General features: G+C 68.5%; 45 protein-coding genes and 3 pseudogenes (2 of these 48 cut by a window edge). 35 read left to right on the forward strand and 13 right to left on the reverse strand.

Features of this window, described 5'->3' with window-relative positions; all coding sequences use genetic code 11:
• Positions 1 to 195, forward strand: the 3' portion of a protein-coding gene (locus B7G54_RS19360; protein WP_085040533.1) for a MipA/OmpV family protein. It extends 552 nt beyond the left edge of the window; the window shows 195 of its 747 coding nt (coding positions 553–747); its start codon lies beyond the left edge, outside the window; it ends in the stop codon at positions 193 to 195.
• Between the two features lie 16 nt (positions 196 to 211).
• On the opposite strand, the pseudogene B7G54_RS19365 reads toward B7G54_RS19360, so the two are convergent.
• Both B7G54_RS19365 and B7G54_RS40240 read right to left on the reverse strand, forming a co-directional pair.
• Positions 212 to 391, reverse strand: a pseudogene (locus tag B7G54_RS19365) (IS110 family transposase); the annotation flags it as partial.
• Position 392: 1 nt separating this feature from the next.
• Positions 393 to 521, reverse strand: a pseudogene (locus B7G54_RS40240) (IS110 family transposase); the annotation flags it as partial.
• Positions 522 to 850: 329 nt separating this feature from the next.
• Between B7G54_RS40240 and B7G54_RS19370 the strand changes: the two are divergent.
• Complete coding sequence (locus B7G54_RS19370) at positions 851 to 1,186, forward strand: hypothetical protein (RefSeq protein WP_085040534.1); 336 nt, start codon at positions 851 to 853, stop codon at positions 1,184 to 1,186.
• A 221-nt stretch (positions 1,187 to 1,407) separates the two neighbouring features.
• Here the strand turns inward: B7G54_RS19370 and B7G54_RS19375 are convergent, their stop codons facing one another.
• Both B7G54_RS19375 and B7G54_RS19380 read right to left on the reverse strand, forming a co-directional pair.
• Positions 1,408 to 2,805, reverse strand: a complete 1,398-nt coding sequence (locus tag B7G54_RS19375) for a hypothetical protein (RefSeq protein WP_085040535.1) — start codon at positions 2,803 to 2,805, stop codon at positions 1,408 to 1,410.
• A gap of 36 nt (positions 2,806 to 2,841) precedes the next feature.
• Positions 2,842 to 3,108 carry a PAAR domain-containing protein gene (locus B7G54_RS19380; RefSeq protein ID WP_085040592.1) on the reverse strand — a complete coding sequence of 89 codons (267 nt, stop codon included), beginning with the start codon at positions 3,106 to 3,108 and terminating at the stop codon, positions 2,842 to 2,844.
• Here B7G54_RS19380 and B7G54_RS19385 point away from each other — a divergent pair.
• The 11 genes and pseudogenes from B7G54_RS19385 to B7G54_RS19435 all read left to right on the forward strand — a co-directional run.
• A pseudogene (locus B7G54_RS19385) lies at positions 3,086 to 3,289 on the forward strand (DUF2345 domain-containing protein); the annotation flags it as partial. The gene B7G54_RS19380 and the pseudogene B7G54_RS19385 overlap by 23 nt on opposite strands.
• A gap of 2 nt (positions 3,290 to 3,291) precedes the next feature.
• Entirely contained in the window at positions 3,292 to 4,158 is an 867-nt protein-coding gene (locus tag B7G54_RS19390) for a DUF4123 domain-containing protein (protein WP_085040536.1), read from the forward strand.
• An 84-nt stretch (positions 4,159 to 4,242) separates the two neighbouring features.
• Entirely contained in the window at positions 4,243 to 4,857 is a 615-nt protein-coding gene (locus B7G54_RS19395) for a DUF3304 domain-containing protein (protein ID WP_085040537.1), read from the forward strand.
• Positions 4,854 to 7,253: a T6SS phospholipase effector Tle1-like catalytic domain-containing protein gene (locus tag B7G54_RS19400; RefSeq protein WP_085040538.1), complete on the forward strand. Its 2,400-nt coding sequence runs from the start codon at positions 4,854 to 4,856 to the stop codon at positions 7,251 to 7,253. The genes B7G54_RS19395 and B7G54_RS19400 overlap by 4 nt, the downstream gene beginning before the upstream one ends.
• 61 nt (positions 7,254 to 7,314) lie before the next feature.
• Positions 7,315 to 11,094: a type VI secretion system Vgr family protein gene (locus B7G54_RS19405; RefSeq protein WP_085040539.1), complete on the forward strand. Its 3,780-nt coding sequence runs from the start codon at positions 7,315 to 7,317 to the stop codon at positions 11,092 to 11,094.
• Between the two features lie 53 nt (positions 11,095 to 11,147).
• The gene (locus B7G54_RS19410) at positions 11,148 to 12,020 is read left to right on the forward strand and encodes a hypothetical protein (protein ID WP_133059192.1); all 873 of its coding nucleotides are present in this window, start codon (positions 11,148 to 11,150) and stop codon (positions 12,018 to 12,020) included.
• A 66-nt stretch (positions 12,021 to 12,086) separates the two neighbouring features.
• Complete coding sequence (locus tag B7G54_RS19415; protein ID WP_085040540.1) at positions 12,087 to 14,891, forward strand: type VI secretion system Vgr family protein; 2,805 nt, start codon at positions 12,087 to 12,089, stop codon at positions 14,889 to 14,891.
• Between the two features lie 5 nt (positions 14,892 to 14,896).
• Positions 14,897 to 15,787 (forward strand): DUF4123 domain-containing protein, encoded by an 891-nt coding sequence (locus B7G54_RS19420; RefSeq protein ID WP_244289381.1) that lies wholly within the window; start codon positions 14,897 to 14,899, stop codon positions 15,785 to 15,787.
• On the forward strand, positions 15,784 to 16,158 hold the full coding sequence (locus tag B7G54_RS19425; RefSeq protein ID WP_085040542.1) for a DUF805 domain-containing protein: 375 nt from the start codon (positions 15,784 to 15,786) through the stop codon (positions 16,156 to 16,158). Before B7G54_RS19420 ends, B7G54_RS19425 begins: the two co-directional genes overlap by 4 nt.
• 8 nt (positions 16,159 to 16,166) lie before the next feature.
• Positions 16,167 to 16,646, forward strand: a complete 480-nt coding sequence (locus tag B7G54_RS19430; protein ID WP_085040543.1) for a DUF3304 domain-containing protein — start codon at positions 16,167 to 16,169, stop codon at positions 16,644 to 16,646.
• A 5-nt stretch (positions 16,647 to 16,651) separates the two neighbouring features.
• Entirely contained in the window at positions 16,652 to 18,775 is a 2,124-nt protein-coding gene (locus B7G54_RS19435; RefSeq protein WP_085040544.1) for a phospholipase effector Tle1 domain-containing protein, read from the forward strand.
• Between the two features lie 57 nt (positions 18,776 to 18,832).
• Here B7G54_RS19435 and B7G54_RS19440 read toward each other — a convergent pair whose 3' ends face one another.
• Both B7G54_RS19440 and B7G54_RS19445 read right to left on the reverse strand, forming a co-directional pair.
• Positions 18,833 to 20,071 (reverse strand): lytic transglycosylase domain-containing protein, encoded by a 1,239-nt coding sequence (locus B7G54_RS19440; RefSeq protein WP_085040545.1) that lies wholly within the window; start codon positions 20,069 to 20,071, stop codon positions 18,833 to 18,835.
• 410 nt (positions 20,072 to 20,481) lie between these two features.
• Positions 20,482 to 21,642 carry a porin gene (locus tag B7G54_RS19445; protein WP_085040546.1) on the reverse strand — a complete coding sequence of 387 codons (1,161 nt, stop codon included), beginning with the start codon at positions 21,640 to 21,642 and terminating at the stop codon, positions 20,482 to 20,484.
• A gap of 566 nt (positions 21,643 to 22,208) precedes the next feature.
• Between B7G54_RS19445 and B7G54_RS19450 the strand changes: the two genes are divergently transcribed.
• From B7G54_RS19450 to B7G54_RS19465, 4 genes are read left to right on the forward strand one after another with little or no spacing between them, the layout of a single operon-like run.
• Entirely contained in the window at positions 22,209 to 22,718 is a 510-nt protein-coding gene (locus tag B7G54_RS19450) for a sigma-70 family RNA polymerase sigma factor (protein ID WP_085040547.1), read from the forward strand.
• A gap of 3 nt (positions 22,719 to 22,721) precedes the next feature.
• Entirely contained in the window at positions 22,722 to 23,708 is a 987-nt protein-coding gene (locus B7G54_RS19455) for a FecR domain-containing protein (protein ID WP_085040548.1), read from the forward strand.
• Positions 23,709 to 23,761: 53 nt separating this feature from the next.
• Positions 23,762 to 26,338: a TonB-dependent siderophore receptor gene (locus tag B7G54_RS19460; RefSeq protein ID WP_085040549.1), complete on the forward strand. Its 2,577-nt coding sequence runs from the start codon at positions 23,762 to 23,764 to the stop codon at positions 26,336 to 26,338.
• A 55-nt stretch (positions 26,339 to 26,393) separates the two neighbouring features.
• Positions 26,394 to 27,173, forward strand: coding sequence for a hypothetical protein (locus tag B7G54_RS19465; protein WP_085040550.1), 780 nt, complete (start codon positions 26,394 to 26,396; stop codon positions 27,171 to 27,173).
• A 28-nt stretch (positions 27,174 to 27,201) separates the two neighbouring features.
• Here B7G54_RS19465 and B7G54_RS19470 read toward each other — a convergent pair whose 3' ends face one another.
• Positions 27,202 to 28,080 (reverse strand): LysR family transcriptional regulator, encoded by an 879-nt coding sequence (locus B7G54_RS19470; RefSeq protein WP_085040551.1) that lies wholly within the window; start codon positions 28,078 to 28,080, stop codon positions 27,202 to 27,204.
• A 112-nt stretch (positions 28,081 to 28,192) separates the two neighbouring features.
• On the opposite strand from B7G54_RS19470, the gene B7G54_RS19475 reads away from it, so the two are divergent.
• Together B7G54_RS19475 and B7G54_RS19480 are read left to right on the forward strand one after the other, a co-directional pair.
• Complete coding sequence (locus tag B7G54_RS19475; RefSeq protein ID WP_059863468.1) at positions 28,193 to 28,618, forward strand: VOC family protein; 426 nt, start codon at positions 28,193 to 28,195, stop codon at positions 28,616 to 28,618.
• Between the two features lie 132 nt (positions 28,619 to 28,750).
• On the forward strand, positions 28,751 to 29,335 hold the full coding sequence (locus B7G54_RS19480; protein ID WP_085040552.1) for a flavin reductase family protein: 585 nt from the start codon (positions 28,751 to 28,753) through the stop codon (positions 29,333 to 29,335).
• A 42-nt stretch (positions 29,336 to 29,377) separates the two neighbouring features.
• Here B7G54_RS19480 and B7G54_RS19485 read toward each other — a convergent pair whose 3' ends face one another.
• Positions 29,378 to 30,274, reverse strand: a complete 897-nt coding sequence (locus tag B7G54_RS19485) for a LysR family transcriptional regulator (protein ID WP_085040553.1) — start codon at positions 30,272 to 30,274, stop codon at positions 29,378 to 29,380.
• A 97-nt stretch (positions 30,275 to 30,371) separates the two neighbouring features.
• Here B7G54_RS19485 and B7G54_RS19490 point away from each other — a divergent pair, with 97 nt between their 5' ends.
• From B7G54_RS19490 to B7G54_RS19500, 3 genes are read left to right on the forward strand one after another with little or no spacing between them, the layout of a single operon-like run.
• Positions 30,372 to 31,670, forward strand: a complete 1,299-nt coding sequence (locus B7G54_RS19490; RefSeq protein WP_085040554.1) for a CitMHS family transporter — start codon at positions 30,372 to 30,374, stop codon at positions 31,668 to 31,670.
• A gap of 40 nt (positions 31,671 to 31,710) precedes the next feature.
• The gene (locus B7G54_RS19495) at positions 31,711 to 33,069 is read left to right on the forward strand and encodes an acyclic terpene utilization AtuA family protein (protein WP_085040555.1); all 1,359 of its coding nucleotides are present in this window, start codon (positions 31,711 to 31,713) and stop codon (positions 33,067 to 33,069) included.
• Complete coding sequence (locus B7G54_RS19500; RefSeq protein WP_085040556.1) at positions 33,069 to 33,380, forward strand: AtuA-related protein; 312 nt, start codon at positions 33,069 to 33,071, stop codon at positions 33,378 to 33,380. Before B7G54_RS19495 ends, B7G54_RS19500 begins: the two co-directional genes overlap by 1 nt.
• A gap of 29 nt (positions 33,381 to 33,409) precedes the next feature.
• Here B7G54_RS19500 and B7G54_RS19505 read toward each other — a convergent pair whose 3' ends face one another.
• Together B7G54_RS19505 and B7G54_RS19510 are read right to left on the reverse strand one after the other, a co-directional pair.
• A complete protein-coding gene (locus B7G54_RS19505; RefSeq protein ID WP_085040557.1) occupies positions 33,410 to 34,231 on the reverse strand; it encodes a carbon-nitrogen hydrolase family protein in 822 nt (273 codons plus the stop codon).
• A 176-nt stretch (positions 34,232 to 34,407) separates the two neighbouring features.
• Positions 34,408 to 35,199 carry a response regulator transcription factor gene (locus B7G54_RS19510; protein WP_085040558.1) on the reverse strand — a complete coding sequence of 264 codons (792 nt, stop codon included), beginning with the start codon at positions 35,197 to 35,199 and terminating at the stop codon, positions 34,408 to 34,410.
• 107 nt (positions 35,200 to 35,306) lie between these two features.
• Between B7G54_RS19510 and B7G54_RS19515 the strand changes: the two genes are divergently transcribed.
• Both B7G54_RS19515 and B7G54_RS19520 read left to right on the forward strand, forming a co-directional pair.
• Complete coding sequence (locus B7G54_RS19515; protein WP_244289382.1) at positions 35,307 to 36,062, forward strand: hypothetical protein; 756 nt, start codon at positions 35,307 to 35,309, stop codon at positions 36,060 to 36,062.
• A 56-nt stretch (positions 36,063 to 36,118) separates the two neighbouring features.
• On the forward strand, positions 36,119 to 36,943 hold the full coding sequence (locus B7G54_RS19520; protein ID WP_085040559.1) for a topoisomerase IV: 825 nt from the start codon (positions 36,119 to 36,121) through the stop codon (positions 36,941 to 36,943).
• 42 nt (positions 36,944 to 36,985) lie between these two features.
• Here the strand turns inward: B7G54_RS19520 and B7G54_RS19525 are convergent, their stop codons facing one another.
• Both B7G54_RS19525 and B7G54_RS19530 read right to left on the reverse strand, forming a co-directional pair.
• Positions 36,986 to 37,915, reverse strand: coding sequence for a phosphatidate cytidylyltransferase (locus tag B7G54_RS19525; RefSeq protein ID WP_085040560.1), 930 nt, complete (start codon positions 37,913 to 37,915; stop codon positions 36,986 to 36,988).
• 36 nt (positions 37,916 to 37,951) lie between these two features.
• Complete coding sequence (locus B7G54_RS19530; RefSeq protein ID WP_085040561.1) at positions 37,952 to 38,584, reverse strand: lysophospholipid acyltransferase family protein; 633 nt, start codon at positions 38,582 to 38,584, stop codon at positions 37,952 to 37,954.
• 457 nt (positions 38,585 to 39,041) lie between these two features.
• On the opposite strand from B7G54_RS19530, the gene B7G54_RS19540 reads away from it, so the two are divergent.
• The 4 genes from B7G54_RS19540 to B7G54_RS19555 all read left to right on the forward strand — a co-directional run bounded on the left by B7G54_RS19540 (position 39,042) and on the right by B7G54_RS19555 (position 43,349).
• On the forward strand, positions 39,042 to 39,647 hold the full coding sequence (locus B7G54_RS19540) for a CDP-alcohol phosphatidyltransferase family protein (protein WP_085040562.1): 606 nt from the start codon (positions 39,042 to 39,044) through the stop codon (positions 39,645 to 39,647).
• Positions 39,648 to 39,727: 80 nt separating this feature from the next.
• On the forward strand, positions 39,728 to 41,497 hold the full coding sequence (locus B7G54_RS19545) for a bifunctional alpha/beta hydrolase/class I SAM-dependent methyltransferase (protein ID WP_085040563.1): 1,770 nt from the start codon (positions 39,728 to 39,730) through the stop codon (positions 41,495 to 41,497).
• Positions 41,494 to 42,897, forward strand: a complete 1,404-nt coding sequence (locus B7G54_RS19550) for a phosphatase PAP2/dual specificity phosphatase family protein (protein ID WP_085040564.1) — start codon at positions 41,494 to 41,496, stop codon at positions 42,895 to 42,897. The genes B7G54_RS19545 and B7G54_RS19550 overlap by 4 nt, the downstream gene beginning before the upstream one ends.
• Positions 42,897 to 43,349, forward strand: coding sequence for a hypothetical protein (locus B7G54_RS19555; RefSeq protein ID WP_085040565.1), 453 nt, complete (start codon positions 42,897 to 42,899; stop codon positions 43,347 to 43,349). Before B7G54_RS19550 ends, B7G54_RS19555 begins: the two co-directional genes overlap by 1 nt.
• Before the next feature lie 79 nt (positions 43,350 to 43,428).
• Here the strand turns inward: B7G54_RS19555 and B7G54_RS19560 are convergent, their stop codons facing one another.
• Entirely contained in the window at positions 43,429 to 44,451 is a 1,023-nt protein-coding gene (locus B7G54_RS19560) for a sensor domain-containing diguanylate cyclase (protein WP_085040566.1), read from the reverse strand.
• A 484-nt stretch (positions 44,452 to 44,935) separates the two neighbouring features.
• On the opposite strand from B7G54_RS19560, the gene bcsB reads away from it, so the two are divergent.
• The 7 genes in view from bcsB to bcsA are tightly spaced (at most 9 nt apart) and all read left to right on the forward strand, a layout consistent with a single transcriptional unit that may run on beyond the window.
• Positions 44,936 to 47,245 carry a cellulose biosynthesis cyclic di-GMP-binding regulatory protein BcsB gene (gene bcsB / locus B7G54_RS19565; protein WP_085040567.1) on the forward strand — a complete coding sequence of 770 codons (2,310 nt, stop codon included), beginning with the start codon at positions 44,936 to 44,938 and terminating at the stop codon, positions 47,243 to 47,245.
• 3 nt (positions 47,246 to 47,248) lie between these two features.
• The gene (gene bcsZ / locus B7G54_RS19570) at positions 47,249 to 48,469 is read left to right on the forward strand and encodes a cellulose synthase complex periplasmic endoglucanase BcsZ (RefSeq protein ID WP_085040568.1); all 1,221 of its coding nucleotides are present in this window, start codon (positions 47,249 to 47,251) and stop codon (positions 48,467 to 48,469) included.
• Positions 48,454 to 52,329: a cellulose synthase subunit BcsC-related outer membrane protein gene (locus B7G54_RS19575; protein ID WP_085040569.1), complete on the forward strand. Its 3,876-nt coding sequence runs from the start codon at positions 48,454 to 48,456 to the stop codon at positions 52,327 to 52,329. The genes bcsZ and B7G54_RS19575 overlap by 16 nt, the downstream gene beginning before the upstream one ends.
• A 9-nt stretch (positions 52,330 to 52,338) precedes the next feature.
• The gene (bcsE, locus tag B7G54_RS19580) at positions 52,339 to 54,306 is read left to right on the forward strand and encodes a cellulose biosynthesis protein BcsE (RefSeq protein WP_085040570.1); all 1,968 of its coding nucleotides are present in this window, start codon (positions 52,339 to 52,341) and stop codon (positions 54,304 to 54,306) included.
• Positions 54,303 to 54,521 (forward strand): hypothetical protein, encoded by a 219-nt coding sequence (locus B7G54_RS19585; protein WP_085040571.1) that lies wholly within the window; start codon positions 54,303 to 54,305, stop codon positions 54,519 to 54,521. The genes bcsE and B7G54_RS19585 overlap by 4 nt, the downstream gene beginning before the upstream one ends.
• Positions 54,518 to 55,297 (forward strand): cellulose biosynthesis protein BcsQ, encoded by a 780-nt coding sequence (bcsQ, locus tag B7G54_RS19590; protein WP_085040572.1) that lies wholly within the window; start codon positions 54,518 to 54,520, stop codon positions 55,295 to 55,297. Before B7G54_RS19585 ends, bcsQ begins: the two co-directional genes overlap by 4 nt.
• Positions 55,294 to 57,671, forward strand: partial view of a UDP-forming cellulose synthase catalytic subunit gene (gene bcsA, locus B7G54_RS19595; RefSeq protein ID WP_085040595.1) — the 5' portion only. It continues 160 nt past the right edge of the window; the window shows 2,378 of its 2,538 coding nt (coding positions 1–2,378); its start codon is at positions 55,294 to 55,296; its stop codon lies beyond the right edge, outside the window. The genes bcsQ and bcsA overlap by 4 nt, the downstream gene beginning before the upstream one ends.

The following is a 57,671-nucleotide window of genomic DNA, read 5'->3' on the forward strand; positions in this document are numbered from 1 at the left end:
TTCCGGCCGTATTCGACGAGCGGCGGGATCGACAGCGCATCGATGGCGGTCGCGTGGAACTGGACTTTGTCGCAGCACTGGTCGGTGCTCGCGACCGGGGGCGTGACACGCTTGCTCGGCCGCTACGGCGACAGTCCGATCGTGCAATCGCGCAGCAACTACTACGGGATTGCGGGCGTGACGTACAAGTTCTGAGTAACCGTGTAGCGAGTCAAGCGGAATGAAGCGAACTGTCCCAAGGCGTACTTGTTTTGACGATCGCGTTGAGCACGGTCAGGAGCTTGCGCATGCAGGCAACCAGCGCGACCTTGGGCGGCTTGCCGGCGTCGATCAGTCGTTGATAGAAAGCAGCAATAGCGGGGTTGCGTCGCGAAGCGGTGAGCGCTGCCATGCGCTGCCAGGGCCGAATGTGCGTCGGCATCGTCAGTCCACCGCTGCGCAGCGCGTTCGGCGCCCAATACCGCGATATCGACATGTTCTTTGGCCACGTCGATACCCACCATTACTGAGGAAACAGACATGATCTTCGGATCCCTTGCTTGTGCATGCGCCCTCGATCAGCTCGGGGCCGGTAACCGTTCGGGTTTCGGGAAGACCAGCACGGCAACCGTGCGTTCTGTACTCGGAAACGGGCTCATCGGCCCAAGCGGAAGTCAAACTGCACGGTTCGGTCTGGTTGCGCTCAGACTTTACCGTACTGGTCGGGCTTAAACATACAAGCGGGTTGCCGGCGCGTGACGGCGTGCGCGGGGCGCACACCGTGCGTCGGCGTCGTGCCGTCGCTGCGAACCGCGTGCGGTAACATGCTGGCGGGTTCGGCGTCAGGCCGGGCCGCGACAGGGAGAAACCGATGAAGAACACGATCGCGATGCTCGTTGCACTCGTTGCGAGCGCAACGTTTTCAGGATGTGCCGACATGAACACGAAGCACCCCAACGCCACGGCCGGCGGCGCGGCTGCGATCCCCGCGCAGCCGGGCGCCGCGCCGGTGTGCAAGGCGGACGCCGCGCCGGACGACGCGCTGATCGGCAAGCCCGAGGCCGATGCGGCCGCGCTGCTCGACGGCTGTCTGTGGCGCGTGCTCGAGCGCGACGGCAAGTCGTTGCCGGGCACGATGGACTACCGGCAGGAGCGCCGCAATCTCGGCATTCGCGACGGGAAGGTGATCTGGGTGCGGCGCGGGTGACGGATTCGGCCGCCGACGAAAATCGGTCGCGGCCAATGTCGCTTCCGCGAGCGCGGCTGTCGCGGGCATGCATGTCGCGCGCGGACGATCGGTCGGCGGCACGCGTGGCGATTCATCGCCGCGGGCGGCGGCATCGGCTGTCGCGGCGGTCAGGCGCCTCGATACCGTTGTAGGCGGGGCTTGCACGAGTCGTGACGCGCCGCGCTGGCCGGCGCGTCCGGTCACGCTGCGATCGCTCCGGATTGCAGCGCCGACGCCGTGGTGTCGACCGTCATCGCCGGCGTGACGAGCATCACGCCGCGTGCGAGCGGGTCGTTGACCGATGCCGCAAATACCGCTTGCCGTTCCTCTGTCGCGTGATCGGCGGCGACGGCCAGCACAGCCAGCGCGAGCGCTGCGCCGCTTCCCCCGTTGGCGAGCCCGAGGTGGCGGCTGCGCTCGGCGGCATCGTCGCCCCAGATTTGCTCGCTGACCGTCACGACTTCGGTGCGGCGACTGCTGCGTTGATCGGCGTCGGTGACGAATCCGGGTGCCGACAGGTCGGGACGCAACGTCGACAAGCGCGTACCCGCCGCCGCGAGCAACTGTTCGAGCGTCGTCGCTTCGGCCTTGCCGTGATCGGCGGAACCCGCGCGGCGCGCGACCGCGAGCCGATGGATCGACGACACCGGCATCGCATGCGGCGTGTCGGGATGACCGAGCAGCAATGCACATGCGCCTTCGCCGGGCGTCATGCCGTTCGGCCGATCGCGGCCGTAGAGCCGACCTGCGCGATCCAGTGCGTCGACTGCGTCCTGGCTTGCGGTGGAGTCGAACGCGAGGACGACGTGCAGATCGCGGGACGGTTGCAGGTGCAACGCCTGGATCAGTTCGTCGACGACCGCCCATGCTTGGACGGGATCGGCGACCGTGCGCAGTTGCGCGCGGACGATGCCCGGCGCGACGGCTTCCCGCGCCGCGTGCGCATCGAGCCATGCGGCGAGCGTGGCGGCGACCGGTTGCCAGCGCTCCGGTATCAGCAGGTGGAGCCGGAGCGGCGGCGCGTCGGCGCCCGCACCGGACAACACGGCATGACGCTCGCGCAATTCGTCGAGCGCATCGGCGGCCAGCAGCAGCCCGCGCCAGTGCTCGTCCTGCAGCGTTTCCCGCGCGTCGGGCGCAAGCAGGCTTGCATCGAACCGGTCGAGCGACACCGATTCGACGGTGCTCGCGAATACGCCGGTTCCGTCCGGGCGTTGCAGTTCGGGATGAAGCGCGACGGAACGTTCCTCCCGGGCCGCCGCATCGATGTCTGCGGTCGTCGCCCCCGTCGGCAGCCTGACGCTGCTGTCGAGCAGCAGGGCCGACCACGTGTGCGGCGCGGGGTCCTGCGCGGCAGCGGCATCCGTCGATGCGGACGAGCTCGGCGGTGCGGCGGCCGCGAGCGCCGGATGCTGGCCGAACCCCCGGCGCAGCCATGCCACGCAGACGGCGAGGGCCGCCGGCAGCACGAGCCCGCACAGCAGCAGCTCCCTGGCGGTCGGAGCATGCCGGGTCGTTTTCCACCAGACGAACACGGCGATCCACACCGCGACGAACAGCGCGGCGACGAGTGCCGTCTTGCGCAACCGCGTGATCATTTCCGTCGATTCCCCCGTGACTTGCGGCGTCGCATGTCAGTTGCCATCGCTGCCCGCCGTCCGGCTCGCGACCAGTACGGCACCGCAGGCCGTCTTGTAGCCGTCGCGCGCGACGCCTTCACCCTGCACGATCATCGTGTCGTCGCCGTCGACGATGTAATTCGGGCCGTGGATCGGACACGTCACCGTGTCGTTGCGGCGCGCGATGCCGCGACCGTCGACCGACGACAGCGTGGACGCACTGGTCACGGTGCCGCCATGGCTGTGTTTGTCCCCGAGGAGCGGAGGGGCACACGTGACGATCGAAGGTGGCGACGTCACGTTCGGCTGCCCCGGCAAATTCGTCGTGTATGCCGCGCAGCATGCCTTCGTGGGCCCCGATCAAATGAATACGCCGTTGCCGCAGTTTCCCGAAAAGGTCTGCGTCGAATGCCTGCTCCACGCGATGCAGTCGGGCAGCGCGCTCGCGGGCAAGGCGATCTGAGCATGACGATCGAGACGACCGACTGGATCGACCGCTATCCCGACGGCACGCCGGACCGGCTGAATGCGCTTTTCGAGCGCGCGCCTGCCGACGGCCGCTGGCATCTGCTGCTCGACATGGGTTTCGCGCCGGCGCTGCGTGAGCGGATACCCGCGATCGAGCGCAACGATGCCGCCATCGTGTTGTACGAAGGTGTGTACGACGGCGACGACCTGCTGGCGATTTCGCCGTGCCTCGTGCCGTTGCCGGCCGACGCGGCGGCGCGCCGGGCGATGCTGGAGATGGTGCTGCGCGAGACGTCCGGACGGCCGATGGTGAGCCTGCTGCATGGCGCGCGCGATACCGCCGCGCTCGCCGCGCATCTGCGCGGACAGATGGAGGCGAGTGCGGCGGCTGACGGCGAAGCGTTTCTGGTGCGTTTCGCCGACACGCGTTGCCTGCCCGCGTGGCTCGCGGTGCTGACGCCCGCACAGCGCTGCCGCTTCACGGACGGGGTCGACGCGTGGCACGTGTTCGACCGCACCGGGGCGCTCGTTGCGCTCGATTTCGGCATCGCGAGCCGGGCGGCTGGCGATAAAGCGGACGCCGGACGCAGCGGCGAGCCATACTTGCTCGACGAGGACCAGGTCGAACGGCTTCGGCAGGCTGCGAAGATCGACACGCTGGTTTTTCATGTTCGCCAGCGTCCGGAGAGTTTCGGCCGTCTAGTGGCCACGCCGTCGCAAGCCCATGCGTGCGTGAGTGCGGCGTGGGCGCGGCACGACGGTCCGCCTGCGGCGGCGTCGCGGGCCGCGCTCGATGCGCTCGATGCGCTCGTGGCGGCCGGATATCTGGTGACGGAGCTCGCGCCGGCAACGTCGCCCGCGTAGAACGATGCGGGTTCGCGTGCATGCGACGGGGCACATGGTTGATAGCGATCCACGCCGGACGGCGTCGGACAAGAGGATGAACAGATGAGTTTGAATGCCGGTTCCACGACGTTTGCCGCTCGGCTGCTGATGGTCGCGGCCATCCTGCTCGGGACGGCCGGATGCTCGCGCGCGACCGACGTGTCGTCCGCCGCGTCGAGTGCGGCCGGCGCGTCGAGCGTCGCCAGCGCGGCAGCCGCTTCCGCATCCGGAACGATGGGGCTGAAACTGAATGCCCTCAACTACACCGACGTTCCGATCGGCGCTTTCTACGTCGACGGCACCTGGGGCGGGACGGTGCCGGCACGCATCGGCAGCGGCGGCGGCGCGATCATCTGCTGCGTCGCGTTGCCGAAACAATGGCATCCGGGGCTGACCGTCAATCTGCAGTGGCGGGACGACAACCTCTACAGGAAGGATCCGAAGGCGCTCGCGAGCCGGGTCGTGCCGGTCGAGCGCTACGAAACATTTTCGGACGGCTTCCTGTGGGTCCTGTTCTTTCCGCACGATCGCATCAAGGTCTATGCGTCGCAGTGGATGCCCGGTTACCGCGGCTTCCCCGAAAATCTCCAGGCGCCCGACGAAGCGTGTCCCGGGCACTTCACGCTGCGCAACAGCGACCCGCAGTGCCCGAATCCCGACCAGAGGATCACGCGATGAGTTTCCGCTTCGCGAGCGCCGACCGGCCTGACGTCAGCGTCGTCACCCGGGAGGAGCAGGACGCGATCATGCGCCGGCTGCACGACGACGACGGGATGAGCTGCTGCAAGACGCTGCACGTCGGCATCTTCTTCGACGGCACGCGCAACAACGCGGATCGCGATCGCGCGGGCGGCAAGCACAGCAACGTCGCGCGGCTGTTCGACGTGTTTCCCCGCGACAAGTATCACAGTGCCATTTACGTGGCCGGCGTCGGCACGCCGTTCGTCGACGAGATCGGCGACCAGGGCGTCGGGCTGCAGGCCGCGGCCGGCGCCGCGACGGGATGGGCCGGCGAGGGGCGCATCAACTGGGCGCTGCTGCAGATCCACAACGTCGTGCATGCGCACGCATTCGGCAATTCGCTGTCCGCGGCGCTCGGCAAGAGCGACAAGGAACTCGCGAAGGCCGTCAGCGTTGATCTGAATTTCAAGGGCATCGATCTCGGCGGCACGCCGCCCAGGCCGGGCAGTCTCGGCGACATCAACGCGCGCGGCAGTTCGAGCGTCGGTGCGCTCAAGTTGATGGCCGCCGAGCAGAACGGGATCGAACTGACCTGGGATCGCGACACGATCTGGGCGCAGCTCAAGGGCGAAGTCGATACGGCGAACTGGACCGCGACGATGCGCGCGTGGGACGAGAAACGCCGCGTTGCGTTGCGGGCCCGATGCGCGCAGTTGAAGGCGCGCGTCGGCGACCTGCTGGTGAAGGGCAAGCCGAAACTGCAGCGCATCCGCCTGTACGTGTTCGGTTTTTCGCGCGGGGCGGCCGAGGCCCGCACGTTCTCGAATTGGCTGGCCGATGCGCTGGACCCCGACTTCAGCCTGTGCGGCGTGCCCGTGTCGTACGACTTTCTCGGCATCTTCGATACGGTCGCGTCGGTCGGCATCGCGCAAAGCACGGCCGCGACGCTGTTCGATGGGCACGGCGGCTGGGGGCGCAGGGAACTGATGGGCGTGCCGCACTACGTGCGTCGCTGCGTCCACATGGTCGCCGCCCACGAGCCGCGCGGATCGTTCCCGCTTGACCTGATCGATGCGTCGCGGGACGGGCATGAGGAGATCGTCTATCCGGGCGTGCATTCGGACGTCGGCGGTGGGTACGGGCCGGGCGAGCAGGGGCGCGGCACCGGCGATGCGGACAAGCTTTCGCAGGTGCCGCTGCTCGACATGTATCGCGAAGCGCGCAAGGCCGGTGTTCCATTCGATATCAAGGGGCCCGGTATCGCTGCCGAAGCGGCGGCGGCATTCGCGATTTCTCCCGCGCTCAAGCGCGCGTTTTCCACCTATGTGAGCACGAGCGCCGACTATTACTACGCGAAGGAGCACGGCACGCCGGGCCTGATGCGCGCGCACTACGGGCTTTACCTGCGCTGGCGCAAGATGCGGCTCGACAATTTGCGTTCGCAACCGTCGTTTCTGGCCGCCAAGGCCGCCTATCCGCAGGATGCCGTCGATCTCGACAGCGCGAACGAGGAACTGCGGCTCGAATGGCGCGACCTGCTCGAATGCGAGCAGGAAGGCGGACCGACCGTGAGCCGGTACGCGGGCAATACAGTCAGCCGGAAGATCACGCAGAACCCGAAGGCGGCGGCCGTCATTTCGCCGGCTGTCCTGCCGATCGCCGCGGGCCTGCAGTCCGCGATTCCGTTCGTCGGTCCGCTGGTGCGCGCGAGCGCCAAGCGCGCCGAGGATTTCTTCCAGCTGCAGCTCGACGAGAAATGGAAGCAGTGGCTCGAGGTGCGGGGCGACTGGAACATGGGGCCGCCGGAAGCGCCGATCAGCGCGCTGTACGACAACTTCATGCACGATTCGCGCGCGTGGTTCAAGCCGCTCGGCGACGACGACGACGTGTGGAATCACAATCAGATCAACGCGCTGAAAACCCGCCAGGCCGAGTTCGAGCGCCAGCATGCCGAGTGGAAGAAGCGTCAGCAACTCGGCGTGCCGGGACCGTCGCAGATCATGCAGGTGATGGGGGCGGGTGCGCTTGGGCTCGGGCCGGCCGCCAACGTTGCGCCGGAGCCCGAACCGCGTTCGACGCTGACCGCGCAGCAGGCCGGCATCCTGAAACGCTACGACGCCGCGCAGCAGGCTGCACAGAAGGCTCGAGCGGCCCGGGACGCAACGGCGCCGACCGATAGCGCGATCCTGACCGACCCGAAAGTTACGGGTGGTCTTGCGTTGCAGGATTCGGGACGCGAGTTTTCGTTCGTCTGGGGCTACCTGCGCTGGCGCACCGTCTACGTGAACGGCGTGCGCTGGGACGCGCCCCATGTGCCGAGCGTGCAGGAAGACATGGAGGCGATGCGTCAGCAGATGCAGCGCAACGTCGACATGAGCAAGCTGTTCCGATGAACCGATTGGATACGAATCAGCCGGCGCGGCACGCATTCGCGCGCGATTGCCGAGAAACAACATGGATCTAGTTGCCGCATTAACGGGGTACGGGCAGGCGACCCGTCATATCCAGATCGATACCGCGATGCCAGGCGCGTTCGTGGTCGAGCGCTTTCACGGTCGTGAAGGGATCAGCGAATCGTTCCGGTTCGAGATCGACGTGCTGTCGAGCGAGCCGTTTCTCGATCTCGCGCCGCTGATCGGCAGCGCCATGCGGTTGCGTCTCGCGACGGCGGCAGGCGAACGATGCTGGAACGGCTACGTCACGCATGCTGCTTATGCGGAGAGTGACGGCGAGTTCACGCGCTATAGGCTCACGATGGAATCGTGGCTCGCGCTGCTGCAACTGCGCCGCAATTGCCTGTATTTCGTCGATCTCGATGTCGAGGGTATCTGCGAGCGCGTATTCGGCGACTATCCCGAAGCGCACTGGCGCTATGAACGCGTCGAGCCGCTGCGATCGTTTCGTTTGCGCGGCCAGTATCGCGAAACCGATCTCGATTTCGTGTTGCGGCAGTTGTCCGAAGCCGGGTTGTCGTTCCGCATCGAGCATGGGCAGGACGCGGGGAAGGCGCCGTCGGGCGACCATGCCGTCGTCGTGTTCGACCGCCATGCGCGGCTGCCCGACGGCAGCGCGATCGCGTTCAATGCGCAGGACGTCGGCGATCCGGACGGCGTGATGACGCAATTCTCCGATCGGCGTCAGCTCGTGCCGGATCGCGTGGTGGCAACGAGCTGGAAAGCCAGTGAACTCCATGCGCTCGCCGGCCATGCACAACAGCCGGCCGACGCCGACGCGCCGCTGCTGCCGGTGCGGGAGATCTACGACGGCCAGCGCGCCGGCCGCTTCGACACGAGCGGCGACGCGCAGCGTTATGCCGAACAGCGTCTCGACGCGCTGCAGCTCGCGAAGCGGATCTACCGTGGCGGCGGCTCGTCGCGCACGCTCGAGACCGGCAAGGTACATACGCTGAACGATTATCTGGGCGGCGCCGTGCGGTTCGTGCCGCTGTCGATCGAGCACGAAGCCGTGAACAATCTCGGCGCGCAGATCGGGCAGCTGTTCGGCCGCGGCGAGCTCGACAAGGGCCTGTATCGCAACCGCTTCGTCGCAGTGCCGGAAGGCACGCCGATCGTGCCGCCGTTCCGCGACCGGCCGATCGTGTACGGGGTGCAGACCGCGATCGTGGTCGGCGAGCCGGGCGGGCGCGTTAGCAGCACGCGCGATCACCAGGTCCGCATCCAGTTTCCGTGGATGCGCGGTGCCGCGCCGCTGCCGGGCGGGCTGACGGATACCGCGAGCCGGTCCAATCCAGCCGGCCATGCGCCGGGCGATCACCGTTCGGGCATCCTGGTTCGCGTCGCCGAACAGGCGGCCGGGCCGAATTTCGGTCATGCGTTTGCGCCCCGCGTGGGGGCGGAAGTGGTGGTCGGCTTCGAGTCGGGCAACATCGATGCACCGGTCGTGCTCGGCCAGGTGTACGGCGGCCGAGTGCGTCCGCCGTTCTCGGCCGGCGAGGGCAGCGATGCCAATCATTCAGGAACACTGACGGGCCTGCAGACGCAAACGCTCGATGGGCAACCCGGCAGCCGCTGGGTGATGGACGATGCGGCCGGGCAACTACGTCACGAGCTGAGCAATTCGACTGCCGGCACGCGCTTTGCGCAGGGCTATCTGATCGACCAGCAGGGCACGATGCGCGGCGCCTATCGCGGTGAAGGCTTCGAACTGGCGACGCAGGGATGGGGCGTCGTGCGGGCCGGCGCGGGCGTGCTGATGTCGAGTACCGCGCGCCGGCTCGGTGCGTCGACGCAGCTGGATGTCGCCGAACGCGTGGAGCAGTTGAAGGACGCGGCGAAAACGGCGCAGGAACTCGACACCGCTGCGATTGGTGCGCAGGCGGTCGGCCTGAGTGCGAACAAGGCGCAGACGGATTTCCTGAAGGCGATCGATCCCGCGCAGGACGGCAAGTATGCGGGTAGCGTGGGCGGCCAGAGCGCAACCAAGCCGAACGGGACGCAGCGCGACGGCGGCGACCCCGTCGAGCGATTCGCGACGCCTGCGGTGCTGATGGAGTCGCCGGAGAACATCGTGGTTACGACGCCGGAGAGCGCGGTGTCGTATGCGGCGCAGCACGTTCATCTGACGTCGCAAGGCGATGCGCACGTGGGCGCCGGTGCCACCGTGGCCGCGGCGACGGGCGATTCGATGAGCCTGTACAGCGTGGCGGGCGGGCTCAAGGTGATCGCGGGCGAAGGGCCGGTGAGCATCGAGGCGCACGCGTCGACGATGGAGATTCTCGGCGACCAGACCGTGCACGTGACGTCGACCGACGAACGCGTCGACGTGCTCGCGCAGGATGCGATCGTGCTGCAGCAGGGGCCGAACCGGATCACGCTGAAGGGTGGCGACATCATCATCGAGACGCCGGGGCAGTTCGCGGTGAAATCGGGCGGGCACCCGTTCCCGGGGCCGCGTGCAGCGAGCGTGAAGCTGCCGGCGCTGCCGGTGTTGCCGCAGGGCGATCCGTGCGACTTTCTCGTGCAGGCGCTGGCGGCGAGCCCGGCGGGGAGGGGGGCGGTGGCGATGGGAGCGCCCCGTGTGGTCGAGGTGGGGCCGGGATCGGCTGCTGCTGGCTCGACACTGGACCTGACGGGGCTGGGCTCGATCGCGGCAAGTACGGCAGCGCTCGGCAAAGCGGCGATTGCCGGTGGAATACAAGACGCAGGCATTAGCGCGCCGATCGTTGCCCAATCATTTGCGGCCAAGGCACCAGTCAAACCGCAGGGGCAGTCGGGTAGCGCTGCTACGGCGCCGACTGCATCGGCGACGACTCCGGAAACTGCGGCGGCAGATAGCTCCGCAGCACAGCGTCCCGGCGCCACGGGTGCCAGTTCGGGGCAGCCGTGCAACCTTCACGTGCCGGCCGTCAAAGAACTCGATTATGTCGTCGATATGGGGTGCGTGGACTATTACGAAACCGATGCGAATGGCAAAGCGGTTCTCGATCCCGTCACGCATCAACCGTCACTCAACCATATGGCAGGCTCGCACGGGAAGTACGATATCGAGTACTCGCCAGCGACGGCGACGCTGACGGCGACCGTTCGCGTCAAGGTCCACTTGAAGGACCAGCATGCTGTCAAATATGGCGCGGACGTGTTGGACAAGAAAACGGGCAAGCGGCGGTCGATTCCGTATAACAGTGACGGGGCAGCGGCCGGCGTCATTCTAACCGTGGTTGATCGGCCGGGAGACTTGAGCAACGCGCAGGGCGTTAAGAAACAGATTGAGGACTGTCTCAATCGGAATGGTTACACCATGCGGCCGAAGCAATGCCCACTCGGAAACGCATGCACCTGTACGGTCAAGGTGCGGGCAGAGGTGGAGTTCGTTAAGGACGGGCGTGTCCATGCGGAAGTCAATCTGTTTCCGATGGAATCGAGGGCCGATTCCGGAAACTGGGGCGAGAAATCGGTCATATGGGATAGCGATGTCGGCGACTATGTGCCGGACGGCACCGTAAACGTACGGGCGCACGAAACGGGACATTTGTTCGGGTGGCCTGACGAGTACTTCGAGAACAGTGGCTCGGTGTACGGGAAATACATCAATTCGAAGAAACTCGTCGACGTGAAGATGAAGCAGCTCGTCGACAACTGGCAACGCACGACAGATACGAACCTGATGGGTGGGGGACTCGATCATCCGGTGTCGCTCGTGCCGAAATACTATTTTTACGGCTTCCGTGACTGGTTTAATAGAAAAACGCACATCGACTGGGAGGTCCTGGAATGAGGCGATTCGTGTCGGTTTTTCTGATATCGGTTTTTATATGCGGGATAACGGAAATGGCATTGGCTAAAACGAGAGCAGACTACTTCGCGATGGAAAACAGCCCGGGGCAAATCAATCCTTCGCCTCCGTTGGTATTCACGTTTGACGGTAATCGCGTTGCATATTATTCGCGTGGACGGGATCTGGACATCATGCCACCGGCGAAGTACACGGGCATTGGAAAATACACGGCAGAACTGAGCGACCGCTATCGGCCGGAGCTCGAAGAGGTCAGGCGGATTCTCGCCAATCACGAGATCGCTTCGGTGCCGGGCAGAAATATCGGATCGGTCCTGAGATATTCATTCGAGCAGAATGGAACGCGTTACGTGGGCCAGCTTCAGTATCGATCCAACGATGAGATCAGCGGCAAGCTATCGTTTCTTTACGATCTCGCGCAGGATTTGCTCGACAACGGCACGCCCGAGATCAATCTGCATCCGGAGTTCGCCGTGCACGCTGCGTCTCGGAATCTGGTGGTGGACGTCGTGTTCAGGAATGACGGCAAACAGGAGGTGGTCATCGACGGTCCGGAAAAATGGTTGCCTAAACGCGTTTCCCTGAACGGGCAATACGTTCAGATCCGCGGGTTCAACGACGCGGGTATCAAGTTCAAGGTCGGGTTGGTGGAGAAGTATCTGAGTGCGGCGTCTCGGCTCTATGCGTCGGCGATTTCCGTCAAGCCGGCGCAGCCGGTCAAGGTCGAATTCGTCGTGCCTTATACGGAGCTGGAGTTCGATCCGGGTTCGTCTGCATCGCAGGTTGATGCGGGTACGTACCGGTTTGGAGGCACAGCCAACCTCAACTTTCAGTCGCCTGCCGAAATGAAGGGAACAGCATTTATCCGGATGGATACGCCGCCTGCGGTCGAACTGACCGAGCAGTAACGGGCGTGCCGGCTCCACGAACGCCCCGATTTGAGACATAGCCCCGCGAATCCCGAACCAAACATCATGCCGACCCAATCAGACCTCATCCAGACGTTCTTCCGCGGCTGGTCGCAGCACGATCGGTTTCTGTGGCTGACCACACCGCTCGGCGCGGACAAGCTCGTTGCCGAGAGCCTGCGCGGATGGGAGTCGCTCGATCGCGGCGGCTTCCGGTTTCAGGTCACGGCGCTGACCGAGCGTCCCGACGTGCCGCTCGACAGGCTGATCGGTGCGTCGATCCTCATCGAATGGCACGTTGCGGACGGGCAGGACGCACGGCGCCCGTTCCACGGCCATGTGACGGCCGCGGAACTCGTCGGCTACAACGGCGGGCTCGCGCGCGTGCGGCTCGTCGTCGAACCGTGGCTCGCGCTGCTGCATCAGCGCGTCGACAGCTACAACTTCGTGAACGCGAGCGTGGTCGAGATCAGCGAGCAGATCTTCGCGCACTACGCGCGTGGCGCGATCGCGCCGGCATGGCGCTGGGCGCTTGCCGATCCGGCGAAATATGCGAACCGCAGCCTGACTGCACAGGCTGGCGAATCGGATTTCGCGTTTCTCGAACGACTGTGGGCGGAAGAGGGCATCTTCTACTGGTTCGAACACGACGGTGATGTGCAGTCGACGGACCTTGGCAAGCACACGCTCGTCCTCGCCGATACGAACCAGCGTTTCGCCCCGGCTGAACCCGAAGTCGTCGGTTTCCATCAGACGAGCGACGGCGACCCGCGCGGCGGCATCCGGCAGTTCCTGAACGCACGTCGCTGGCGCATCGGCAGCGTCGCGCGGGCAAGCTGGGATCATCGAAGCCTGTCGACCCGTCCGTCCGGCGCGTGCGCGAGCGGCGCGGTCGCGCCGGGCGAGGATCGCGATGTTGCAGGCCCGTACGCGTTCCAGACGGCCGCGATCGGCGACCAGCGCGCGCAGCAGCAACTCGACGCGCAGCGCGTGGCGGCGCTGCAGGCCGAAGGCAGCGGCACGCGTCGCGATCTGCGGCCGGGGTTGCACTTCGCGATGTCGCAGCATCCGTCGCTCGACGCGTCGCGTGCGTTCGTGTGCCTGCGCGTCGAGCACGACGCGCGTGCGAACGTAGGTGCCGACGTGCACGGCGCGATCGCGCAACGGCTGGGTGCGATTCCGCCGATGCTCGATGCCGCGGCCGGCGAACATGGCGGCGCGCAGGCGCTGCACGCGGCATTCGACGCCACGACGCACGCTGGCGGCGCGCTGGTGGACGGTGACGAGGTGTACCGGAACCGCTTCGCCGCGCTGCCGTTCGACCAGGCTTACCGGCCGTTGGCGCCGAGCGGGCACGGTGCACGCCTGCATCCGGTCGCCGTGATGCCGGGCGCGCAGACGAGCATCGTGGTGGGGGCGGGCGATCCGGTTCACACCGAACGCGATCACCGCATCCGGATCCAGCATCATGCGCAGCGCGGGCAGAATTCCGCGAGTCGCGAGGAACATCCGCGCGCGGCGAATGCGCCGGCCGATCGCGGCGCGGGCACCTGGACCCGCATGGTGACGCCGGTCGGCGGCGACAACTGGGGCGGGGTGAGCGTGCCGCGCGTCGGTCAGGAAGTCTGGACCGAGTGGCTGGAGGGCCAGCCTGACCGGCCGGTCGCGGTCGCCGCGCTGTACAACGGGCAGGGCAACGCGGACGCGCGGCACAATGCGCTGGCGGGCGGCCCGAGCGGCAGCACGGCCAATGCGGCGGCGTGGTTCGCCGGCAATGACCACGCGGCCGTGCTGACCGGCTTCAAGACGCAGGACCTGAGCGCGAGCCAGACCGGCGCGGGCGGCTCGCGGCAATTCATGCTTGACGATACGGCCGGCCAGTCGAGTGCGCGCCTTTATACGACCGATCACGGCAGCGGTCTGACGCTCGGGCACATCAAGCAGGTGCAGGACAACCGGCGTCTGGCCGATCGCGGCTACGGCGCGGAACTGTCGACGCAGGCCGCCGGTGCGCTGCGCGCCGGCGCCGGTTTGCTGATCAGTACGGCGCCCGGCGTGAACCAGATGGATGCGAGTGCGGCGAGCCAGGTGCTCGCGCAGCAACGCGAGCTGCTGCAGGGGCTCGCGAATTTCGCGCGCAAGCAGGGCGCGGAGCCGGGCACGAGCCCGGCGCAGCCTGGTGCCGCGACTGCCGGCGGCACGACTTCGCAGCTCGCGGCGATCGAGGGGCTGCAGCAAAGCCAGGCATCGATCGGCGCGGCACGCGAAGGCAGCGGCGCGGGCGGTGCCGGCGGCGGTAGCGCGGTCGCGTGGCAGCATCCGCATGTCGTCGCGCACGGCGCGGCCGGCGTCGCCGCGCTGACCGCGCAAAGCCACGTGTGGACATCGGGTACGCAAACCGTGCTGAGCGCCGGACGCGACGTGCAGGTCACGGTCCAGGGCAAGTCGAGCATCGTCTCAAAGGAAGGCATCGCGCTGTACACGCACGGCACCCCGGGCGGCAGCCGCCCCGTGTCGGCCGTCGGGATTGCGCTTCATGCCGCGACGGGCGCCGTCACCGTGCAGGCGCAGAACGCCGGGGCGCTGGACGCCCGTGCGCAACGGGCGGTGACGGTATCGAGCGCGCAGGCGAGTGTCGCGCTGCAGTCGCCGAAGCGGCTGCTGCTGACGGCCGCCAACGCGTTCCTGAAGATGGAAGGCAACGACATCGTAATCGGCGCGCCCGGCAAGGCCACGTTCCATGCGGCCCAGCACACGCTGACCGGCCCGCGATCCGCGAACGTGCAGCTACCGTCGATGAACAAGCCCGCATGCGTCGAATGCATGCGGGATCTCGCGCATCGCCACGAAGCGATCGCCACCCGCGGATGACGACGATGACTGCGCTGCTCCAGACATGGGAAACGACGGCAGCCGCCGAGCATGCGGCATTTCCGGATGCCCATCGCTATCTGTTGGCCGATGCGTCGCAGTTGCCGATCAACGCGGCGCCCTGGCGCGAGCTGATTGTGCAAGGAGAGGTTTGCAACCTGCTCGCCGGCCAGCCCGAGGCGGCCAACCCGGAGGTCTGCGCGCTGGTGTGCGACTATCGCGCGCCGCACGTGTCGGCGCTGCTCGAACGGCACCTCGCGCGGCGGCCGTTCGCGTTTCTGTCGCTGGTCAGTGTGTATTCGCTCGACGAACTGGCGCCGAAACTCGGCGTCAGGACGCGCGTGACGCTGCCCGACGATCGCGACGGGCTGCTGCGGTTCTACGATGCCGCGGTGTTCCAGACGTTGGCGGGCGCGCTGTCCGAGTCGCGCTATCAGGCGTTGTTGTCGCCGTGCGTGTCGTGGACCTGGGTGCGTCGCGATGGCGCCGTCGGTACGGTGCGGCATCCGCGCCGGCACGAACGGATCTTCTATCCACGTGTGGATGCCCGCGAGCTCGACGCCTTGCGCAGCGACAGCCGGCCGGACGCCGTGCTTGCCGAATTGCGACGCAACGGCCGGATCCCCGTCGATGCCGATCCGTTCGAAACCTATGCGAGCACGCGCAGCCTGTTCGGCTTGCTGGACGCACACGGGCTGCACGATGACCGGCTTGCCTACCGGATCGCTGCGACGCTGGCGATGTACGCCCACGTGCGGTTCGACGACGCGATCGTCGCCGACTGCATCGCCGCGCATCGGAACGATCACGATGCGTTATGCGAAGCATTGCTCGACCACCTGATCGAGCACGACGATGCTGCGAGTGTCGACACGGAACCGGAGGCGCGGCGATGAGCGTGGCCGCCCTGTTTTCATTCCGCGGCCGGGCCGGGCGCATCCAGTGGTGGGGCGTGACCGTGCCGTGGCTGATCGCGGGCTCCGTGCTCGACGTGCTCGCCGACCTGCCCGCAGCGCAACGTATCGCGACGTTCGTCGATGTCGTCGGCTGGGCATTCGCGATCGTGATGATCTGGATGCTCGTGGCAGTGTCGGTCCGGCGGTGGCACGACATCGGCAAGTCCGGATGGTGGACGCTTCTTCATGCGATCCCGGTCGGAGGCGCATTCATCGCCATTGCGATGAACGGGTTCTATCGCGGGGACGACGCGCGCAACCGGTTCGGTCCGCCATCGCCGGATGCAGGCAACAACGACGCAAGTTTGTGAGGGTATCGATGAAATTCAGAGCAGGGATGCACGTTTTGGCGCTGGTCGGGCTGACTGTGCTCGCCGCATGCAGCAAGCACGGTGTCGATGCGTCGGCAGAGCCGCATAACGTGTGCGTCACCGGATATAACGAATACGGGCGCAAGCTTCACGAGTTCTGGCTCGACAACGAACACAAGTCGGGATGCTTCGGCAATCCGTCGGCGCGCGAGGACGGCGAGGCATTCGGCGGCGGCGGCGGCTTCGCCTGCGGCTGCAAGGTGACGCCGGGACAGAAGGTGAAGCTGTTCTGGGAATTCGCGCAACCGCTGGACGATATCCAGCGCGGCATCCAGCCCGAGCGCAAGACGATCGACGTGACCATTCCCCAGCCTGAATCGCCGACATCGCGCTATCTGCGCGTGTATTTCCGCAAGAACGGCACCGCCGAGCTGCAGTGGGTCGATGACATGAACGCTCCCGAACTCAAGCCGACGCAGGAGAAGTAAGTGCCATGGCGGAAATCAACCTGAAGAAGGACGCCGTCTCCGCAGAGACGGACCGCGTCAAGGCGGAGGCCGAGCAGATGTGTCCCGCATGCGAACACATGCTGTGGGTGAGCTTCTATTTCGACGGATTCGGCTTCGGCGAGAAGGATGGTCCGCGAACCAACATCCTGAAGCTGTTCAATGCCGCGTACGACAAGAAGAACAAGAACATGCGGCGCTTCTATTATCCGGGACTCGGCGCGGATTTCGACCCCGAGGCCGGTGTGCTGCGCGAGGTCCTGAAGGACAAGGCGACGGATACGGTCAGCGAGAAGGCCGGCGACAAGCTCAAGGAGCAGACGGTCGACAAGGCCAAGGAAAAGGCGCAGAAGGCCGCCGAGGATGCGTGGAAGCAGAGCGGCAAGATCAGCAATCCTACATTCGGAAATCGCGTGAGCGACACGTTCGATACGCTGGTCGGCAAGACGAAAGACGGCTTGGGCGACGCGCGCAAACGGATCGAGCGCGCGATCGAGCGGCCCGGGTCGGAAAAGAATCGCGCACTGCGCTATCTGCGGCACGAATGGAAGGGCTTCTGGCGCGACGTCGTCAAGTATCCGTACCGGATTCCGAAAACCGTGCTGAAGGAAGTCGGCAAGGAATCGCTGGGCGCGCTGGCCGAGTCGTTCCAGCTCACGCGCGATACGAAGCTGGGCGCCGCGCTGTTCAATACGGGCGTGGATACGCGCCTGAAGGCGGCGGAAGAGGATTTCAAGGCGGCGGTGGCCGGTGCGAAGCAGGCCGGCACGGTGAACAGGATCCATGTCGCGATCTTCGGCTACGACATGGGCGGCGGCCTTGCGCTCGCCTTTGCCAAGCAATTGCTCGACGAGGTGGCCAAGGGCGGAAAATACGACGGCGTTCAGGTCAAGATCAAGTTCATGGGGCTGTTCGATTGCGTGACGAACCGCTTCGACGACAACCTGCTGACGGGCTACATCCCGCTGAGCAACGCGGTGTCGTCGGATCTGATCCTGTCGCCGGACATCGAGAAATGCGTGCACTACGCGGCCGCTCACGAACTGCGCGTGTACAAGCCGCTGACGATGCTCGGTGTCGACCCGGCCGACATGCGCGGCCGGCGGCAGGAGCGCCTGTTTCCCGGCGCGCAGGTGGACGTGGGCGGCGGCGCGATCGAAGGCGAGGACGGCATTTCCGACAAACTTGCGCGCGTGCCGCTCGAGATGATGTACCACCGCGCGTACGGCGCGGGCATTCCGATGCCGAGCCTGACCGCGCTGGCGAACGAGGACGGTGCGCTGTATCAGCAGATCGTCGCGCCGCCCGAGATCCAGAATTTCCAGCTCGACTACCGGCTGGCGGTCAAGAAGCTCGTGGCGACGACACGCGAGATTCCGCCGCTGACGCCGCTGGGTACCGGCATCGGCTATCCGTCGGCGCCGCTCAAGCCGTCGATCGGGCCGCTCGATTTTCTCAACCCGAAGCCCGTGCCCGACATGACGGACGGTTGCCGCGTGCCCGATCCGGCGCCGCCGCGCCCGATCGTCGTGACCGATTTGCCGAAGGATATCCAGGGCGAGCTCAAGGGCCACATGGTCGTCTATATCCAGTGGCTGCGCATGTGGTACGACCAGGCCGAGAATCGCACGGCCGCGGCACAGCGCAAGCCGGGCTGGCTCGGCGGTGCGGCCAATCCGCTGGCGTACGGGCGTTACGAGAAGCTGGTGCGCGAGATCGATTACCAGAAGCAGCACGGTACGCGCCCGGGATACGGGTTCGATCGCAAGCAGGCAATGAAGCAGATCGACGGCGAGTTGCCGCCGTCGATATTCAACACCGACCCGCAGGCGCAGGCACTGTTCTGGCTATGGAACAATCCGGGCGAGCGCCTGCCGCAGGTCGAGGCGATGTATCCGCTGTTCGTGAAGCACGTGCACGACAGCATGGCCGAGAGTGACGTCGAGGCGGTGTGGAGCCACCTCGTGTCGATCAAGAACTACATGAATACGCGGGCGATGCAGAAAATCGCGACCGCACCCGACAAATCGTTCCTGGACCGCGTCTCGGACGTGTACCAATCGCTGGTGTCGACTGTATCGGCACCGTCCGGCACGACGGTCGCTCGATAGTCCGGTAGTCCGCCACACTCGCCGACGCCGGCTGCCGATACGCAGCCGGCCCGTGCGTTACTTCGAGATGTACCAGAGCGCGTCGGTGCTGACGCGCGTAGCCTGCGGTGCCGCAGCCGGTGCCTGGGGCGTTGCGGCCGGCGGCGGCGTGTTCGACGTGACCGCGGTGGGCCACGTGGCCGGCTGGTTCGACGGCGTCGACGCGGGTGTGCCGTTCACCGTGCTCGAGGTCGATGCCGATCCTGACGTCGACGGCGTGTTCAGATACCAGAGTGCGTCGGCCGACGCCGGTCGCTTGGCCGATGCATTCGCAGCCTGTTGTTTCGCTGCTGGCGCCGTGGTGGCCGTTGCCGTCGTCGCGCCCGAACGCTGCGTTCCCGTTCCAGCCGCGCCCTGCGCGGTCATGCCTGCGGCCGCCGCACCCCGCTGCGCGCGCGCTTCGAACGGCCCGAGCTGGAAGATTAACGTTTGCGCGGGACGCGTCAGGACGGCATACGGAAACTGCAATTCCCACGACATCAGCACGCGCCCGCTCGACGTCTCGGTGAAGATCGCCGGCACGTGCTTCATGTCGCTGAACTGCACGTAGACGCGTGCGCCGTCGTCGAATACCTGGGTCGGCTTCGCCTGGTCCGCACCCGTGACCGTCCAGCCGAAGTTGTACGAGCCGGCCGGGCCGGCGGGGCCGCCCTGCGGCGGCGCCGGCGGGGCCGACGATATCGTGCGCGGGCGCGTGACCGGCGGCGCGGACACGCTCAGGCTCGCGAACGGGTTGTACGCCTCGGCCTGTTGCGGCGGCGTAAAAGAGGGGGGCAGGATAGGCATGGGAGTATCCGGCGAATCCGGCATGGTCCGGATTGCATCATAGACCTTGCGCGCATACGCGAGGCGCTTGTCTGGCGAGGCGGAGTTATATGCGCCGATCGCGTTCCAGTTGGGGCCGAGCTGGCGGATGTTCTGCGACAGGATCCACGCACCGACATACGCGTTCGTGCACGCATCGAACAGGCTTTCCCGCGTGATGCCCTCGCGCGCGAGCGTCGGCAGCCACGTGCTGTTGATCTGCATCAGCCCGATATCGACCGTGCCGTTCGTATTCGTGTTGACGGCGCGCGGATTCATCCCCGATTCGACCTGCGCGATGCCGCGCATCAGGCTGACGCTCACATGCTGGAACGCGGCTGCGTCGTCGAGGCAATCGGCCCGCGCGACGCCGTGCAGCGCGCACGACATCGCGATCGTCGAGGCGATTTTCAGCGTTTCGCGGCTGATCGGACGGGTTGTATGACGCGGCATGGCAGGATGGGGCGGAATCCGGCCGCCCGGTGCAAGGAAATTACGCAGACGCGAAGTGTGCCATAGCGGGGAGGCAAATGGCTCGCGTCAAACTTTCCTTTGCATTTGTGCACGCGTTCGCCACGCATTTTTATTGCGTCCGGTCACAAGGTACAGCGAAGCATTATCGGTAAAAATGGCCGGATTTTCGGGCGAATGCCGGAGCAGTGGCGGCGCCGGAATACTGACGCCTTGCGTCATTCGTCTCGGGAAATCGGTGCTGAATCGAACCGGATGGAAATTGCGCGGCAGTCGATATCCGGGTTGGAAAGGGCGATGAAACGGCGATCCGGAATCATTGGCGGCCGAAGCCGCCATGTCGGTCGATGCGGATTCGACCGGCCGCGCCGTGCGCAGCCGGCCGTTTTCGATCAGAAGCGGTGACGCAACCCGAGGTTGACCATCGTCTGCGAACTCGTGCCCGCATAACCGTACGAACCGATCGACGCCTGCGCGGCCATCGAACCGCCCTTGCCGTCGCCGGTCTGGCCGCTGGCGTGCTGGTACGCGGCGGTCAGGTAGACGTCGGTGCGCTTCGACAGGTTGTAGTCCGCGCCGGCCGATACCTGGTGATAGGTGGCCGACGTGTCGCCGCCCGAGCGTGTATAGCTGTAGCCGACGCCGACCAGCAGCGCGTTCGTTGCCTGGTAGTTCACGAAGCCTTGCCCGGTGTTGTAGTGCTCGTTCGAGCCGAACACCGAGCTTCCATCGCGGCGGTACTGCGCGTTGCTGTAGCCGAGGCCGAACGTGAACGGGCCGGCCACGTACTGGCCCGCGACGCGCGCGATGCCGATCGAATGCGCGCTCGCATAGCCGCTGTTGATCGGGCCGTCGAACGTGCCGTCCGACGAACTGGTCCAGCCGCTGCGCAGGCTGTTCGATGCGGGGCTGTTGGTCGCGTGGAAGTAGCCGCCCGCGACGCTGAACGGCCCGTTGTTGTACGACACGGCGGCCGAATACGAATTTGCGGCGCCGGTGCTGCCCGCGATGCCGCCGAACGAATACATCGCCGAGAACTGCAGGCCCGCATAGACGGCCGACGTGTACTTCACCGCGTTGTCGACGCGGAAGCTGTTGTCGTAGTTGTCGACGTCGCCCGGGGTCGCGAACACGCTGCCGAGATAATTGTCGGCGGTGATGCCCTGCACGAGATCGACGAGCGGATCGTACTGGCGGCCGAACGTGAGCGTGCCGTAGCGGTCGCTCGTCAGGCCGACGAACGCCTGCCGGCCGAACATGCGGCCGCCCTGGCCCTGCCGGCCGTTGCTCGGGTCGAAGCCGTTCTCGAGCTGGAACAGTGCCTTCAGCCCGCCGCCGAGATCCTCGGTGCCTTTCACGCCCCAGCGGCTGCCGGCCAGGTTGCCCGCGCTGCTGTTGCCGAGCATCCACGCGTTGTCCTTGCCCTGCGCATGGTTCACGTAGGTGATCGACGTGTCGATCACGCCATACAGCGTGACGCTCGACTGCGCATGCGCGACGGGCATCGCCGCGAATGACGCGATGGAAATCAGCGAGAGGGTCGTGCGTTTCATGTCATCTCCTTGCGCATTGGCTTGTGTTCGTGATCCGGAATGGCAGGAGACTACCGAGCCCGATTAAAACGGCAAAAATGAAATTCTCTTTTGTGGCCTGATGCAGACAGGGATGCCCTCTGATCGCTGCAATCGAGGGATTTAAATTATTGAAAATTGCGTATCAATTGATCGTCATTTCGCGATTTCGCCATTGCGGCTTGCATATCTCGCGATAATTTCGGGCAATTCGGGGTGGAATCAAGGTGGCCGGGATATTGTTATCGATCCGTCAAATAATTATTGAATGAATCGAATTGGCCGGGCTGTAATGAATGTGTTATCGACACGCCGCGTGCGCCCGGCGGCGGCATCGCGACGGGGGCGTCCATTCCGGTCTCATTGTCGCCGGGTGCGTGGAAGGCCCATGCTTGAGGGCCCCAGCGAGACCGCTATCGGCGCACCGCCCGCCGGAGCGGGGCAGCGGCCACTGCGCATCGGGACTTCGGCCGACGGTCCGGTTTTGTATATAATAATCATTCTCATTTACAAAATCGTTGACGCCTGCGCACCCTCGGAACCCGGCCATGTCTGCTGACAAGCTGTCTCTCCATCGAGAAATCGACGCCCTCTACACCGGCCACCACGCGTGGCTGCGCGGCTGGTTGAGCCGGAAGCTCGGTTGCGCGCACCGCGCGGCCGATCTGGCGCACGACACGTTCATGCGCCTGCTCGCGCGCGACGAGCCGATCGGCGCCGACGAGCCGCGTGCGTTCCTGACGACGGTCGCGCAGCGCGTGCTGAGCAACCACTGGCGGCGCGAGCAGATCGAGCGCGCGTATCTCGATGCGCTCGCGCAGCGCCCTGAAGCGTCTGCCTCGTCGCCGGAGGAGCGGGCCGTCGTGATCGAGACGTTGCTCGAAATCGACAGGCTGCTCGACGGCCTGCCGCTCGCGGCGAAGCGGGCGTTCCTGCTCGCGCAGCTCGACGGGCTCACGCAGGCCGAGATCGCGCGCGAGCTCGGCGTGTCGCTTGCAACGGTGAAGCGCTATCTCGTGAAGGCCGGTACGCAGTGCTTCTTCGCGATGGCGGCCTGACCGATGGCCACTCCGGGAGTGCCGGCGGTGCCGCCGCAGGTTGCGCGTCGGGCGGTCGAATGGTGGGTCGACCGGCAGGCCGGCCGTACCGATGACGCGTTCGATGCCGCGCTCGCGCGCTGGCGCGCGGAGGATCCGGCGCACGACGCGGCATGGCGTCATATCGAAACGATGCAGCGCAGATTCGGCGGGCTGGCGGCCGGGCTCGACCCGCAGGCCGCGCACGCGGCGCTGCTGCCGCCGCGCGCGGGCCGCCGCCGTGCCGCCGTGAAGGCGCTGGCCGTGCTGTTGTTCGCCGGCGGTGCCGCATGGATGGCCGAGCCCGCGCGGCGCGCGGCGGTCTGGCCGGCCGACCTGCGCACGGCGGTGGGCGAGCAGCGCACGGTAACGCTCGCGGATCGTACGGTCGTCGTGCTCGATACCGACACGGCGCTCGACGTGCATTTCGACGACGCGGCGCGCCGCCTGCGCCTGCTGCGCGGCACGATCATGGTGACGAGCGGACGTGACGATCGCGTCCCCGCGCGGCCGCTCGTCGTCGCGACCGCGCAAGGCGAGTTGCAGCCGCTCGGCACGCGCTTCGCGGTACGGCAGCGCGACGGCGCGACGAGCGTCGAAGTGTTCGCCGGCGCGGTGCGCGTGCAGCCGGTCGACGCGACGGCCGGCACGCGCGTGATCGCGGCGGGAGAGGGCGCGGACTTCACGCGCGATGTGGTCGGCGCGCCGGCACCGCTCGATGCGCATGCGTCCGCGTGGACGGGCGGGATGCTCGTCGCGTCGCGCATGCGGCTGGCCGATCTCGTCGCCGAACTCGACCGTTATCGGCGCGGCAGCCTGCGCTGCGATGCAGCCGTGGCCGACCTGCGCGTGTCGGGCACCTATCCGCTCGACGATCCCGCGCGCGTGCTCGATACGCTGAAGGCGACACTGCCGATCGATGTCCGCTACCTGACGCGCTACTGGGCGACGGTCGTGCCGGCCCGTTCGTGAGCGTGTCGAAAAAATTTCCGCCGGCCTGAGCTGTTTCTCGTTGTTCGCGTGACATGGGTAATGAAAGCAGCACTGGCCCATCGTCCACCGACCTCCCGATCATGGTTTTCATCCGTCTCACGTATCGGCGCCGTCCGGCGCCTGCCCGACATCTGCCGTGCGCGCCGCACCCGGCCGCACCCGTTGCGCCGGGGCGTCTCGCGCGCCGGCTGGCCGGCGCCGTCCTCGTGTCGGCGCTGCTGCCGCTGCCCGCGCTGGCCGACACCGACCCCGATGCGGCGCCGGCCGCGCAGCGCGCGGCACGCCGCGCGTTCGACATTCCGGCCGGGCCGCTCGAAGCGTCACTGAACCGGTTCGGCCGCGACGCGGGCATCCTGCTCGCGTTTCCGGCCGAGCTGACGGCCGGCCTGACGAGCGGTGGCGTGCAGGGCCGTTTCGACGTCGACGGGGCACTCGACCACCTGCTGGCAGGCACGGGGCTCGTCGCGTTGCGACAGCCGGGCGGCGGTTACACGCTGAAGCGCGCGGACGGTTCGGTCGCGCGGCCCGTAGCGGCCGGCGCGGCCGCCGGTGCCGAGTTGCCCGCGATCAATGTGCGCACCCGCGCACTGCGCGCCGAAAGCTATCGCGCGCCGAAGGAGGCGGGCGTGCTGCGTTCCGATATCCCGCTGCTCGACACCGCGCAGGCCGTCAACATCGTGCCCGCGCAGGTGCTGCGCGACCAGCGACCGCGCAATCTGGACGACGCGCTCGGCAACGTCAGCGGCATCACGCAGGGCAACACGCTCGCGGGCACGCAGGACACGATCATGAAGCGTGGCTTCGGCGGCAACCGCGACGGCTCGATCATGCAGAACGGGATGCCGCTCGTGCAGGGGCGCGCGTTCAATGCGGCGGTCGACAGCGTCGAGGTGCTGAAGGGGCCGACGTCGCTGCTGTACGGGCTGATGGACCCGGGCGGCGTGGTCAACGTCGTCACCAGGCAGCCGCAGCTCAAGCGCTACAACGCGATCTCGCTCGGCGCGTCGACGTTCGGGCACGGCAAGAACGGCGGCAGCGCGACCTTCGATTCGACGGGGCCGGTCGGCGATTCGCGGCTCGCGTACCGGCTGATCGTCGACCAGTCGAACGAGCAGTACTGGCGCAACTTCGGCGAATACCGGCAGACCTTCGTCGCGCCGTCGCTCGCATGGTACGGGCGCGATACGCAAGTCGTGGCGTCCTACCAGTACCGGAAATTCCATTCGCCGTTCGATCGCGGCACGGCGCTCGACCCGCGCACCAACGCGCCGCTCGACATTCCCGCGCGACGGCGCATTGACGAGCCGTTCAACAACATGGACGGCGAATCGCACCTCGCGCAGTTGAGCGTCGATCATCAGTTCAATGCGGACTGGAGCGCGCATTTCGGCTACAGCTACAACCGCGAGACCTATGACGCGAACCAGCTGCGCACGACGGGCGTCGATCCGGTGAAGGGCACGATGACGCGCAGCAACGACGCGACGCACGGTTCGCTCAGCACCGACAGCTACGGAATCGGCTACGTGAATGGCAAGCTGATGCTGGGCGGGATGCAGCACGACGTGCAGGTCGGCTTCGACACCGAATACCGTCGCATCTATCGCAAGGACATGCTGCGGCAGGCCGTGAAGACGCCGTTCAGCTATATCAATCCCGTCTACGGGCTGCTGCCGCCGTCGAGCACGGTGTCCGCGAGCGACAGCGACCAGACCGACACGCTGCACGATGCGTCGGCGTTCGTGCAGGACACGATTCACCTGACCGACAAGTGGATCGTGTCGGGCGGGTTGCGCTACATCACGTACAACCAGGTTGCGGGGCGCGGCCGGCCGTTCGTCGCGAACACCGATCTCAGCGGCTCGAAGTGGCTGCCGCGCGCGGGCGTCGTCTACAAGTGGACCGATACGTTCTCGCTGTACGGCAGTTATTCGCAATCGCTGAAGCCGTCGTCGTCGATCGCGCCGATGACGGGCTACATCATCGACGGCGCGACGCCGCCGGAGGAAGCGACCGCGTGGGAAGTGGGCGGCAAGCTTGACCTGCCGGGCGGGCTGACGGGCACGCTCGCGTTCTTCAATATCGACAAGAAGAACGTGCTCGTGTCGCAGTACAACGACGCGACCAAGCTGACCGACTGGCGCACGTCGGGCAAGGCGCGTTCGCGCGGGATCGAGCTCGACCTGTCGGGCAGGATCGGCGAGCGCGTGAACGTGATCGTGAGCTACGCGTACATCGACGCGAAGACGACCGAGGATCCGCTGTACACGGGCAACCAGCTGTGGAACGTCGCGCGCCACACCGCGTCGCTCGCGGCCGTCTACGACTTCGGCACGCTGGTCGGCGGCGACGACCTGCGCATCGGCGCGGACGTGCGCTACGTCGGCGCGCGGCCCGGCGATTCGGCGAACAGCTTCACGCTGCCGTCGTACGTGCTCGCCGATGCGTTTGCGACGTACGACACGCGGATCGGCAAGCAGAAGCTGTCGTTCCAGCTCAACGTGAAGAACCTCTTCAATCGCACCTACTACCCGTCGAGCGCGAACCGTTACTTCGTCGCGATCGGCGATGCGCGACAGGTGTCGCTGCTCACCACGCTGCAGTTCTGACCACGCAATCGCCGCGCAGCCGTCACGGCGGCGCGCGGCTTCGGAGACGATCCAGATGAACCGGAACATGAAGACCGGCGCCGCGCGCGCCGTTGCCGCCGGTGCGCGGCGTCGCGCATTGCGCGCGATCGCGGGCTCGATGCTCGCGATCGGCGCGGGCCTTGGCCTCGGCGCAGGTATGGCCGCCCCCGCGTTGGCAGCCGATGCATCGCAGGCCGTCACGCGCGTCGCGATGCTCGTGCAGCTGCGCGGCCCGAACCTGAAGGTCGACGAACGCATCGGCCAGCATCTCGGCGAACGCGGCTACGCGGTGCGCCTGATCGACGAGTCGTCGACGCCCGATGCGGCGCGCGATGCCGACCTGGTCTTGATCTCGTCGACGGTGTCGTCGAAGAACGTGCGGCCCGGCTGGCGCACGCTCGACAAGCCGCTCGTGACCTGGGAAAACGACCTGCTCGACGATCTCGCGATGACGGGCAAGCGTCACGACGTCGACTTCGGCGAAACGGGCAAGGAACGCTACCTGTGGCTCGTCAACGCGCCGCACCCGATCGCGGCCGGGCTGCCGGCCGGCGCGACGAACGTGTACGGCAAGCAGGCGCCGATGAGCTGGGGCAAGCCGGGGCTCGGCGCGATCACGATCGCGACCGTGTACGGTCAACCCGACAAGGCCGCGATCTTCGCGTACGAGAAGGGCGCGACGATGGACTACGAAGCACTCGCGCCGGCGCGCCGCGTGATGTTTTTCCTCGACAACGACACGTTCGCGAACCTGTCGCCGGCCGGTGTCGCGCTGTTCGACGCGGCCGTCGACTGGGCGGCCGGGCGGCGTTGAGCCGCAACGGCGTCGCGCGCGGCACGACTCACTCCATCCGCCGCCGCGCCGCCGCTTCGATCAGTTGCGCGAGCATCTGCGCCGGTTCCGACATCGTCCGCCGCGCGCGATGCACGAGCCCGATGTCGCGGTGGAACGTGTGATGCCCGAGGTCGATCGCGCGCACGCCGGCCGGCCAGCGGCGATAGACGGCGGTCTGCGGGACGATCGCGACGCCGACGCCGTTCTCGACCAGCTTGACGATCGCGTCGAGCTCGTCGAGTTCGCACGTGTCGCGCACCGCGACGTGCATCTTCCTCAGAAAGCGATCGACCTGGCGGCCGCCGAACGACGCGCGGTCGTAGCGCACGAACGGCTCGCTCGCGAGCAGTTCGGCCCAGTCCTTGCCCTTCACGCTGCGTGGCACGATCAGCCGGAACGGTTCCTGCGCGAGCGTCGTCCAGTGCAGGTCGCTCTGCAGCGAAAACGGCGGCCGGATGATCGCGGCCATGTCGATCTCGCCCGCGTCGACCCGGTTCACCAGTTCGATCGACAGCCCCGGGATCACGCGGGTCCGGCACGCGGGATGCCGGCGATGGAAATCGGCGAGCGCGGCCGGCAGCAGTGCGCTCTGTACCGACGCGATCGCGCCGATCGTCACGCGCACGCTGGCCGGCGAACCGGGCGCCGTCGAGCTCAGGTTTTCGTACAGGCCGAGCAGTGCCTGCGCCTGGTCGAGCACGTGATGACCCATCTCGTTGAGCCGGGCCGACCGGCCTTGCCGGTCGAACAGCGCGAAGCCGAGCTCGGCTTCGAGACGCTGCATCTGCGCGCTCACGGCTGCCTGCGTGAGCCCGATACGGTTGCCGGCTGCGGCGAACGTGCCTTCCCGGGCGACGGCGACGAGGGTTTTCAGTTCGCGGATCATTAATCAATTCTGTTTGTGAATGATGCAACTATATATTGATTTAATTTTTGCTTGACCTTGACTACCATGGTGCCGTCCTCGCGCCACGCGAGCGTTCCTTCACGAGGCAACCATGAGTCTTTCCCCGTTTCACCTGGCGATCCCGGTCTACGACCTGCCGGCCGCACGCGATTTCTACGGCCGTGTGTTCGGGCTGGAAGAGGGGCGGTCGAGCGCGCAGTGGGTCGACTTCGACTTCTACGGTCACCAGCTCGTGATCCACGAACATCCGAAGACTGCCTCGCAGGAAGGCGCGCATACGAACGCGGTCGACGGTCACGACGTGCCGGTGCCGCATTTCGGGATCGTGCTCGACTGGCCGAGCTGGGAAGCGCTGGCCGAGCGGCTGCGATCGTTCGGCGTGACCTTCGTGATCGAACCGTATGTGCGGTTCCAGGGGCAGGTCGGCGAACAGGCGACGATGTTCCTGTTCGATCCGTGCGGCAATGCACTCGAATTCAAGGCGTTCCGCGATATCGGCCAGTTGTTCGCGAAGTGACCGGCGGCGCGGTCAGCGCCGATTGAAATTGGGTGCGAGAATGCGGCCTCCGGCTAGGCTGCGCGCATGCGCACCGGCCTGCGCCGCGCCGCACGGCATCTGTCCGTGCGTGCCGTTCTCCAAGGAACCCGTATGGACCGTCACATCGCTCCGGTGGAGCTGAAGAAAGCCTACCGTCTCCTCAACCACGGCCCGACCGTGCTCGTGTCGGCCCGCCACGACGGCGTCGACAACGTGATGGCCGCCGCATGGGCGTGCGCGCTGGACTTCCTGCCGCCGAAGCTGACGGTCGTACTCGACAAGTCCGCGAAGACCCGCGAGCTCGTCGAGCGCAGCGGCACGTTCGTGATCCAGGTGCCGACGGCGGCGCAGCTGCAGCTCACGCATGCGGTCGGCAGCCACAGTCTCGCGGAGCGGCCCGACAAGCTGCGCGAAGCGGGCGTCACGCTGTTCGACGTCGAAGGCCACGACCTGCCGTTCGTCGCCGGCTGTTCGGGCTGGCTCGCGTGCCGGCTGGTTCCGGAGCCGCACAACCAGCAGGCCTACGACCTGTTCATCGGCGAAGTGGTCGCGGCGTGGTCCGATACGCGCGTGTTCCGCGACGGCCACTGGTATTTCGAATCGGCCGATCCGGCGCTGCGCAGCCTGCACTACATCGCGGGCGGCAATTTCTATGCGATCGGCGAATCGCTGCACGTCGATCCGGACGCGCAGTAAGCGTCGGGCGGGCGACCGGTCCCGCCGATCCGGGCGCGCGGTTCACGCGCGCTTTTTCAATTCAATCAGCATGGTTTCGGCGAACGCCTGCGCGACGCGCGGCAGCGTGCGGCCGCGCTTCGTGACGAGCGCGATCGGCCGCGCGAACGCGGGGTCGTCGATCGGCTTCGCGACCAGCTCGGGCTCGGCGCGCACCTCGCGCGCGGTGGCCGGCAGGATCGTCACGCCGAGGCCGCCGCGCACCATCGCGACGGCCGTCATCATGTAGGTCGGCTCGCACGCGATGTCGGGCGTGCAGCCGGCCGCGTCCAGCGCGGCGTCGACGACGCTGCGCACGCTCGTGCCCTGCGCGGTGAGCACGAGCGGCACGGCCGCGACGTCGGCGGTGCTCACGCGGCGCTTGCGCGCGAGCGGATGATCCTTCGGGCACACGGCGACGAGCCGGTCGGCGCCCGCATACAGCACCTCCAGCGATGCATCGAAGGTGTCGCCGCCCGTCAATCCGAGATCGGCCTCCTCGTTGCGCACGAGCGCGGTGACGAGGCTCGCGACACCGTCGCGGATCTCGAAGCCCGCGCGCGGCACCGCGCGCCGGAACGACTGGATCAGCTCAGGCAGCATGCTGGACGCGAAGGTCGGCAGGCACGCGAGCCGCACCGTGCCGCTCGTGCCTTCGCCGAGCGCGCGCGCATCGCGCAGCACGCGCTCCATGTCGTCGAGCGAGCGCTGCAGCAGCGGCAGCAGCTCGCGCCCGGTCTGCGTGAGCGCGACGCTGCGGCTGTTGCGGTCGAACAGGCGCGCACCGACGATTTCCTCGAGCCGGCGGATCTGCACGGTCAGCGCCGGCTGCGACAGGTGCAGGCGCGCGGCCGCACGCGTGAAGTTGCCGGCCTGCGCGACGGTGACGAACGCGCGAATGTCGCGAAGATTCAGATCCATAACGGTTCGTGATTGCTGCGATCAAATCATTTCAATTGTGCTATCGCTGCGCCGACCTTACGCTCGTCTCCAACAAAAGACAAGGTAGGAGACACGGATGCTGCCGTTACTCGGGCTTGGCACGATCGTCGTGCTGCTGGCCGCGATTCTGTCGAAGCGGATGTCGCCGCTCGTTGCGCTGATCATCGTGCCGATCGCCGCATCGCTGATCGGCGGCTTCGGGCTGCATACGAGCAAATTCGTGATCGACGGGCTGAAGGGCCTCGCGCCCGTCGTCGGGATGTTCGTGTTCGCGATTCTCTATTTCGGGACGATCACCGACGCCGGCACGCTCGACCCGATCATCGACCGGATCCTGCGCGCGGTCGGCACGCGGCCGACGCGCATCGTGATGGGCACGACGCTGCTCGCGCTGCTGATCCACCTCGACGGCTCGGGCGCCGTCTGCTTTCTCGTGACGATTCCGGCCGTGCTGCCGCTGTACGACCGGCTGAAGATGGACCGGCGCGTGCTGGCCGCCGCGGTGTCGATGGCCGCGGGCATCAACTTCCTGCCGTGGACGGGGCCGATGATCCGCGCGTCGGCGTCGCTGCACCTGCCGGTGTCGGCGCTGTTCAATCCGCTGATTCCGGTGCAGGCGATCGGGCTCGTGTTCGTGTTCGGCGTCGCATACTGGCTCGGGCGGCGCGAGGAGAAGCGGCTCGGCCTGTCGCGCGACGATGCGTCGATCCCGCTGCCGAAGCGCGAGCTGACACCCGACGAGCAGGCGCTGCGCCGGCCGCACCTGTTCTGGTTCAACCTCGTGCTGACGCTCGTCGTGCTCGGCACGATGGTCGTGATGGGCGAGAAGATCCCGCCCGCGATCATGTTCATGGTCGGGCTGTGCATCGCGTTGATGGTGAACTACCCGGACGTCGACATGCAGAGAAAGCGCGTCGACGCGCATGCCCGCGCTGCGCTGATGATGGCCGGCATCCTGCTCGCGGCCGGCGTGTTCACGGGGATCATGCAGGGCAGCGGGATGCTGAAGGCGATGGCGCAGGCGGCGGTCGGCTTCGTGCCGCCGTCGATGGCCGGCCACATCCCGGTCGCGCTCGGCTTCGCGTCGATGCCGCTCAGCATGCTGTTCGATCCCGATTCGTTCTACTTCGGCGTGTTGCCCGTGATCGCGGAGGTGGCCGGCCAGCTCGGCGTGCCGGCCGTGCAGGTCGGACAGGCCGCGCTGCTCGGCCAGATGACGACCGGGTTCCCGGTCAGCCCGCTGACGCCCGCGACGTTCCTCGTCGTCGGCCTGTGCGGCATCGAGCTGGCCGAGCACCAGAAATTCACCTTCCCGCTGCTGTTCGGCGCCTCGATCGTGATGACGGTCGCGTGCGTCGCGCTGGGCATCTTTTGATCTTTCCCGGCGGCGAAACCCGCCGGACGACGGTACGGACATGACAGCAAAGCAACCTGAACGGCGCGTGCGCATCGGCGCCGGCGCCGGCTACTCGGGCGACCGGATCGAGCCCGCAGTCGAACTGGCCGAACACGGGCAGCTCGACTATCTCGTCTTCGAATGCCTGGCCGAGCGCACGATCGCGATCGCGCAGCAGGCGCGGCGCAAGGACCCGGCGCTCGGCTACGATCCGCTGCTCGACGCGCGGATGCACGCGGTGCTGCCGGTCGCCGTGCCGAAGGGCGTGCGTATCGTGTCGAACATGGGCGCGGCGAATCCGCGTGCGGCCGCACGGCGCACCGCGCAGATCGCGCAATCGCTTGGTTTCGCACAGCTGAAGGTCGCGGCGGTCGAAGGCGACGACGTGCTCGGCGTCGTGCTGCGCGGCGCGTTCCGCTTCGAGGAATCGGGTGACGACGTCGCCGCGTATCGCGACCGCATCGTGTCCGCGAACGCCTACCTCGGCGCGGCGCCGATCGTCGACGCGCTCGCGGCCGGCGCGGACGTCGTGCTGACCGGGCGCGTCGCCGATCCGTCGCTGTTCGCCGCACCGCTGATCCACGCGTTCGGCTGGCGGATGGACGACTGGGACACGCTTGGCGCTGCGACGGTCGTCGGCCACCTGCTCGAATGCGCGGGGCAGGTGACGGGCGGCTATTTCGCCGATCCCGGCTACAAGAACGTGCCGGACCTTGCGCGGCTGGGGTTTCCGATCGGCGAAGTCGCGGCCGACGGCACGGCCGTGATCACGAAGGTGCCGCACGCGGGCGGCCGCGTGAGCGCGGCGACCTGCAAGGAACAGCTGCTCTACGAGATTCACGATCCGGCGCGGTATCTGCAGCCCGACGTCGTCGCGGATTTCACGCAGGTCACCGTTGTCGAGGAGGCGACCGATCGCGTGCGCGTGACGGGCGCACGCGGCATTGCGCGGCCCGACACGCTGAAAGTGTCGGTGGCTTATGTTGACGGTTACATCGGCGAAGGCCAGATCTCGTATGGCGGCCCGGGTGCGCTCGAGCGTGCGCGTCTTGCGCTCGAGATCGTCCGCGAGCGGCTCGCGCTGACCGGTGTCGCCGCGACCGAGTTGCGCTTCGACCTGATCGGCGTCGATGCGCTCTATGGCGGCGCGACGCCTGCCGTGCGCGGCGAGCCGGCCGAGGTGCGCGTGCGGGTGGCCGGCCGTGCGGCGAGCGCCGCCGAAGCGGCACGCATCGGCAATGAAGTCGAGACGCTCTATACGAACGGGCCGGCCGGCGGCGGCGGCGCGTTCAAGTCGACCCGCGAGGTGATCGCGGTGCAGTCGGTGCTGCTGCCGCGCGCGGCCGTGACGCCGTCGTTTTCGTTCGTGGAGGCCTGATGCAACTGCGTGAACTCGCGCATGCGCGCACCGGCGACAAGGGCAATACGCTGAACGTGTCGGTGATCTGCCGCGATCCGCGCCATTACGATCACCTGCGCACGCATCTGGATGCGGAGGCCGTGAAGGCGTGGCTCGCGGGCATCGTGCACGGCGACGTCGTGCGTTACGAATTGCCCGCGCTCGGGGCATTCAATTTCGTGCTGCGCGATGCGCTCGGCGGCGGCGTCACGCGCTCGCTCGCGCTCGACGCGCACGGCAAGTCGGTCAGTTCGGCGCTGCTGGCGATCAAGGTGCCCGACCCGGCGTGACGGATGCCGCCTCCCGGGGGCGCAATCGCTTACGGAATCAGCAGTTCGCGAAGGCCGTTCGCATGCTCGATGCGTTCGCCGGCGAGGTGCAGGCGCTGATCCTTGCGATAGTCGTAGACCGCGCGCGACGCGGCGAGCTGGTCGAAATCGAGTTCGACCGCGTGACGCGATTCGGTATTGCCGGCCTCGAAGAGCAGGTTGCCGAACGGATCGGCCGCGAGGCTGCCGCCCGCGAACACGACGTCGTGCGTGCTGCCGCCGACGCGGTTGGCGACCACCGCGAACACCTGGTTCTCCATCGCCCGCGCCGTTGCCGACGTGCGATGGACGGAGCGGTACGGTTCCATGTTGCCGTCGGTGATGAGGATCAGCTCGGCGCCGAGTGCGGCGAGCGCGCGGCCGGTTTCGGGGAATTCGTTGTCGTAGCAGATCAGCAGGCCGATCCGCACGCCGCGCCATTCGATCGTCGCGTAACGGTCGCCGGGCAGGACGACGCCATGCTCGGACACCCACAGATGCGTCTTGCGATAGCGCAGCGCGATGCCGTTCGGCGTGACGAACACGGTAGTGTTGTAGAAGCGGCCGCCGTCGTTCTCGATCAGCCCGACCACGACGGCAACGTCACGTGCGCGTGCGGCCGCGATGACGGCGCCGACGCTCGGGCCGTCGAGCGGCTCCGCACATTCGGCAAGATTCGACGGATCGAGAAAGCCGGTGAGCTGCGCTTCCGGAAACATCACGATGTCGGTGCCCGGTGCGCAGGCTGCAATCGCTTCGAGCGTGCGCTGCAGGTTGTAGTGCGTGTCGCCGTCGCGGCCGGCGAGCTGGACGATGTCGAGCTTCAGTTTCATGGCGATTTCGGTAGCAGGGGCCCGTCGCCGATGGCGCCGGAGGGGTGGATAAAGAGGCCCCAGTATGCGCCGCCGCGGCGGATTTCCCATCCCGCCGGCGCGTTAACCCTTCGGGGGTATTGATCTGTGACGCCGCTGGTGGGGCGTGTGCCGACACGCGTGGCCCGCGATGCGTGTCAGGTGCCGGTCTGCGCATTCAGGAACAACGAGAACAGTTCCGATTGCGAGTTGATGGCGAGCTTCCCGTAGATGTTGCGGCGATGCACCTTGACCGTTTCGGCGGAAATCGACAGCTTGTTCGCGACCTCCTTGTTCGAGCGGCCGCTCAGGATCAGCCGGATCACGTCGAGTTCGCGCGCGGTGAGCGGCGTGCCGAGCCGCGCCATCGCCTGCTCGAAGCCGTCGTGTGCGCCGTGCCGGCGCGGCGGCGCATGTTCCGCGGATGCGGGCTCGAACGCGAGCCGCTGCCGCATCAGCGCGGCCACCCACGGCCGGATCAGGTCGAGCAACGCAACCTGCTCGGGACTGAAGCGCCGCTTGCTGCCGAGCGACAGGCACAGCGTGCGCGCATCGTCGAGCACGACATTGAACTGCACCTCGTCCTCGACGACGTTGTGCGTGAAATAGAGCGTGTAGTACTCGGTATCGCGGAAGCATTCGGGCGCGACGTCGGACAGCCGGAACAGGCCGCTCTTCGGCGCGTCGCGATTCGCGATGTAGAACGGGTCGAGCTGGTACAGGCCCTGCACGTAATCACGGAACAGCGGATCGGGGCCGCCGCCTTCGTACGGGCATTCGGCGAACACTTGCGGGCGGCCGTCGCCGAACGTCAGCGCGACCCAGCTGTCGACCGCGACGTATTCCTCGACCAGCCGGACCAGCGCCAGCCAGAAGCCCGGCTGGTCGAGCGACTCGATGAGCCGCCCGACCGACCGGTGCCATGCGACATCCTGCAAGGTGAGGTTCATGCGTAGGTCCATGTCGGGCAGGTGCGATGTGCGCTTGCGGTGCCGCGCCGTGCGTGTACGCTACGGGCTCGCGGGCCGATTCCCGCGCGCATCGAACGGAGCCTGGGGTGAAGAACGAGATCGTAACGCCGGCCGGCGCGAATGGCGAGGCCGTACGCCGTCGCCGGTTCGCGGCGGGTGCCGCGCTGGCGTGTCTGGGTGGGCTGGCCGTACCGGCGGCCGCCGCCAAGCCGCCGGCGTCGTGCGATGACCAGCTGACGCGCTTGATCGTACCGGCACTGCGGCAGACCGAGATGAACCGGCGCGACATCCACGCCGATGTGGACGAGCGTAACGGCGACGTCTATCGCATCAGGCTGTTCGCGAAACCGGGCCGCTCGGGCACGCCCGATCGCGAGGCGACGATCGGCTGGGTGACGCTCGATATGCAGGCGATGCGTGCGCTCGACGTCACGCGCGATCCCGACCGGCCGGACGTGCTGAAGATCGACCGGCGCGCGTTGTCGCGTTTCGTGTCGACGTGTGTCGCGCCAGCGGCACCGGCGGCGCCCTTGCGCAACGCAGTCGATTGCGATGCACTGAATCGCCGCGCGCAGGCGCAGGGCGATTACGTGATGGGCAGCGATGCCGGGCGCATCGTCACCGGCAAGGGGCGCCTGCCGTTCTTTTCCGCGCCGGACGGCGCGTGCCGGATCGACGGGCTGTTCATCGTCGAGCACGACCATGTCGACGCGCGGACCGACTACGGTCGTTTCACGTCGGTCGTTTATCTGAATCCGCGTACGCGCGGCATCGCCGAAGGGTGGGTGCAGACCGCGCGGCTGAAGCCGGACGGCACCGGCATCGCGCCACGGCAACCGTGATCGTGTGTGCCCGCAACCAACCGCCACGCATCTTTTCGACCAGAACGAACCTCGTCATGACAGTCCCGCACCGGAATACACGTCTGAAGCCGCTCGCGGCTTCGCTCGCTGCGCTTGGCGCACTCGCGGTGCTTGCGGCGCGCTCCACGCTGTCGCCCGTTTATGCGGCCGAGCCGGCCCAGCCCGATCGTCTTTTGAAGACCTTCATCCACGACACTTACGGCAACTGGCGCGCGGACCGCAAGGGCTGGCAGGCGGACGGGGACGATTTCATTTATGCGCCGTGCGGCTCGCTGCGCGTCGCGACCGCGGATGGCGCGCGCACGCTGCTCGCGATGTGCGGCGAGACCGAGGCTGCGGTGCAGAACGGGATGCCGGGCATGGATTCGGATGCGACGACCGGGACGATCGACCTGTACGTGCTGAAACCGGCGGCCAACGGCACGACGCTCGAGCCGATCGTGAAGCAAACGGAGATCGCATCGGGCAAGCGCGGCGAGCCGGGCACGGTGCGCATCGAGCGGCTCGGGCCGCACCTGTTCGGGTTCGTTATAGGCGAAGGTGACATGCGGCAAGGCTATACGCAAAACTTCCGCTCGATCTGGCTGCCGGTCGGCAATGCGCTGGTGCTGGCGGCGGCGCGCATCGACGAGGCGCTCGACAATGCGGAGTCGACCGAATGCGCGCACGCCCACGCACGCTGCGAGGAACGCCGCTTCGAGATCGCGCCGGACCTGAGCGGCACCGGCGACGTCTATCCGCTGACGGTCACGGAAACGGGCACGCGCGGCGACAAGGCCATCCACGCGCGCTATACGGTGAGGTTCGACGCGGCACGCGGCCGCTACGTCGTGCCGAAGGCGTTGCGCGACGGGTACTGATCCTTCGCGCGCAGAAACGGGCGGCGCGGTGCCGCCCGCACGTCACACGTACAGATACCGCACGAGGTGGAAGAACACCGGCGCGGCGAAGCAGATCGAGTCGACGCGATCGAGCATCCCGCCGTGGCCCGCGATCATCGAGCCCCAGTCCTTGGTGCCGAGCGAGCGCTTGACGGCCGACAGCACGAGGCCGCCGACGAAGCCCGCGATCACGATCGCGAGCGAGATCCCGAACGCAGCGCCGAAGCTGAACGGCGTCACGCGATACAGCGATGCGCCGCACAGCGTCGCGAGCAGGCCGCCGCCGACGAAGCCCTCGAGCGTCTTCGACGGCGACAGCTGCGGCGCGATCTTGCGCTTCCCGAACAGCTTGCCGACCACATACTGCAGCACGTCGCTGATCTGCACGACGAACAGGAAGAAGAACAGCAGCAGCGGGGTCTGCCCCGTGTAGTGCGGAATGTCGAGGATCAGCACGGCCGGCGCGTGGCTCAGCCCGTACACGCACACCATCAGCGCCCAGTTGATCTTCGCGTTGCGGCTCAGGAATTCGCGCGTGTCCTGCGTGAGCGCCGACACGAGCGACATCGCGAAGAACAGGTGCACGGGCACGAAGATCGAATACATCCCGTACCAGTTGATGCCGAGCAGCAGGTACTGCACGGGGATCGCGACGAAGAACGCGATGAACAGCGTCGTGTGGTCGCTCGCGGTCGTCGGCGTGAGCGTGATGAATTCGCGCAGCGTCAGGTACGACAGCACCGCGAACACGAGATACGTGACGTTGTTGCCGAGGCTGATCGCGATGACCATGATCGCGATCATCGCCCACCACGCACGGATGCGCTGGTTCAGGTTGACGATGGTCGCGCTCGTGCCGCCGCTGCGCGCACCGAGGATCGCGCCGATCACGGTGGCGATGACGAGCACGCCCGTGACGCCCGCGACCAGTTCCCAGAAGAGAGTTCGCATGGGGTTATCCGGAAAAGGGAGAGAAGGGGATCGCGTTCAGCCGGCCGGCCGCTGCGGCGGCGCGAGCGCGACGACCGCGTCGCGCATGCGGGCGAGGAACGTCGGCTTGTCTTCCTGGGCGCCGAGCGCTTCGTTCGCACCGAAGTGCACCTTGCAGATCAGCGGTACCGGCCAGATCGCACCCTTCGGCATGATCCGTTGCAGGTTTTCGAGATAGACGGGCGCGAGCGCGACGTCCGGAAACTCGGTCGCGAGGTGAAACAGCCCGCTCTTGAACGGCTGTGGCAGGATCTCGGCGCCGCGCGTGCCTTCCGGGAAGATGATGATCGAATGGCCCTGCTTGAGCGCATCGCGCACGGGGTCGAGCGGGTCGCCGCCGGATTCGCGGTGGCGGTCGATCAGCACGACGTTCAGCAGCTTCTGCGCGATGTGGCGCTTCATGTCGCTGCTGTCCCAGTAGTCGCGCGCGGCGACCGGCCGCACGACCGCGCGCACGTTGCGCGGCAGCGCAGCGAGGATCGCGAGCGTATCGATGTGGCTCGTATGGTTCGAGAAGTAGATCTTCTGCGTCGGGGACGGCGGCGCCTGATGCCAGACCGGATACGCGCCGGCGACGAGCCGCACGATGGACAGCAGGAAATCGCGCTGCCAGACGTTGAGGATGTTCATCGGCGCTGCGCCTCCTGCCTGCCTGCATGGCCCGCTGCGCAGGCGCGGCGGACGGGACCCCGGAATGCCGGCGCGGCAGGATGCGCGCCGGACGGCCCTTGTTTAAATTTTTTCAAATTCGTGGCTGCCTGTCGCAGGTCCGCGATAATCGGACGATTCGCCGTCACACGCTGTTGCGTCGCGGCGAATGCGCCGGTCGGCGGCGTGATAATCGGCTGTTGCACGAGCGCCCGTTTGCAGTTCGAATGGATCTTGCTGCGATCGGGCCAGCGGATTATCGCGAGTTTCCGTCAAAAACGCCAGATTGCCGCGGCAGGCCCCGGGGGCCGCGTGCTTGACGCATCGGGGCCGCTCGGCGACGATTAGGGCCGTCCATGGAAGGCCGTCCAAGGATGTTTCGCCGCCCGGGGCATGGCGGCGGGAAACGTATCCGACTGTGCCGCGCAAATATAAAACGATGAGCCTCTACGCACTCAAACCCAAATTCCAGAACCGTCTGCGCCCGTTCGCGAACTCGCTCGCCGAGCGCGGCGTCACGGCCAACCAGGTTACGCTGTTCGCGGCCGGCGGCTCGATCGTCGTCGGCGCGCTTGCCGGGCTCGGCGTGTTTGCCCGCGCGCTGTTCCTGCTGATCCCGCTGTGGCTGTTCGCGCGGATGGCGCTCAACGCGATCGACGGGATGCTCGCGCGCGAGCACAACCAGAAGAGCACGCTCGGCGCATACCTGAACGAGCTCGGCGACGTCGTGTCCGATATCGCGCTGGTGCTGCCGTTTCTCGCGATCCCGGCGTTCGCTCCGGCAGACGTCTGGCTGTTCGCGCTGACGGCGGTGATCGTCGAATGCGCGGGGCTGATCGGCCCGCTGGTCGGCGTGAGCCGCCGCTACGACGGCCCGTTCGGCAAGAGCGACCGCGCGCTCGCCCTCGGCGCGTTCGCGCTGTGGATCGGGCTCGGGTTTCCGGTCGGCGGCGTCGCCGCGTGGCTGTGGCGCCTGCTGATCGTGCTGTCGATCGTGACCGTGGTGCGGCGCGTGCAGGCCGGCCTCGCGGAAAAGGGCGGTTGAAACGGTAGTTGGAGCGGTTGCGGTACCGGGCGCCGGAGGGCGGCGCACCAGAATTCGAATAACGAAACGAGAGAGATCGCATGAGCGCACGCATGGCCCGCGAGGCCGACTTCATCACGCACGACGGCGAAACGCTGTTCTATCGTCACTGGCCCGCAACGGGCCCGCGCTGCCGCGGCGCAATCGTGCTGCTGCATCGCGGCCACGAACACTCGGCGCGCGTCGCGCACCTCGTCGACGAGCTCGACCTGCCCGATTTCGCGTTCTTCGCGTGGGATGCGCGCGGCCACGGCCGCTCGCCCGGCGCGCGCGGCTACAGCCCGAGCGCTGCCGCGTCGGTGCGCGACCTGCAGACCTTCGTCGAACATATCCGCGACACGCACGGCATCGCGATCGAGGACATGGCCGTGGTCGGCCAGAGCGTCGGCGCGGTGCTCGCGGCCACCTGGGCGCACGACTACGCGCCGCCGATCCGCGCGCTCGTCGTCGCATCGCCGGCGTTCCACATCAAGCTCTACGTGCCGTTCGCGCGGCCGGGCCTGCGGCTGATGCACAAGCTGCGCGGGCTGTTCTACGTGAACAGCTACGTGAAGCCGAAATTTCTCACGCACGATCCCGAGCGGGTCGCGAGCTATGCGTCCGATCCGCTGATCACGCGGCCGATCGCGGTCAACATGCTGCTCGACCTGCACGACACCGCGCAGCGGATCGTCGCCGATGCGGCCGCGATCACCGTGCCGACGCAACTGCTGATCTCGGGCGCCGACTGGGTCGTGCATCGCGGCCCGCAGGACCGCTTCTTCGAGCGGCTCGGCGCCGCGCGCAAGGAGCGCATCGTGCTGCCGGGCTTCTATCACGACACGCTCGGCGAACGCGACCGCGCGCAGGCGCTCGCGCCGCTGCGTGCGTTCGTGCTGCGCGAATTCGATGCGCCGAGCCCGCGCGTGTCGCTCGCCGACGCCGACCGGCGCGGCGCGTTCCACGACGAATACGCGGCGCTCGGCCGGCCGCCCGCGAATGCGTTCGCGCGGGCGTACTGGGCGCTTACGCGGGCCGGCCTGAAGGCCGGCGGTGCGCTGTCGGACGGCATTGCGCTCGGGCTGCGGCTCGGCTTCGATTCGGGCTCGACGCTCGACTACGTGTACCGCAACCGCGCGCAGGGGCGGCTCGGTGTCGGCGCGCTGATCGACCGCACGTATCTCGATTCGCCGGGCTGGGTCGGCATCCGTCAGCGCAAGGTGCATCTGCAGGAACTGATCGGCGCGGCGATCGGCCGCCTGCGCGGCCACGGCGCGCCGGTGCGGATCGTCGACATCGCGGCAGGCCACGGGCGCTACGTGCTCGACGCGATCGCGACGGCTGCCGAGCGCGACGGCGCAGCGCCCGACGACATCTCGCTGCGCGACTACAGCCCGCCGAACGTCGAGGCCGGACGCGTGCTGATCGCGCAGCGCGGCCTCGAACCGATTGCGCGCTTCGAGCGCGGCGACGCGTTCGACGAGGCGTCGCTCGCGACGCTCGAGCCGCGTCCGACGCTCGCGATCGTGTCGGGCCTCTATGAATTGTTCGGCGAGAACGCGCTGATCGAGCGCTCGCTGCGCGGGCTCGCGCAGGCCGTGCCGCCGGGCGGCTATCTCGTCTATACCGGGCAGCCGTGGCATCCGCAGCTCGAATTCATCGCGCGCGCGCTGAACAATCACCGCGGCGAGGCGACCTGGGTGATGCGCCGCCGCTCGCAGGCCGAGATGGACGAACTCGTCGCGCGCGCGGGCTTCCGCAAGCTCGACCAGCGGATCGACGAAATGGGCATCTTCACGGTCAGCCTCGCGCAGCGGGTCGACCCGTCATGAGCGCGCTCGACGGCGGCGCGAGCGGCCTCGCCGAGTCGGCCGACGCCGGCGTGCGCGACGCGTCGTTCGCACTGCGCCTCGGCTGGCTCGCGGCGATGGGCGCCGTGTTCTTCTCGACGTACGGTTTCGCGAACTGGCTCGCCGCGCGCCGCGCGGCGGTGCCGACCTTCGCGTTCGGCTGGGAACATGCGATCCCGTTCGTGCCGTGGACGATCGTGCCGTACTGGTCGATCGACCTGCTGTACGCGCTGTCGTTCTTCTTCTGGACGCGCCGCGCCGACCTGCTCGATCACGTGAAGCGGCTGTTGACCGTGCAACTGATATCGGTCGCGTGCTTCGTCGCGTGGCCGCTGCGCTTCGGCTTCGAGCGGCCCGACGCGGGCGGCGTGGCCGGTGCGCTGTTCACGCTGCTGATGGGGTTCGACAAGCCGTTCAACCAGGCGCCGTCGCTGCACATCGGGCTGCTCGTCGTGCTGTGGGCCGTCTATGCGCAGCACCTGCGCGGCACGCTCGCGCGCGTCGTGCTGCACCTGTGGTTTGCGGCGATCGGCGTGTCGGTGCTGACGACCTACCAGCATCACGCGATCGACGTGCCGACCGGCGCAGCCGTTGGCTGTCTCGCGCTGTTCCTGTTTCCGCTGCGCGATGCCGCAGGCCGGCTGCCGGGCGCCGATGCGTCGCCGGGCGCGGCCGGCCGCGCGCTCGCGCGCCGCTATGCGCTTGGCGCGGCGGCGGTCGCGCTCGTGGCGCTCGGGTGCGTGCCGCGCACGCCCGGCTGGGCACTGGCGGCCGGGTGGGTCGCGCTGGCGCTCGCGTGTGTCGCGTGGATCTACCGGCGCGGCGCGCCCGGCGCGTTCCAGAAGGACGCGCACGGGCGTTTCCCGGTCGTCATCCGCTGGCTGCTCGCGCCGACGACTGCCGGCGCATTCGTCAATTCGCGGCTGTGGACGTTCCGGCAGCCGGCGCCGGTACGGATCGACGAGCGCGTATCGATCGGCCGCACGCCGACCACACGCGACGTGCGCCGCCACGGTTTCACGGCACTGGTCGACCTGACTGCCGAAATGCCGCGCTGGACGTCGATCGATGCGTCGCTCGCCTATGCAACGGTGCCGCAGCTCGACCTCGTCGCGCCGACGGCCGCGCAACTCGCGCAGGCCGTCGCGGCGCTCGAACGCCTGCACGGGGAAGGGCGCGACGTGCTGGTCTGCTGCGCGCTCGGCTACGGGCGCAGCGTGCTGTGCGCGGCCGCGTGGCTGGCGGCGCGACGCGGGTTCGACGAGGCGCGCGACGCGCTGGCCGCGGTGCGTGCGGTTCGGCCGCAAGCGGTGTGGTCGGACGATGGCGTGGCCGTGCTGCAGCACTGGATCGATCGTCGGCGCGGCACGGGAGGCGTGTGATGCGCGACCCTTCCGCGCCCTTCAGGATCGCCGCTGCGCGCGGCGCGCTCGATGCAGGCGCCTGGGCGATCGCGGCCGCGCTGGCCGCGGCCGGCGCGGGCTGGTGGATTGCGTCGGGCTGGGCGCCGGCGACGATCGCCCGCGTGTTGCTGGCCGTCGTCAGTACCGGATCGGGGATCGCGGCGCTGTGGTACGCGGTGCGGATCGAGATCGACCGCCGGCTGTTCGCCGCGCTTGCGCGCGCGGCGTCAGGCGACGCATCGGTCGACGACGGGCTCGCGGCGCTCGACCGCGCGCTCGCCGATCTCGGCTGGATCGATGCGTCGAAGGCCGGACGCGCGCTCGACGCGCGCGTGCGCGGCGCGGTCGGGTTGTGCCGGGCCGGTGTGCTCGTTGCGATCGTGCAGTGGCTCGTGGTCGGGCTCGCGATCGCCGTTCCGCAGATCGGTTAGGGCCCGCAAGCCCGTCGCGGGCGGTTGAGCAGGGCGTGCCACCCGCCGGTCCGTCAAGGATGCGGCCGTCGAGTGCACGTTACGCGTGAGCCGTGCGCTGCGACCGTGTCCGCTTCACTTCATACATCGCCTGGTCCGCACGTTCGATCAGCGCGTTCATGTCGGTGCCGTCGTCGGGCAGCAGCGCAATCCCGACGCTGACGCCGAGCCGCAGCGGGTGTCCCTCGAATTCGAACGGTTCGCCGACCTGACGCGCGAGCCGCGTGCTTTGCGCATGCGCATCGTCGCGGTTGCCGATGTTCGGCAGGATCACCGCGAATTCGTCGCCGCCGATGCGCGCGACCGTGTCCGAGCGCCGCACCGCCCCCTGCATCCGCGTGGCGATCTCGCGCAGCGCCGCGTCGCCCGCGCGGTGGCCGAACCCGTCATTGATCGGCTTCAGCCCGTCCATGTCGATGTTGAGGATGCCGAGCCGGCCGTTCGCGCGCAGCGTCGTGTGCATCGACTGCCGCAGGCGGTCGTAGAACAGCGCGCGGTTCGGCAGGCCCGTGAGCGCGTCGTGCGTGGCGCGCAGGTACAGTTCGTTCGCCTCGTTGCGCGCCGCGTGGAACATCGCGGCGGCGATCAGGTCGGCCGTCAGCCGCAGCGTGCCGGCGTCGGCGTGCGAAAAGCCGTCGACTTCCGGCGACATCACCTTCAGTACGCCGACCGTCGTGTCGGCATGGGTGAGCGGCATCACGAGCATCGAGCGCAAGCCGACCCGCCGGCATGCGTCGCGATCGACGCGCGGGTCGGTTTCCGAATCGGTGCAGTGCAGCAACTCGCCTTGCTGCACGCACAGGCCCGACAGGCTGCCCGAGCGCCGCAGCCGCAGGCCGAGCATCCCGGCCGCAGTGCCCGACGCCGCGCGGTACACCATGTCGTCGCCCTCGGCGAATTCGACCGCGGCGGCGCTCGCGCCGGTGAGCTGCGGCACTTGTTCGGCCACATAGGCCATCACGCTGCCGAGATCGAGGCCGAGCTTCGCGATCTCGGTCTGCGCGGCGATGATGCGCAGCAGCGTATCGGGGGACGGAGTGGCGGTGTCGACGATTTGATTCAAATCAGTTTTCCGTGAAAGAAAGCCCGTCTGGCGGCGCGGGATTGCGGTAGCATACGCGCCGCCTCGCGGCAGCGCGTTCAGGGCAGGGGCGGTCTGCAACGGACCGCCACCGGCCAGCCGTACCGCGCCGGCAGTATGCCGTGCGGCCTGTCGGCCGACAACGGCGCAATTCTTACCATTCGTCCCTCTCGCGCAGCATTTCCGACCGGATTGAGGTTTTTTTCGCTTCATCGTCGCGAATCGGGGTGAGTTTTGTCTTGTTTTTGAGATAGTGTGACGAATGGGCGTGTGCCGGTGCCAGGCGTGCGCAACGCGATGACGGGTGGTTCTTGAAATCGCCGCATCGTTTCGATAAATGAACCAGGCCAGTTCGTTTGATATGAGGGGAAGCAGTGGGGATGTTCACTCACGGGCATAGCTGCTTTGCGCGCGTCGGTTTCGATGCGACGGAGGACCGGACGATCCTGACGAAACGGAGCGGCGCATGAAGCCGGCCGTGTCGCTGTTCGTCCTGTCGGTCGCCATGGCCGGCGCTTTTCATGCAGCCGCGCTGTCGGCCGCGCCGCTGCCGGCCGCCGCTGCGGCGCCCGGCGCTGCGTCAGCGTCAGCGCAAGCGCTTGCGGCTGCGCCGGTGGCGGCCAGCGCGGCCGCAGCCGGCCTGCCGGCGACGACGGTGCACCTGCCGTTCGCGTCGCTCGGGGCGTTCGATCCGCTGCGTCTGCGCGGCGCCGACGACGCGCGCACGATCAACGCGGGCGTGCGGCTCGACCGCGTGGTCACCGGCGCGCGGCTGCGCCTGACCTACGCGTACTCGCCGTCGCTGGTGTTCCCGATGTCGCACCTGAAGGTGTCGGTGAACGGCGAGGTCATCGCGACCGTCCCGTTCGACGCCGCGCAGGCGGGCCGCACGGTCACGCAGGAAATCCCGATCGATCCGCGCTACTTCTCGGATTTCAACCAGATCGGCCTGCGCCTGATCGCGCACTACACGCTCGACCATTGCGAGGATCCGTCGAACTCGGCGCTATGGGCCGACGTGAGCCCGAAGAGCGAGCTGATCCTCGACGAATCGCCGGTGCGCCTGCCGAACGATCTCGCGCTGCTGCCCGCGCCGTTCTTCGACCGGCGCGACAACGGCCGCGTGCGGCTGCCGTTCGTGCTGCCGGCATCGCCCGATTCGGCGACGCTGCGCAGCGCGGGCGTGCTCGCGTCGTGGTTCGGCGCGCTGGCCGACTACCGGCATGCGCGGTTCCCGGTGTCGTTCGGGCTGCCGGCCGACGACCAGGCGGTGGTGATCGGCACGGCCGCGACGCTGCCGGCCGGCCTCGCGCTGCCGTCGATCAACGGCCCGCTGCTCGCGGTGGCCGACAACCCGGCCGCGCCGGGGCGCAAGCTGCTCGTCGTCACGGGCCGCACGGCGGCCGAGGTCGACGATGCGGTCGCGACGCTCGTGCTGGGCCGCGTGGCGCTGTCGGGGCCGGCGGCCACCGTCGCGCACGTCGATCTCGGCGCGCCGCGCAAGCCGTACGACGCGCCGCGCTGGCTGCCCGTGAACCGTCCGATCGCGTTCCGCGAGCTCGTATCCGATACGCGCGAGCTGGAAGTGCGCGGCACGTCGCCCGACGCCATTCGCCTGAACCTGCGCGTGCCGGCCGATCTGCATTCGTGGAACGGCGCGGGCGTGCCGATTACGCTGCGCTACCGCTACACGGCGCCGACGGTGCAGGACAACTCGACGCTCGCCGTCGAGATCAACGACCAGCTCGTGAAGTCGTACCGGCTCGGGCCGGCCCATGCCGAGGACGCGCACGGCCGGATGCAGCTGCCGCTGCTGTCGGTGCCCGAAGGGCGCGTGACGAGCGACGTCGACATCCCGGCGTTCCGGGTCGGCAGCGGCAACCAGCTGCAGTTCCGCTTCACGCTCGATTCGCAGAAGACGGGCCTGTGCTCGAGCACGGCGACCGAGCCGCAGCGTGCGGCGATCGATCCCGATTCGACGATCGATTTCTCGCACTTCGTCCATTACGCGCAATTGCCGAACCTCGCGTTCTTCGCGAACAGCGGCTTCCCGTTCACGCGCTTCGCCGACCTGTCGCAGACGGCCGTCGTGATGCCTGACCGGCCGTCGCCGCAGGAGCTCGAGGCCTACCTGACGATGCTCGGCCACATGGGCGAATGGACCGGCTTCCCGGCCCTGCGCGTGCAGGTCGCGCGGCCCGGCGACGTCGCCGCGCTGTCGGGCAGCAAGGATCTGCTCGTGATCGACGGCTCGCCCGCGTCGCCGTTGCTCGCGCAGTGGCGCTCGGCGCTGCCGCTCGTGATCGGCGAGCAGGGCGGCTCGGGAGGCGAAGGCGCCGCGCGCGTCGCGTTCTCGGTGAAGGAGCGCTGGCGCAACGGCGTCGGCCTGACCGAAGGCGGCGCGCATATCGAGCAGACGGGCTCGCTCGCGGCGCTCGCCGGGTTCGAGCTGCCGGGCAGCCACGGGCGCAGCGTCGTCGCGCTGACGGCGACCGACCAGCCGCGCCTCGGCGAGCTGCTCAACGTGTTCGAGAACGCCGGGCTCGTGTCGCAGCTGCAGGGCGACCTCGCGCTGGTGCGGCCGGGGCAGGTCGACAGCGTGCGCGTCGGCGAGCCTTACGTCGTCGGCTTCGTGCCGTGGTATGCACGTGTGTGGACGCAAGCGGCGCGGCATCCGGTCGTGCTTGGCGCGGTCGGCGTCGTCGCGGGGCTGCTGCTCGCGCTCGGCGTGTTCAGCGTGCTGCAGAGAATCGCCGCGCGTCGACGGGGGATGTAACGGATGGCGCGGGCAATGGCGAAGCGACGGGCCGCGCGGGCGGCGCGGCGCGTCGGCGCGGCACTCGCGCTGGCGGTGGCGGTGACGTGCGCGGCGGCCGGCATGGCCACGCGCGCGCAGGCCGCGGGAGTCACGGCGGCCGACGCGGGATGCGGCGCGGCGTGGCCGCGCTGGGACGCGTTCAAGCGCGATTTCATCTCGGCCGACGGCCGCGTGATCGACGTCGGCTCGGCCGATTCGCGCACGGTGTCGGAGGGGCAGGCGTATGGACTTTTCTTCGCGCTGGTCGCGAACGACCGGCGCATGTTCGACACGATCCTCGCATGGACCGAGAACAATCTCGCGCAGGGCGACCTGAGCGCGCATCTGCCCGCGTGGCTGTGGGGCCGTGCGCCCGACGGCGCGTGGCGCGTGCTCGACGCGAACGCGGCGTCGGACGCCGACCTGTGGATCGCCTATGCGCTCGTCGAGGCCGGGCGGCTGTGGCGCGAGCGCAGCTACACGGCGCGCGGCGCGCTGCTCGCGAAGCGCGTGCTCGACGCCGAGACCGCGACCGTGCCGGGCCTCGGCCTCACGCTGCTGCCGGGGCCGACGGGATTCAAGCTGGCCGACGGTCAGTGGCGCGTGAACCCGAGCTATTCGCCGCCGCAGGTGATCCGCGCGCTCGGCGCGCGGCTGCCCGACGACCGGCGCTGGGCCGCGCTCGCCACGAGCACCGGGCGCGTGCTGCTCGACACCGCACCGAAAGGCTTTTCGCCCGACTGGGCGCTGTATCGCGCGAGCACGGGTTTCGGGCCCGATCGCGACACGCATGCGGAGAGCGCGTACAACGCGATCCGCGTGTATCTGTGGGCCGGCATGCTCGACCGCGCCGATCCGCTCGCCGCCCCGTTGCTCGCGCGGTTTGCGCCGTTCGCCGACTACATCGCCGCGCATGGCGCGCCGCCGGAGAAGGTCGATACGACGACGGGCGTCGCGGGGCCGAACGACGGCAACGGCGGGTTCTCGGCGGCGGCCGTGCCGTTCCTCGACGCGCGCGGCCAGCGCGCGCTCGCGGATGCACAGGCGGCCCGCGTCGATACGCTCGCGCGCCAGTCGGCACCCGGTTACTACACGAGCGTGCTGACGCTGTTCGGGCTCGGCTGGCGCGACGGACGCTACCGGTTCGGCGCAGACGGCACGCTCGACGTGCGCTGGGGAGGCCGTTCGTGCGCCGCCCGCTGAAGCGCGCTGCGCCGCACGTCGCGGGATTCGCGTGGCTCGCGTCGTCGGTGTGCGCGGCGGCGCCGGGCACCCCGGCGACGATGGCGGACCGTGCGACGCCGGCGACCTCCGCGTCCGCCGATGCGCAGCATCAGCTCGACACCGCGCGGATGTGGGGTGTCAAGCATCGCGACGACCTCGCGCGCGATGCGCTGCGCAAGGGGCTGCTGATCGCGCCGGGCGATCCCGAGTTGCTGGCCGAACAGGTGCGCGTGCTGCTGCGGCTCGGCGACGCGAAAGGCGCGCAGGCGTCGCTCGCGCGCCTGCAGGCGCAGTCGCCGAATGCGCCCGCCACGCGGCGGGTGGCTGACGAATACCGCGTTGCGACGAGCGGGCGCGGCGAAATGGCGCAGATCCGCCTGCTCGCGCGTAGCGGTCGCGCCGACGAGGCAGCCAGGCGGATCGTCGCGCTGTTTCCGAACGGCGCGCCGGAGGGGGCGCTCGGCGCCGAGTATTACCAGATCGTGTCGAACGCGCCGGGTGGACGCGAGCCGGCGATCGCCGCGCTGCGCCGCGCGGTCGCGGCCGACCCGCAGGACACGAGCGCGACGATGGCGCTGGCGCGGCTCTTGAACCAGCGCGCCGATACGCGGCCGGAGGCGAACCGGATCGCGTGGGCGCTCGCGAAGCGCGCCGACGCCGACCATACCGAGGCGATGTCGCTGTGGCGGCGCGTGCTGCAGTCGGCCGGCAATGACCCGGCGTATCTCGACGCGTTGCATGCGTATCTCGCGCTCGTGCCGGACGATACCGAATTCGTCGACCGTGCCGCGGCACTGGATCGCCAGCGCGACGCGCAGCGCCAGCTCGAACGCAATCCCGACTACATCGCGCAGCAGCGTGGCCTGCAGGCGCTCGCGCGCGGCGACCTGGGCGGCGCCGATCCGCTGCTCATGCGCGCCGCTCGCGCGCGCGCGGACGATGCCGACGCGGTCGGCGGCCTCGGCCTGCTGCGCCTGCGCGAAGGGCGGCACGACGAAGCGCGCGCGCTGTTCATGCGCGCCGCGGCGCTTTCGACCGATCAGCGCGGCAAATGGCAGGGCCTCGCGCGCACCGCGCAGTTCTGGGGGCTGCTCGCGCAAGGCCGCGCGGCGGCGGCCGCCGGACGTCCGCAGGACGCGGAGCGTGCAGCCCGTGCGGCACTCGCGATGCAGCCGGACAGCCTGGATGCGAAGCTGCAGCTCGCCGATGCATTGCTTGCGCAGCGCGACTGGGCGCGCGCGGAGCCGTTGCTGCGCGAGCTGCTGGCCGCGCGTTCGCCGAACCTCGCGGCCGTGCGCGGCACGGCCACGCTGTATGAGAACACCGGCCGCGCAGACAGGATCGGCCCGCTGCTCGACGCGCTGCAAGGCCGCGTGACGGGCCGCGACGATCGGCGCGCGCTCGACGGGCTGCGTGCCGACCTGCTTGCGAACCAGGCGCGCGCGCTTGCGGACAAGGGCGAACGCGGGCCCGCCGCGCAGCGCTACGAGGCGGCCGTGCGCGCGGCGCCCGACGCGCCGTGGACGCGGTTCGCGCTCGCGCGCCTCTATCGCGACATGGGGCTGCCGCAGCTCGGCCGCACGGTGATGGACGAAGGGCTCGCGCAAAGCGCGACGCCCGAGATGCGCTACGCGACCGCGCTGTACCGCAGTTCGCTCGACGACGTCGCAGGTGCGCAGGCCGTGCTCGCACCGGTCGACGACGCGCACCGTTCGGACGGGATGCGCGCGCTCGCGCGCAAGCTCGACGCGGAAGGCGCGCTGGCCGACGCACGCGGCGCGCTCGCGCGCGGCGACCGCACGGCATTCGCCGCGTCGCTCGCCCAGGCGCAGGCGAGTGCGCCGGACGATCCCGACATGCTCGCCGCGATCGGCGCGCAATGGATCGATGCGGGCGAACCGGACCGTGGCCTCGCACCGTTGCACGACTGGATCGCCGCGCACCCGCGCGAAGCCGATGCGGACGTGCGGCTGCGCTACGGCGACCTGCTCGGCAGCGCGGGGCGCGATGACGCGCTTGCCGCATGGCTCGACACGCTGCGCCAGGAACCGTCGCTGACGCCCGCGCAGACGGCGAGGATCGAGGACCAGTCGCTGCGGCTCGAATTGCGGCAGACGGACGAGGCGATCGCGCAGCAGGATTACGCGCAGGCGCGCAAGCGCCTCGAGCGTGCGAGCCCGGCCGGCCGCGCGGACAAGCGCTATGCGCTCGAACTGGCCGACCTGGAACGCGCGCAAGGCCATTACGACGCGGCGCGCGATGCGCTCGCACCGCTCGTCGCGCGTACGCCGGACGATGCCGATACGCAGCTCGCGCTGGCACGCATCGACGAGGACAGCGGCAACCGTGCGGCCGCGCTTGCGCGCGTGCAGGCGGTGCTCGCGCGCACACCGGACGACGACGTCGACACGCAACTGTCGGCCGTGCGCCGCCTGAACGCGCTGCGCCGCCCGGACGAAGCCGTGCAGGTGACCGACCGGCTGCATGCCGCGTATCCGGCGCGCGCCGACGTGACGGTCGCGGTCGGGCGCGTGGCCGAGGCACAGGGCCGCTATGGCGATGCGGCGTCGCTGTACCGGTTGTCGCAGTCGCAGGAACGCGCGACGGGCGTGAGCCCGGGCCGCGACGGGCTCACGCCCGCGCAGGCCGCGTTTGCGGATCTCCAGCAGCGGCGCAATCCCGAGATCGAGACCGGCTGGACGCCTGCATACAAGTCGGGCGACGAAGGCATCTCGTCGTATCGCGCGCAGCAGGTGCCGATCTACATGCAGATGCCGATCCGCTACGACGGGCACGTGTTCGCGCAGATCGACACCGTGCATCTCGACCCGGGCACGCTCGACACGAGCGACCCGGGCGCGTATTCGCTCAAGACGTTCGGCACCTACGCGGCGCTCAGGGCGCAGAACGCGCTGACGCCTGCATCGATCGCGAATCCGCCGGGTTCGCTGCACCAGACGGCCACGGGCGTCGCGCTCGGCGCCGGCTATCTGTCGGACGCCTGGCGCTTCGATCTCGGCACGTCGCCGCTCGGTTTTCCGGTGCATTACCTCGTCGGCGGCGTGCGCTATCGCTTCGACGCGGGCCCGGCCAGTTTCTCGGTGAACGCGTCGCGGCGGCCGGAAACGAGCAGCGTGCTGTCGTACTCGGGGATGCGCGACCCCTGGACGGGCGCGGTCTGGGGCGGCGTGCGCCGCGACGGCGTGAACCTGCGCGCGTCGGTCGACGTCGGCCGCACGAACCTGTTCGCGGAACTCGGCGCGGGCGTGCTGTCCGGCCGCAACGTCGAACGCAATGCGGAAGTCACGCTGCGCACGGGCTTCACGGTGCCCGTGTACGAGCGCGCGACGATGAAGGTCAGCACCGGGCTCGTCGGCAACGCGTGGCACTACGCGCAGAACTTGCGCTACTACACGTACGGGCAGGGCGGCTACTACAGCCCGCAGCGCTACCTGTCGCTCGGTGTGCCGATCGAATGGGCGGGGCGGCACGATGCGCTGTCGTGGGACCTGACCGTCACGGGCGGGATCTCGAACAGCTACGAGAAGGATTCGCTGTTTTACCCGACGCTCTCGGACCAGCGGGCCGCGCAGGTGGCGGCCGGGTTCGTGTACGCGGGCAGCTCGACGCGCGGCGTGTCGTTCTCGTACGGCATCAACGGGATCGTCGAGTACCGCGTGAACCCGCACCTGAGCGTCGGCGCGCAGTTGCACGTGGACCGGTCGCACGACTACGCGCCGAGTTCGGCGCTCGTGTACCTGCGCTATGCGTTCGACGCGCGCGCGCAACGCAGCTGGCTCGTCACGCCGACGCCGGTGCGACTTTATTCGGATTACTAGGGGAACGTCGTGAATACGGAAATCGATGCCACCCGTCCCGTGCTCGGCGCCGCCGGCCTGCTGGGCCGCCTGCGCGCACTGCTGGGCATGGGGCCGGCCGGCGGCCGTGTCGGCACGGTGAGCCGGCTCGCGATCGACGGCTTGCCCGATACGTGGACGCAACTGGAAGCCGGCGGCCTGTACGCGATCTACGCGGCCGGCGGCACGCCGGCCTGCGATGCGCTCGTGTGGGAGAGCGCGCGACAGGCGCGCACGCGCGACGTGACGGTCGTGCTCGCGCGCGAGGCGGCGCACGTCGCGGAACAGTTGCAGGCGCGCGGCTTCGCGGGCGGCGCGCAGCCGGCCGGCTGGCCGCGTAACCTGAACGTGCTGGCGATGCCGCCGGTGGCCGAGCCGGCCAATGGCGACGGCGCTGGCGCGGGCGTTACTGCCGACACACCGCGCCGCGCGGCGCCGGGCCCGTTTGCACGGCTGACCGGCGGCCTGCGCGCGATGAAGCGCTACGGCTTTCGCGCGCGCTCGCTGTATTTCGTCGAGGGCGCGCAGCGCTGGTTCAGCTGGGACGACCCGATCGCGCTCGCCGACGAGGCGCACGCACTCGCCGACTGGTGCCGCACGCGCCGGATCGCGCTCGTGCTGCTGCTCGATCCCGAAGCGGCCCGCGCGGGCGGCGAAGCCCGCACCGACGATGCGCCGCTCGTGCGCGATGCCGATCGCACGCCGCGCAGCGGCTTCCACGGTATCTGCTCGGGCGTCGCGCAGTTGCAGCGCACGCATGGCGAGCTGCTCTGGATCGTCGATTTCTGGCGTGCAGGCGACACGCTCGCGGCCGGCGAGGTACGGCCGCTGCGCTTTGCGCCGGGCGGCCGGCTGTCGGCGAGCGTCGACGGCGGCGCGACCGAGCCCGCGCACCGGATGAAGCTCGCGAGCGACGAGGATCGCGTCGTCGTGAGCCGCGCGGTGCTCGACGGCACGAACCGCGTGCCGGACGGCTGGGAAATCGTCGAAGACAACGCGGCCGTCGTTGCCGCCTGCGCGCGTGCCCAGGCCGCGACCGCGGTGCTCGTGTTCCGCTCGCATGCGCAGCTCGAGGCGCTGTGCGCGGACGTGCACGCGCTGCGCCGGCAGTGCGGCGGCGCGCTGAAGATCGCGGTCGTCGAGCGCGGCGAAGTGCTGCGCCAGCAGTTCGAGATGCTCGTGCTGAGCGTCGGCGCGAGCCGCGTCGTGGCGCGCGACCTGCCGGTATCGCGGATGCAGGCCGCCGTGCACGCGCTGCGCGGCCAGCTCTATGCGCGGCCCGTCGCGGCCGACTATCGTGCGGCGCTCGCAGCCGCGCTCGGCGATTCGGTGCTCGGCTACCTGCCGGTCGGCGCGTTCTGCCTGCGGATTCGCGCGGTGCTCGATCGAGGCGCCGTGCTCGCGCTGCCGCACACGCTCGCGAAGATCGCGCTGCTGCCGGGCGTGTCGCACGTCGACGCGCTGCGGCATTGCCGGCCGCGCCGCGCGGGCGACGTCGTGACGGCCGATGCCGGGCACCTGTACGTATTCCTGTTCGCGTGCGAGCCGGTCGATGCGGAGGACGCGCTCGCGCGCATCTTCGACGTGCCGGTCGACACGCTGTCCGACCGTGTCGTGTGCCTCGGGCATGCCAGCATCGACACCGAGCTCAATGCGCTGAAGGCCGAGAACCGGCGCGCGCCGATCGCCGACTACAGCGATCTGTTCGCGGCCATGCAGCCGGCGGGCGCTACGCGCACACCGCCCGCACGCGCCGGTCTCGGCGAGGCGTTGCCCGACGCGAGCGAAGTGAGCGGGGCGATCGATGCGATCGATACGATCGTCGCGCTCGAGGCGATCGGTGCGGCGCCGTCGGCCGAAGCCGTCGACGCATCCGCGCCGGAACCCGTCATTCCTGCTGCGCGCAAGCGCGGCGCCGTCCGCAGCGCGATGCCGCTGCGCAAGGAGGGGGTCACATGATCGCTGAACTCGTCATCGGTTTCATCGTCGGCATCGCGATCGCGGTGCCCGTGTGGATCGCCGCGCAGCACCTCGGCATTGGTCGCGGCTTTCATGCGCCGCGCGGGATCGACCGGCGCGACGCGGTGCCGTGCGAGCTCGTGCCGGTCGCACTGCGCGGGCGGCTGCTGCCCGATGCGGAGCGCAGCGAGCGTGGTGGCGAGGCGGCCCGATGAAGACGATCGCCATTACGTCGACGACCGGCGGCGCGGGCCGCACGACACTCACGGCCGCGCTCGCGGTGCTGCTCGCGCGGCGCGGCCGGCCGGTCGTCGCCGTCGAATTCGATGCGCAGAACCTGATGGGCGCGACGCTCGGCCTCGACTCGCTGGCCGAGCACGGCCTCGCGCAGAGCGTGCTCGGCGGCGCCGAGCCGTGGCATGCGCATACGTGGCGCAGCGCCGACGGCGTGCTGTTCGTGCCGTACGGGCAGGTCGACGCGGCCGGCGCCGCCGCATGCGATGCGCGGCTCGCGGCCGATCCCGCGTGGCTGTCGCGCGCACTCGACGAAATTGCGTTGCCGGCCGAGGGCGTCGTGCTGATCGATACCGCACGCTATCCGTCGACGCAGGCCGAGCAGGCGGTCCGCCGCGCGGACCTGACGCTCGTCGTCGTGCCGCCCGAGCCGACCGCCTGCGCGACGACGGCCGCCCGGCTCGCTGCGCTCCGGGCCGGCGGCGGCGACCTGCAGATCGTCGTGAACCGGCTGAATCCGGCGCGCGACATGCAGCGCGACGCGCTCGCGATGCTGCGCGCGGTCGCGGGGCCGGCAACGATGCTCGAACAGCGGATCCACGTCGATGCGGCCGTGCCCGAAGCGCTCGCGCGCGGCAGCTGGATCTTCGACGACGCGCCGTATTCGCAGGCATCGCACGACCTGAACGGCGTCGCGAACTGGGTCGATACGTGGCTGGCGGCCGGTGCCGCCGGTCGCCGCGGAGCGGCGCGATGAACGCGGGCTTCGCATCGCGCCTGCGCACGTTCGGCCGCCGCACGGTCGACTGGTTCGCACGCGGGATCGGGTTGCCGGCGCAACGCACGCTGGCCGACTGGCTCGTGCGGCTGTTCTTCCACGCACCGCCGCCGGGCCGGCCCGATTACGTGCGCCGCTGGGTGCGCGTCGCGTTTCGGCGGCTTGCGCAAGAGTGGGGCGTGCTGCAGCCGCTCAGCCCGCGCGAATGGCTGTGGCGCGCGATCGTGCGTGCGCCGCGCGCGGCCGACGGCCGGCCCGAGCGCGATCCGCTCGCGTGGTTCGACCAGTATGTCGTGCCCGTCTACGTGGCCGGGCGTGCGGTCGGCCGGCGCATCGACGCGATGCTCGCGCGCTTGCCGTGGGTCCGCTGGGGCGGCTGGCTCGATGCGCGCGCGAACGGCGTCGGCCGGCGCCGCTGGCTCGCGCCGCTGCTGCTGGTGGCCGGCGCGCTGCTGTGGGCCGCGGCCGGGATGTCGCCGCTGATGCCCGGCGCGCAGTTCGCGTTCTTCGCGATCGTCGCGGTGCTGGCGCTTGCGCTGCGCCGCCTGCCTGGCCATCTGCCGACGCTCGCGCTCGCGTCGCTCGCGCTGCTCGCGACGGTGCGCTACGTGTGGTGGCGCACCACGCAGACGCTCGATTTCCGCGGCCCGGTCGAAGCCGTCGCCGGCTACCTGCTGTACGGCGCGGAAGCCTATACGTGGATGATCCTGCTGCTCGGCTTCGTGCAGACCGCGTGGCCGCTCGACCGGCCGATCGTGCCGCTGCCCGACGATCCCGACACCTGGCCGACGGTCGACATCTACATTCCGACCTACAACGAACCGCTGTCGGTCGTGAAGCCGACGGTATTCGCCGCGCAGAGCATCGACTGGCCGACGGCGAAGCTGCGCGTCTACCTGCTCGACGACGGCCGGCGCCCCGAGTTCGCGGCGTTCGCGGCCGAGGCCGGCATCGACTACCTGACGCGCGACGACAACCGCCACGCGAAGGCCGGCAACATCAACCGCGCGCTGCCGAAGACGCACGGCGAATACATCGCGATCTTCGACTGCGATCACGTGCCGACGCGCTCGTTCCTGCAGACGACGATGGGCGTGTTCCTGCGCGACCCGAAGTGCGCGCTGGTGCAGACGCCGCATCATTTCTTCTCGCCCGATCCGTTCGAGCGCAACCTCGGCACGTTCCGCGAGATCCCGAACGAAGGCAACCTGTTCTATGGGCTCGTGCAGTCGGGCAACGACCTGTGGAACGCGACGTTCTTCTGCGGCTCGTGCGCGGTGCTCAAGCGCAGCGCGCTGGAGGAGGTGGGCGGCGTCGCGGTCGAGACCGTGACCGAGGACGCGCACACGGCGCTCAAGCTGCACCGGCGCGGCTATACGTCGGCGTACCTGCCGACCGTGCAGGCGGCCGGCCTCGCGACCGAGAGCCTCGCAGGCCACGTGAAGCAGCGCACGCGCTGGGCGCGCGGGATGGCGCAGATCTTCCGCATCGACAATCCGTTCCTCGGGCGCGGGCTCGGCTTCATCCAGCGGATCTGCTACGGCAACGCGATGCTGCACTTCTTCTACGGGATTCCGCGGCTGGTGTTCCTGACGATCCCGCTCGCGTACTTGTTCTTCCACCTGTACTTCATCAACGCATCGTCGCTTGCGCTCGCGAGCTACGTGATCCCGTATCTGGTGCTCGCGAACGTCGCGAACTCGCGGATGCAGGGGCGCTACCGCCATTCGTTCTGGGCCGAGGTCTACGAGTCGGTGCTCGCGTGGTACATCGCGCTGCCGACTACCGTCGCGTTCTTCAGCCCGAAGCACGGCAAGTTCAACGTGACCGACAAAGGCGGCAAGATCGACGAAGGCTACGTCGACTGGTCGACATCGAAGCCGTATCTCGTGCTGTTCGGGCTGAACGTGCTCGCGATCGTCGCCGGCGTGTGGCGCCTCGTGGCCGACCAGGGCGACGAGGCGTCGACGATCCTGATCACGCTCGGCTGGACCGTGTACAACCTCGCGATGCTCGGCGCGGCGCTGGCCGTTGCGCGCGAAACCAAGCAGGTGCGCGTCACGCACCGGATCGCGATGCGCGTGCCGGCCATGCTGCTGCTCGCCGACGGCTCGACGGCCGCGTGCTTCACGAGCGACTACTCGACCGGCGGCCTCGGCCTCGAAGCGGTGCCGGGGCTCCCGGTCGCCGTCGGCGACACGCTGACGGTGTGCGTGACGCGCGGCGACCGGCCGTTCCCGTTCCCGGTGCGCGTGAGCCGCGTGACGCCGACCCATCTCGGCGTGAGTTTCGAGGAACTCACGCTCGAACAGGAGCGCCAGCTCGTGCAATGCACGTTCGGCCGCGCGGACGC

The organism is Burkholderia puraquae, from assembly GCF_002099195.1.
GTDB classification, from domain to species: Bacteria; Pseudomonadota; Gammaproteobacteria; order Burkholderiales; family Burkholderiaceae; genus Burkholderia; species Burkholderia puraquae.

Excerpts from the sequence above, each read along its gene's own strand:
- B7G54_RS19520 (WP_085040559.1), top strand. The coding sequence starts at position 36,119 with ATGACAGTCCCGCACCGGAATACACGTCTGAAGCCGCTCGCGGCTTCG.
- B7G54_RS19370 (WP_085040534.1), top strand. The coding sequence starts at position 851 with ATGAAGAACACGATCGCGATGCTCGTTGCACTCGTTGCGAGCGCAACG.
- B7G54_RS19550 (WP_085040564.1), top strand. The coding sequence starts at position 41,494 with ATGAGCGCGCTCGACGGCGGCGCGAGCGGCCTCGCCGAGTCGGCCGAC.
- B7G54_RS19430 (WP_085040543.1), top strand. The coding sequence starts at position 16,167 with ATGAAATTCAGAGCAGGGATGCACGTTTTGGCGCTGGTCGGGCTGACT.
- B7G54_RS19400 (WP_085040538.1), top strand. The coding sequence starts at position 4,854 with ATGAGTTTCCGCTTCGCGAGCGCCGACCGGCCTGACGTCAGCGTCGTC.
- B7G54_RS19420 (WP_244289381.1), top strand. The coding sequence starts at position 14,897 with ATGACTGCGCTGCTCCAGACATGGGAAACGACGGCAGCCGCCGAGCAT.
- B7G54_RS19460 (WP_085040549.1), top strand. The coding sequence starts at position 23,762 with ATGGGTAATGAAAGCAGCACTGGCCCATCGTCCACCGACCTCCCGATC.
- B7G54_RS19555 (WP_085040565.1), top strand. The coding sequence starts at position 42,897 with ATGCGCGACCCTTCCGCGCCCTTCAGGATCGCCGCTGCGCGCGGCGCG.
- B7G54_RS19510 (WP_085040558.1), bottom strand. The coding sequence starts at position 35,199 with ATGAACCTCACCTTGCAGGATGTCGCATGGCACCGGTCGGTCGGGCGG.
- B7G54_RS19485 (WP_085040553.1), bottom strand. The coding sequence starts at position 30,274 with ATGGATCTGAATCTTCGCGACATTCGCGCGTTCGTCACCGTCGCGCAG.
- B7G54_RS19490 (WP_085040554.1), top strand. The coding sequence starts at position 30,372 with ATGCTGCCGTTACTCGGGCTTGGCACGATCGTCGTGCTGCTGGCCGCG.
- B7G54_RS19530 (WP_085040561.1), bottom strand. The coding sequence starts at position 38,584 with ATGAACATCCTCAACGTCTGGCAGCGCGATTTCCTGCTGTCCATCGTG.
- B7G54_RS19405 (WP_085040539.1), top strand. The coding sequence starts at position 7,315 with ATGGATCTAGTTGCCGCATTAACGGGGTACGGGCAGGCGACCCGTCAT.
- B7G54_RS19545 (WP_085040563.1), top strand. The coding sequence starts at position 39,728 with ATGAGCGCACGCATGGCCCGCGAGGCCGACTTCATCACGCACGACGGC.
- bcsZ (WP_085040568.1), top strand. The coding sequence starts at position 47,249 with ATGGCGCGGGCAATGGCGAAGCGACGGGCCGCGCGGGCGGCGCGGCGC.
- B7G54_RS19450 (WP_085040547.1), top strand. The coding sequence starts at position 22,209 with ATGTCTGCTGACAAGCTGTCTCTCCATCGAGAAATCGACGCCCTCTAC.
- B7G54_RS19445 (WP_085040546.1), bottom strand. The coding sequence starts at position 21,642 with ATGAAACGCACGACCCTCTCGCTGATTTCCATCGCGTCATTCGCGGCG.
- B7G54_RS19410 (WP_133059192.1), top strand. The coding sequence starts at position 11,148 with ATGGCATTGGCTAAAACGAGAGCAGACTACTTCGCGATGGAAAACAGC.
- B7G54_RS19500 (WP_085040556.1), top strand. The coding sequence starts at position 33,069 with ATGCAACTGCGTGAACTCGCGCATGCGCGCACCGGCGACAAGGGCAAT.
- B7G54_RS19585 (WP_085040571.1), top strand. The coding sequence starts at position 54,303 with ATGATCGCTGAACTCGTCATCGGTTTCATCGTCGGCATCGCGATCGCG.
- bcsQ (WP_085040572.1), top strand. The coding sequence starts at position 54,518 with ATGAAGACGATCGCCATTACGTCGACGACCGGCGGCGCGGGCCGCACG.
- bcsB (WP_085040567.1), top strand. The coding sequence starts at position 44,936 with ATGAAGCCGGCCGTGTCGCTGTTCGTCCTGTCGGTCGCCATGGCCGGC.
- B7G54_RS19465 (WP_085040550.1), top strand. The coding sequence starts at position 26,394 with ATGAACCGGAACATGAAGACCGGCGCCGCGCGCGCCGTTGCCGCCGGT.
- B7G54_RS19480 (WP_085040552.1), top strand. The coding sequence starts at position 28,751 with ATGGACCGTCACATCGCTCCGGTGGAGCTGAAGAAAGCCTACCGTCTC.
- B7G54_RS19435 (WP_085040544.1), top strand. The coding sequence starts at position 16,652 with ATGGCGGAAATCAACCTGAAGAAGGACGCCGTCTCCGCAGAGACGGAC.
- B7G54_RS19540 (WP_085040562.1), top strand. The coding sequence starts at position 39,042 with ATGAGCCTCTACGCACTCAAACCCAAATTCCAGAACCGTCTGCGCCCG.
- B7G54_RS19505 (WP_085040557.1), bottom strand. The coding sequence starts at position 34,231 with ATGAAACTGAAGCTCGACATCGTCCAGCTCGCCGGCCGCGACGGCGAC.
- B7G54_RS19440 (WP_085040545.1), bottom strand. The coding sequence starts at position 20,071 with ATGCCGCGTCATACAACCCGTCCGATCAGCCGCGAAACGCTGAAAATC.
- B7G54_RS19415 (WP_085040540.1), top strand. The coding sequence starts at position 12,087 with ATGCCGACCCAATCAGACCTCATCCAGACGTTCTTCCGCGGCTGGTCG.
- B7G54_RS19495 (WP_085040555.1), top strand. The coding sequence starts at position 31,711 with ATGACAGCAAAGCAACCTGAACGGCGCGTGCGCATCGGCGCCGGCGCC.
- B7G54_RS19455 (WP_085040548.1), top strand. The coding sequence starts at position 22,722 with ATGGCCACTCCGGGAGTGCCGGCGGTGCCGCCGCAGGTTGCGCGTCGG.
- B7G54_RS19375 (WP_085040535.1), bottom strand. The coding sequence starts at position 2,805 with ATGATCACGCGGTTGCGCAAGACGGCACTCGTCGCCGCGCTGTTCGTC.
- B7G54_RS19525 (WP_085040560.1), bottom strand. The coding sequence starts at position 37,915 with ATGCGAACTCTCTTCTGGGAACTGGTCGCGGGCGTCACGGGCGTGCTC.
- B7G54_RS19390 (WP_085040536.1), top strand. The coding sequence starts at position 3,292 with ATGACGATCGAGACGACCGACTGGATCGACCGCTATCCCGACGGCACG.
- B7G54_RS19475 (WP_059863468.1), top strand. The coding sequence starts at position 28,193 with ATGAGTCTTTCCCCGTTTCACCTGGCGATCCCGGTCTACGACCTGCCG.
- B7G54_RS19395 (WP_085040537.1), top strand. The coding sequence starts at position 4,243 with ATGAGTTTGAATGCCGGTTCCACGACGTTTGCCGCTCGGCTGCTGATG.
- B7G54_RS19470 (WP_085040551.1), bottom strand. The coding sequence starts at position 28,080 with ATGATCCGCGAACTGAAAACCCTCGTCGCCGTCGCCCGGGAAGGCACG.
- B7G54_RS19425 (WP_085040542.1), top strand. The coding sequence starts at position 15,784 with ATGAGCGTGGCCGCCCTGTTTTCATTCCGCGGCCGGGCCGGGCGCATC.